At 59.7% G+C, this 57,127-nt stretch carries 48 protein-coding genes and 5 pseudogenes; 18 read left to right on the top strand and 35 right to left on the bottom strand.

The genetic code is table 11. The features are described 5' to 3' along the window. Positions 1 to 125 precede the first annotated feature (125 nt). The 8 genes from ABIE33_RS31825 to ABIE33_RS31790 are packed head-to-tail and all read right to left on the bottom strand — an operon-like array spanning position 126 to position 8,672. A complete protein-coding gene (locus ABIE33_RS31825) occupies positions 126 to 1,172 on the bottom strand; it encodes a DUF4365 domain-containing protein (protein ID WP_429132499.1) in 1,047 nt (348 codons plus the stop codon). A gap of 12 nt (positions 1,173 to 1,184) precedes the next feature. Then, on the bottom strand, positions 1,185 to 1,718 hold the full coding sequence (locus ABIE33_RS31820) for an NADH-quinone oxidoreductase subunit B family protein (RefSeq protein WP_429132498.1): 534 nt from the start codon (positions 1,716 to 1,718) through the stop codon (positions 1,185 to 1,187). Positions 1,719 to 1,730: 12 nt separating this feature from the next. Continuing rightward, positions 1,731 to 3,245, bottom strand: coding sequence for a hydrogenase expression protein HypE (locus ABIE33_RS31815; RefSeq protein WP_429132497.1), 1,515 nt, complete (start codon positions 3,243 to 3,245; stop codon positions 1,731 to 1,733). 16 nt (positions 3,246 to 3,261) lie between these two features. After that, a complete protein-coding gene (locus ABIE33_RS31810; RefSeq protein ID WP_429132494.1) occupies positions 3,262 to 4,725 on the bottom strand; it encodes a hydrogenase 4 subunit F in 1,464 nt (487 codons plus the stop codon). Further along, on the bottom strand, positions 4,722 to 5,387 hold the full coding sequence (locus tag ABIE33_RS31805) for a hypothetical protein (protein ID WP_057215043.1): 666 nt from the start codon (positions 5,385 to 5,387) through the stop codon (positions 4,722 to 4,724). The genes ABIE33_RS31810 and ABIE33_RS31805 overlap by 4 nt, the downstream gene beginning before the upstream one ends. Beyond that, positions 5,387 to 6,343, bottom strand: coding sequence for a respiratory chain complex I subunit 1 family protein (locus ABIE33_RS31800; RefSeq protein ID WP_429132491.1), 957 nt, complete (start codon positions 6,341 to 6,343; stop codon positions 5,387 to 5,389). The genes ABIE33_RS31805 and ABIE33_RS31800 overlap by 1 nt, the downstream gene beginning before the upstream one ends. After that, positions 6,334 to 8,355 (bottom strand): hydrogenase 4 subunit B, encoded by a 2,022-nt coding sequence (gene hyfB / locus ABIE33_RS31795; RefSeq protein WP_429132488.1) that lies wholly within the window; start codon positions 8,353 to 8,355, stop codon positions 6,334 to 6,336. Before hyfB ends, ABIE33_RS31800 begins: the two co-directional genes overlap by 10 nt. Beyond that, entirely contained in the window at positions 8,352 to 8,672 is a 321-nt protein-coding gene (locus tag ABIE33_RS31790; RefSeq protein ID WP_057215054.1) for a helix-turn-helix domain-containing protein, read from the bottom strand. Before ABIE33_RS31790 ends, hyfB begins: the two co-directional genes overlap by 4 nt. Before the next feature lie 435 nt (positions 8,673 to 9,107). Between ABIE33_RS31790 and ABIE33_RS31785 the strand changes: the two are divergent. Next, a pseudogene (locus ABIE33_RS31785) lies at positions 9,108 to 10,812 on the top strand (erythromycin esterase family protein); the annotation flags it as partial. An 803-nt stretch (positions 10,813 to 11,615) separates the two neighbouring features. Here the strand turns inward: ABIE33_RS31785 and ABIE33_RS31780 are convergent. Beyond that, positions 11,616 to 11,849, bottom strand: a complete 234-nt coding sequence (locus ABIE33_RS31780; RefSeq protein WP_429132486.1) for a hypothetical protein — start codon at positions 11,847 to 11,849, stop codon at positions 11,616 to 11,618. A gap of 402 nt (positions 11,850 to 12,251) precedes the next feature. After that, positions 12,252 to 12,869, bottom strand: a pseudogene (locus ABIE33_RS31775) (IS110 family transposase); the annotation flags it as partial. A gap of 336 nt (positions 12,870 to 13,205) precedes the next feature. Between ABIE33_RS31775 and mgtA the strand changes: the two are divergent. Beyond that, complete coding sequence (gene mgtA / locus ABIE33_RS31770; protein ID WP_429132483.1) at positions 13,206 to 15,758, top strand: magnesium-translocating P-type ATPase; 2,553 nt, start codon at positions 13,206 to 13,208, stop codon at positions 15,756 to 15,758. A gap of 554 nt (positions 15,759 to 16,312) precedes the next feature. On the opposite strand, the gene ABIE33_RS31765 is transcribed toward mgtA, so the two are convergent. Genes ABIE33_RS31765 through ABIE33_RS31750 form a run of 4 tightly spaced genes read right to left on the bottom strand, consistent with a single transcriptional unit; the run spans position 16,313 to position 19,536 of the window. Continuing rightward, positions 16,313 to 17,560 carry a DUF1254 domain-containing protein gene (locus ABIE33_RS31765; RefSeq protein ID WP_429132481.1) on the bottom strand — a complete coding sequence of 416 codons (1,248 nt, stop codon included), beginning with the start codon at positions 17,558 to 17,560 and terminating at the stop codon, positions 16,313 to 16,315. Further along, complete coding sequence (locus ABIE33_RS31760) at positions 17,554 to 17,679, bottom strand: hypothetical protein (RefSeq protein WP_429132479.1); 126 nt, start codon at positions 17,677 to 17,679, stop codon at positions 17,554 to 17,556. Before ABIE33_RS31760 ends, ABIE33_RS31765 begins: the two co-directional genes overlap by 7 nt. Then, complete coding sequence (locus ABIE33_RS31755) at positions 17,676 to 18,701, bottom strand: DUF1214 domain-containing protein (protein WP_429132521.1); 1,026 nt, start codon at positions 18,699 to 18,701, stop codon at positions 17,676 to 17,678. Before ABIE33_RS31755 ends, ABIE33_RS31760 begins: the two co-directional genes overlap by 4 nt. A gap of 49 nt (positions 18,702 to 18,750) precedes the next feature. Continuing rightward, positions 18,751 to 19,536, bottom strand: coding sequence for a hypothetical protein (locus ABIE33_RS31750; protein ID WP_429132476.1), 786 nt, complete (start codon positions 19,534 to 19,536; stop codon positions 18,751 to 18,753). 340 nt (positions 19,537 to 19,876) lie between these two features. On the opposite strand from ABIE33_RS31750, the gene ABIE33_RS31745 reads away from it, so the two are divergent. Continuing rightward, positions 19,877 to 20,566: a Crp/Fnr family transcriptional regulator gene (locus ABIE33_RS31745; protein WP_429132473.1), complete on the top strand. Its 690-nt coding sequence runs from the start codon at positions 19,877 to 19,879 to the stop codon at positions 20,564 to 20,566. A gap of 165 nt (positions 20,567 to 20,731) precedes the next feature. Here the strand turns inward: ABIE33_RS31745 and ABIE33_RS31740 are convergent, their stop codons facing one another. Continuing rightward, the gene (locus tag ABIE33_RS31740; RefSeq protein ID WP_429132470.1) at positions 20,732 to 21,979 is read right to left on the bottom strand and encodes an ATP-binding protein; all 1,248 of its coding nucleotides are present in this window, start codon (positions 21,977 to 21,979) and stop codon (positions 20,732 to 20,734) included. Next, positions 21,976 to 22,701 carry a response regulator gene (locus tag ABIE33_RS31735; RefSeq protein WP_429132468.1) on the bottom strand — a complete coding sequence of 242 codons (726 nt, stop codon included), beginning with the start codon at positions 22,699 to 22,701 and terminating at the stop codon, positions 21,976 to 21,978. Before ABIE33_RS31735 ends, ABIE33_RS31740 begins: the two co-directional genes overlap by 4 nt. Before the next feature lie 218 nt (positions 22,702 to 22,919). On the opposite strand from ABIE33_RS31735, the gene ABIE33_RS31730 reads away from it, so the two are divergent. The 5 genes from ABIE33_RS31730 to ABIE33_RS31710 all read left to right on the top strand — a co-directional run bounded on the left by ABIE33_RS31730 (position 22,920) and on the right by ABIE33_RS31710 (position 29,742). Further along, entirely contained in the window at positions 22,920 to 23,567 is a 648-nt protein-coding gene (locus ABIE33_RS31730) for a Spy/CpxP family protein refolding chaperone (RefSeq protein WP_429132466.1), read from the top strand. A 58-nt stretch (positions 23,568 to 23,625) separates the two neighbouring features. Beyond that, positions 23,626 to 24,774: an efflux RND transporter periplasmic adaptor subunit gene (locus tag ABIE33_RS31725; RefSeq protein ID WP_429132464.1), complete on the top strand. Its 1,149-nt coding sequence runs from the start codon at positions 23,626 to 23,628 to the stop codon at positions 24,772 to 24,774. Continuing rightward, on the top strand, positions 24,771 to 27,887 hold the full coding sequence (locus tag ABIE33_RS31720; RefSeq protein ID WP_429132461.1) for an efflux RND transporter permease subunit: 3,117 nt from the start codon (positions 24,771 to 24,773) through the stop codon (positions 27,885 to 27,887). Before ABIE33_RS31725 ends, ABIE33_RS31720 begins: the two co-directional genes overlap by 4 nt. Before the next feature lie 3 nt (positions 27,888 to 27,890). Beyond that, on the top strand, positions 27,891 to 29,294 hold the full coding sequence (locus tag ABIE33_RS31715; RefSeq protein WP_429132459.1) for an efflux transporter outer membrane subunit: 1,404 nt from the start codon (positions 27,891 to 27,893) through the stop codon (positions 29,292 to 29,294). Between the two features lie 265 nt (positions 29,295 to 29,559). Further along, positions 29,560 to 29,742, top strand: a complete 183-nt coding sequence (locus ABIE33_RS31710; protein ID WP_429132519.1) for a hypothetical protein — start codon at positions 29,560 to 29,562, stop codon at positions 29,740 to 29,742. 250 nt (positions 29,743 to 29,992) lie between these two features. On the opposite strand, the gene ABIE33_RS31705 is transcribed toward ABIE33_RS31710, so the two are convergent. After that, positions 29,993 to 30,250, bottom strand: a complete 258-nt coding sequence (locus ABIE33_RS31705; protein ID WP_429132523.1) for a hypothetical protein — start codon at positions 30,248 to 30,250, stop codon at positions 29,993 to 29,995. Here ABIE33_RS31705 and ABIE33_RS31700 point away from each other — a divergent pair. Next, complete coding sequence (locus ABIE33_RS31700; protein WP_429132517.1) at positions 30,140 to 30,436, top strand: HipA domain-containing protein; 297 nt, start codon at positions 30,140 to 30,142, stop codon at positions 30,434 to 30,436. The genes ABIE33_RS31705 and ABIE33_RS31700 overlap by 111 nt on opposite strands. Next, positions 30,411 to 30,794, top strand: coding sequence for a HipA domain-containing protein (locus tag ABIE33_RS31695; RefSeq protein ID WP_429132457.1), 384 nt, complete (start codon positions 30,411 to 30,413; stop codon positions 30,792 to 30,794). Before ABIE33_RS31700 ends, ABIE33_RS31695 begins: the two co-directional genes overlap by 26 nt. 117 nt (positions 30,795 to 30,911) lie before the next feature. Here ABIE33_RS31695 and ABIE33_RS31690 read toward each other — a convergent pair. Beyond that, positions 30,912 to 31,438: pseudogene (locus tag ABIE33_RS31690) on the bottom strand (NAD(P)/FAD-dependent oxidoreductase); the annotation flags it as partial. Between ABIE33_RS31690 and ABIE33_RS31685 the strand changes: the two are divergent. After that, positions 31,355 to 32,014: a hydantoinase B/oxoprolinase family protein gene (locus tag ABIE33_RS31685; protein ID WP_429132455.1), complete on the top strand. Its 660-nt coding sequence runs from the start codon at positions 31,355 to 31,357 to the stop codon at positions 32,012 to 32,014. The pseudogene ABIE33_RS31690 and the gene ABIE33_RS31685 overlap by 84 nt on opposite strands. A gap of 188 nt (positions 32,015 to 32,202) precedes the next feature. Here the strand turns inward: ABIE33_RS31685 and ABIE33_RS31680 are convergent. Next, positions 32,203 to 32,685 (bottom strand): annotated as a pseudogene (locus tag ABIE33_RS31680) (peptidase dimerization domain-containing protein); the annotation flags it as partial. Between the two features lie 328 nt (positions 32,686 to 33,013). On the opposite strand from ABIE33_RS31680, the gene ABIE33_RS31675 reads away from it, so the two are divergent. Continuing rightward, positions 33,014 to 33,796 carry a universal stress protein gene (locus ABIE33_RS31675; protein WP_429132453.1) on the top strand — a complete coding sequence of 261 codons (783 nt, stop codon included), beginning with the start codon at positions 33,014 to 33,016 and terminating at the stop codon, positions 33,794 to 33,796. A gap of 39 nt (positions 33,797 to 33,835) precedes the next feature. On the opposite strand, the pseudogene ABIE33_RS31670 reads toward ABIE33_RS31675, so the two are convergent. The 9 genes and pseudogenes from ABIE33_RS31670 to ABIE33_RS31630 form a co-directional block, all read right to left on the bottom strand. Then, a pseudogene (locus tag ABIE33_RS31670) lies at positions 33,836 to 34,770 on the bottom strand (IS630 family transposase). Between the two features lie 717 nt (positions 34,771 to 35,487). After that, on the bottom strand, positions 35,488 to 36,540 hold the full coding sequence (locus ABIE33_RS31665; protein ID WP_429132451.1) for a sn-glycerol-3-phosphate import ATP-binding protein UgpC: 1,053 nt from the start codon (positions 36,538 to 36,540) through the stop codon (positions 35,488 to 35,490). Next, positions 36,540 to 37,388 carry a sn-glycerol-3-phosphate ABC transporter permease UgpE gene (gene ugpE, locus ABIE33_RS31660; protein ID WP_429132449.1) on the bottom strand — a complete coding sequence of 283 codons (849 nt, stop codon included), beginning with the start codon at positions 37,386 to 37,388 and terminating at the stop codon, positions 36,540 to 36,542. Before ugpE ends, ABIE33_RS31665 begins: the two co-directional genes overlap by 1 nt. 9 nt (positions 37,389 to 37,397) lie before the next feature. Beyond that, positions 37,398 to 38,279: a sn-glycerol-3-phosphate ABC transporter permease UgpA gene (ugpA, locus tag ABIE33_RS31655; RefSeq protein ID WP_429132447.1), complete on the bottom strand. Its 882-nt coding sequence runs from the start codon at positions 38,277 to 38,279 to the stop codon at positions 37,398 to 37,400. A gap of 72 nt (positions 38,280 to 38,351) precedes the next feature. After that, positions 38,352 to 39,659 (bottom strand): sn-glycerol-3-phosphate ABC transporter substrate-binding protein UgpB, encoded by a 1,308-nt coding sequence (gene ugpB, locus ABIE33_RS31650; RefSeq protein WP_429132445.1) that lies wholly within the window; start codon positions 39,657 to 39,659, stop codon positions 38,352 to 38,354. Between the two features lie 402 nt (positions 39,660 to 40,061). Further along, a complete protein-coding gene (locus ABIE33_RS31645; RefSeq protein WP_429132443.1) occupies positions 40,062 to 40,499 on the bottom strand; it encodes a type II toxin-antitoxin system VapC family toxin in 438 nt (145 codons plus the stop codon). Continuing rightward, positions 40,496 to 40,744: a type II toxin-antitoxin system Phd/YefM family antitoxin gene (locus tag ABIE33_RS31640; RefSeq protein WP_429132441.1), complete on the bottom strand. Its 249-nt coding sequence runs from the start codon at positions 40,742 to 40,744 to the stop codon at positions 40,496 to 40,498. The genes ABIE33_RS31645 and ABIE33_RS31640 overlap by 4 nt, the downstream gene beginning before the upstream one ends. A gap of 1,471 nt (positions 40,745 to 42,215) precedes the next feature. After that, entirely contained in the window at positions 42,216 to 42,464 is a 249-nt protein-coding gene (locus tag ABIE33_RS31635) for a hypothetical protein (protein ID WP_429132439.1), read from the bottom strand. Positions 42,465 to 42,732: 268 nt separating this feature from the next. Continuing rightward, a complete protein-coding gene (locus tag ABIE33_RS31630; protein ID WP_429132437.1) occupies positions 42,733 to 42,966 on the bottom strand; it encodes a DUF982 domain-containing protein in 234 nt (77 codons plus the stop codon). A gap of 190 nt (positions 42,967 to 43,156) precedes the next feature. Here ABIE33_RS31630 and ABIE33_RS31625 point away from each other — a divergent pair, with 190 nt between their 5' ends. After that, a complete protein-coding gene (locus tag ABIE33_RS31625) occupies positions 43,157 to 43,477 on the top strand; it encodes a hypothetical protein (protein WP_429132435.1) in 321 nt (106 codons plus the stop codon). A 114-nt stretch (positions 43,478 to 43,591) separates the two neighbouring features. On the opposite strand, the gene ABIE33_RS31620 is transcribed toward ABIE33_RS31625, so the two are convergent. From ABIE33_RS31620 to ABIE33_RS31605, 4 genes are all read right to left on the bottom strand, one after another. Next, positions 43,592 to 44,659: an ABC transporter substrate-binding protein gene (locus ABIE33_RS31620; RefSeq protein WP_429132433.1), complete on the bottom strand. Its 1,068-nt coding sequence runs from the start codon at positions 44,657 to 44,659 to the stop codon at positions 43,592 to 43,594. 50 nt (positions 44,660 to 44,709) lie between these two features. Then, positions 44,710 to 45,477, bottom strand: coding sequence for an ABC transporter permease (locus ABIE33_RS31615; protein WP_429132431.1), 768 nt, complete (start codon positions 45,475 to 45,477; stop codon positions 44,710 to 44,712). Between the two features lie 85 nt (positions 45,478 to 45,562). Beyond that, complete coding sequence (locus ABIE33_RS31610; RefSeq protein WP_429132429.1) at positions 45,563 to 46,462, bottom strand: ABC transporter permease; 900 nt, start codon at positions 46,460 to 46,462, stop codon at positions 45,563 to 45,565. Beyond that, positions 46,459 to 47,574, bottom strand: a complete 1,116-nt coding sequence (locus ABIE33_RS31605; protein WP_429132427.1) for an ABC transporter ATP-binding protein — start codon at positions 47,572 to 47,574, stop codon at positions 46,459 to 46,461. The genes ABIE33_RS31610 and ABIE33_RS31605 overlap by 4 nt, the downstream gene beginning before the upstream one ends. Positions 47,575 to 47,854: 280 nt before the next feature. Between ABIE33_RS31605 and ABIE33_RS31600 the strand changes: the two genes are divergently transcribed. The 5 genes from ABIE33_RS31600 to ABIE33_RS31580 all read left to right on the top strand — a co-directional run bounded on the left by ABIE33_RS31600 (position 47,855) and on the right by ABIE33_RS31580 (position 53,228). Continuing rightward, positions 47,855 to 48,553, top strand: a complete 699-nt coding sequence (locus tag ABIE33_RS31600; RefSeq protein WP_429132425.1) for a GntR family transcriptional regulator — start codon at positions 47,855 to 47,857, stop codon at positions 48,551 to 48,553. 103 nt (positions 48,554 to 48,656) lie between these two features. Continuing rightward, positions 48,657 to 50,012, top strand: a complete 1,356-nt coding sequence (locus ABIE33_RS31595) for an aspartate aminotransferase family protein (protein ID WP_429132515.1) — start codon at positions 48,657 to 48,659, stop codon at positions 50,010 to 50,012. Next, positions 50,012 to 51,721, top strand: a complete 1,710-nt coding sequence (locus ABIE33_RS31590; protein ID WP_429132422.1) for an acetolactate synthase catalytic subunit — start codon at positions 50,012 to 50,014, stop codon at positions 51,719 to 51,721. The genes ABIE33_RS31595 and ABIE33_RS31590 overlap by 1 nt, the downstream gene beginning before the upstream one ends. Beyond that, a complete protein-coding gene (gene fabG / locus ABIE33_RS31585) occupies positions 51,718 to 52,494 on the top strand; it encodes a 3-oxoacyl-ACP reductase FabG (RefSeq protein ID WP_429132420.1) in 777 nt (258 codons plus the stop codon). The genes ABIE33_RS31590 and fabG overlap by 4 nt, the downstream gene beginning before the upstream one ends. Positions 52,495 to 52,532: 38 nt before the next feature. Beyond that, positions 52,533 to 53,228: a winged helix-turn-helix transcriptional regulator gene (locus ABIE33_RS31580; protein ID WP_429132418.1), complete on the top strand. Its 696-nt coding sequence runs from the start codon at positions 52,533 to 52,535 to the stop codon at positions 53,226 to 53,228. A gap of 6 nt (positions 53,229 to 53,234) precedes the next feature. On the opposite strand, the gene ABIE33_RS31575 is transcribed toward ABIE33_RS31580, so the two are convergent. The 3 genes from ABIE33_RS31575 to ABIE33_RS31565 form a co-directional block, all read right to left on the bottom strand. Continuing rightward, complete coding sequence (locus tag ABIE33_RS31575; protein ID WP_429132416.1) at positions 53,235 to 53,540, bottom strand: helix-turn-helix domain-containing protein; 306 nt, start codon at positions 53,538 to 53,540, stop codon at positions 53,235 to 53,237. Between the two features lie 5 nt (positions 53,541 to 53,545). Beyond that, on the bottom strand, positions 53,546 to 54,883 hold the full coding sequence (locus tag ABIE33_RS31570) for a type II toxin-antitoxin system HipA family toxin (protein WP_429132414.1): 1,338 nt from the start codon (positions 54,881 to 54,883) through the stop codon (positions 53,546 to 53,548). A 1,867-nt stretch (positions 54,884 to 56,750) separates the two neighbouring features. After that, positions 56,751 to 57,127, bottom strand: a 377-nt coding sequence (locus tag ABIE33_RS31565) for a transposase (RefSeq protein WP_429132412.1), incomplete at its 5' end; no start/stop codon positions are given.

The following is a 57,127-nucleotide window of genomic DNA, read 5'->3' as shown; positions in this document are numbered from 1 at the left end:
CCGTGACCACAAGATCCGCTTGAAATTCGCTCGTAACGCTTTCACGCCGAGATACATCAAGCAAGCTGACAACACGGCTGCATCTTATTCCGCGATATCTGTGTGAACCCGCTTCGTGAAACGAATTAACCTTCCCTATTGTGCGGATCGCGAGACCCTCGCCGGTTGCGCCAGAATTCTTGTTCCTCTTTCTCCGTTACGAAGTCCTCGGGTTCCGGAGGGAACGGTTCGTCATTCTCCGGATAGCCGGCCTCAAAGAAACTCTCGGCCTCTAGGTACGCGTGAGCTGCAGGCCTGAGCTCGACATCCAAAATATGCACGGCGACTACCCCGGAATATTCCGAAATTGGTTCAGCATATGAGTAGGTCGCCCAAGGGAAAAGCTTGGTCATGATCTCATGGAGACTAGGCGCGCGCAGATGGTAGTCAATTGTTGCAACCAACTCCTGCTCTTCGTCCTCGCCGATGTAAATGCGAAGATTGCGGAACGACAGGTTCTGGTTTAGCCATTCGTCCCACACAAAAAACGTCGTCTGATCCTGCATCTCCTCCATAAGGGCACGGTCGAGTGCAAAAGCAGAGCGTATCAATGGCTCTGGATCCGAGGATATGGCCTCATCGAAAGAAAGCCTGGCAGAGGCATCCAGCACGTTCGTCGCAGGAATGATAATCGCCCATCCCGTTCCGGTTGACTGACAAAGCTGTTCTTCAACCCGCCGCCACAGCACAAGACCAGTTTCGCGGGTGACGATGACCACGCAAACCGGCAATGAATGTTTGCTCCAGTATTCCAGGTGCTTGCTTTCTCCGTGAAAGATATAGTCGCCGTCTCTCGTCTTGAACCAAGACTGCCCGAACCTGATTTGCAGCGCTATAAACCTTCCTGTCGGGTTGCCGGCGTTTAGGATTTCCGCTTGCGCATCGACGCCGATATCCGGCTCGTATCGTTTGCGGAAAAACCACCTTGGATCACCACGGAAAACTTTTTCGACCGCGTCTATACCTTGGCACGCAGTCAAATCCTCCTCAAAGATATGAGGCCTGTTCTTGCGCGACCGACGTGATGTAGTTGGTGGATTGATCCGGTGTCGAACAGCCGCAAGGGCTGTCATTGCAACGGCGACGAACCGAGCGCCTATTGCGATAAGTCTAGCCTGGAAAAGTCCAACCATGGAAGATTGCCTTCACGAAGCGCGGGTTCCCAAAGTCACATGCTCGAGCAGTGCGAGCAACCCATTGAGGATGTCTGCCGGTGATGGCGGGCAGCCTGGAATATGGAGATCGACCGGTATGACGGCCGAAACCCCGCCCACGACAGCGTAGCTACCCGCAAAACAGCCGCCGTCGCACGCGCAGCCGCCGAGCGCGACAACCCATTTTGGACCGGGCGTGGCGTTATATGTCCGCTCTAAAGCCTCTCGCATGTTCTTCGTCACCGGCCCGGTAACCATGAGCACGTCGGCATGCCGCGGCGAGGCAACAAAGCGGATCCCGAAGCGCTCAATATCGTAGAAAGCATTGCTGAGCGCGTGCATCTCCAGTTCGCAGCCGTTGCAGGAACCGGCATCGACGGCGCGGATCGACAGGCTGCGGCCGAGATGCCGGCGGGCGGCGTTGTCGACAGCCGAGGCAAGTTCCTCCACCGCGGCGTCCGAGCGGGAAGGGGCGCGTTCGGTCAGGGGTACTCGGATCAGGCTTTCGAAGAGGAGCTTGCGCATGTTGGGCTGCCTTCAGAGATCGTGACCGGAATAGGAGCAGTTGAACGATTTGTTGCAGAGAGGAAAATCGGCGACGATGTTGCCTTCGATCGCGGCTTCCAGAAGCGGCCATTGGAACCAGGACGGATCGCGCAGATGGCATCGGTCGATCCTGCCGTTTTCGGCGAGGCGCAGCCATACCAGCACATCGCCACGAAAACCTTCAACAAGGGCCAGACCCTCGCGTGTCTCACCAGTGTCCGGAATATCGATGCATACCGGACCAGCTGGCAGTTGATCCAGGATCTGCGCGATCAACGACAGGCACTGTTCAACCTCGCGGATGCGGATCCAGACCCGGGCATTGACATCACCCTCGTTCAGGACCGGGATCTCAAAGAGGAGGCTGTTATAGGGCGGGTAGCCAATAGCGCGCCGGGCGTCGAAGCCGCGCCCGGAGGCCCGCCCGATATAGCCGCCAGCCCCGTACTGGTGGGCAAGTTCCGACCTGAGCATACCGGTGCCAACCGTTCGGTCCTGGAGCGAGGCGGTATTGTCGTAAAGTTCGACCAATGCCGGGAACGTCCGCCCGATCTCGGTGGCCACAGCCCGCAGAGCAGTCGCTCCCTCATGATCCAGATCGGCGATGACGCCGCCGGGCTTGATGCGGTCGCGCATCAGGCGATGGCCAAACGCGGTGTCGGCAGCGCGCAGCACGCGCTCGCGCAGCACGCCGCAATGCGTATGCATGAGTGAAAAGGCAGCGTCGTTGCAGATAGCGCCGATGTCGCCGACATGGTTGGCCAGCCGTTCGAGCTCGGCCATCAGCGCGCGCAGCCATATGGCGCGCGGTGGCACCTCGAGCTGTAGGGCGGCCTCGATCGCCCGCGAAAAGGCGTAAGCATAGGCGACCGTGCTGTCGCCGGACGTTCGTCCGGCAAGTTGCACCGCGCGGTCCAGGCTTGCTCCAGCCAAGAGCGCCTCGATCCCCTTGTGGACATATCCGAGCCGCTCTTCGAGACGGACGATTGTCTCGCCGTTGGCCGTGAAGCGGAAATGCCCGGGCTCGATGATGCCGGCATGTACCGGGCCGACAGGAATCTGGTGCAGGCTGTCACCTTCTGCACGCAGGAACGCGTAACGAGCGGTTTCGGGTGGAGGGGGCAGGCGGTCGCCCAGGGGAAACCGCAGGCCCCAGCGGCCGTGATCGAGCCATGGGCGCGGATCGGGCAAATCCTGCGGGACCAGCCCGACCAAATCGTGGATGGCGCGCTCTGGACGGAGGGCCGGCGGATGGTATTGCGCGACGGAGGGATAGCCGCCTTCCAGTCCTTCCAAGGTGATGACGCCGATCATGCCCGCTGGTTCTTCGAGCAGCGCCATGTGAACCGCATCGGCCTCGCCCCAAAGCCCAAGCAGGGTCCAGTGGCCCTCCGCAAGGGCCACAGTTGCCGATGTCCAGATCATTGGATCGACAATCGTCCGCGGCCAGGGGCGATGGTGTTGAACCGGACGGCCTTCCAGAATGAGATCGGCCAGGGCTTGCATCGAACGGCTCTCCCTATCATCGAAGAAGGGTGGCTATATGCTGGAACCAGGCGACCAGCGGCGGCGGCAGGTAAATGCCTGCGCCCAGTACGAGCGCCAGGTGGGAGTACATCGGTATGTAGGAAGCCTCGGCTGGTGCCGTGCTGCCGCGCGGCTGTCCGAAGGCAACTCCGGTGAGCCGCAGCAACAACGCGCCAAAGGCGATCAGAAGGCCGAAGACGAGCGGAATGGCAAGCAAGGGCTGCCGGGCGAAGGTGGAGCTCACGACCAGGAACTCGCTCATGAAAATCCCCAGCGGCGGCAGGCCGGCAATGGCAACGACGCCGATCACCAGGCCCCAACCGAGCCCCGGATGCGTTTCAGTGAGGCCGCGGATGCTGGAAAGCCTTTGCGTTCCCTTGATCTGCGCAATGTGGCCGACGGCAAAGAAGATCGCCGATTTGGTGAGCGAGTGCATGACCATGTGCAGCAGTCCGGCAAAATTGGCGATTGGTCCGCCCATGCCGAAGGCAAAGACGATGATGCCCATGTGCTCGATGGAGGAATAGGCGAACAGGCGTTTGATGTCACGGCGGCGGTAGAGCATGAACGCGGCGAAGACGAGCGATATGAGCCCCATCGTCATCATCAACGGCCCAGGGGCGATCGCCTCGGGATTGGCGGCAAGCAGGATCTTGAAGCGCAGGACGGCATAGAGTGCGACATTCAGCAAGAGGCCCGAGAGCACCGCCGAGATCGGTGTCGGCCCCTCGGCGTGCGCGTCGGGCAGCCAGGCATGCAAGGGCGCAAGCCCGACCTTGGTGCCATAGCCGAGAAGCAGAAACACGAAGGCGACATTTAGGAGAGCCGGGTCGAAGGCGGCAGCGTGCGTAATCAGGAGGGTCCAGACCATCGCATCATAGCCTTCGCCGACGACAGGCTGCGCGGCCATATAGACGAGGATGGTGCCGAACAGCGCAAACGCGATGCCGACGCTTCCCAGAATGAAATATTTCCACGCGGCTTCGAGCGCTTCATGCGTGCGGTAGATGCCGACCATCAGCACGGTCGTCAGCGTCGCAAGCTCGACTGCGACCCACATCAGGCCGATATTGTTCGACACGAATGCGAGATTCATGCCGAACATCATGATCTGATACATGGCGTGGTAGAAGCGAAGGTTTGCGGGCGTCAGCCGGCCGGTTTCCAGTTCATGTGCGATGTAGCTGGCGCTGAAGATGCTGGTGGTGAAACCGACGAAGGCGTTGAGGACGATGAAGACGATGTTGAGATCGTCGACGAGGAGATACAGTCCCGGTATCGGTCTTGCGGTCACGAGCAGCGAAAGTGCGGCAAGCAGGGTCAGCAGGCTCGCCAAGACGTTCAGCCGAGCCGTCAGCCGATAGCCGGGCAGGAGCGCCAGCAGGGCAGCGGCGGCGACCGGTATCAGGAGAACGGCGGTGACTGCATCGAAAGCCAACAGGGGGAAGAGAGCGTTCATTTTCGCCTTCTCCCCTTGAAATCATCGAGCGCACGAACATCGACGGTGTCAAACCTCTCGCGGATGCGAAACAGGAAAACGCCGATCACAATGAAGGCGATCAAGATCGAGAAGGCGACGCTGATCTCGACGACCAGCGGCATGCCCTTTGCGCCGGTCGCGGCGAGCACGAGCCCGTTCTCGAGCGACATGAACCCGACGACTTGGCTGACGGCGTTGCGGCGCGTGACCATCACCAGGAGCCCGAGAAGCAGAACCGACAGCGCGAAGGCAAGATCTTCGCGCGCCAAAGGATTGGCTTCAGGCGTGACGCGCAGCATGACCACCATCGCCAGTGCGACAAGTCCGATACCGGCCAGCATCGTCGGACCGATACCGACGACGGTCTCGATCTCACGGTGGATGCCGAGTTGCCGGATCATGCGGTGGAGCGCAACGGGGATGATGACGGCCTTGAAGACGAGCGCAATCGCTGCCGTCACATAGAGATGCGGAGCATCCTGGACGAAAGCCTGCCAGGCCACCGACAGCGTGAGCACCAGCGAATGCAGCGCAAAGACGTTGAGCAGCGCATAAAGGCGATCCTGATACAGCATCATCATGCTGACCAGGACCAGGCCACCGGCAAGCATGTGCGCAATATCGAAAACAAGGCCGCTCATCACAGGCTCCTCGAGACGAACAGCAGGAGGGTGGCGAGCAGGCCAAGCATCAGTGCCGCACCGAGGAACTCCGGCACCCGGAAGATCCTCATCTTGGCGGTGGCGGTTTCGAACAGAGCAAGCAGCGTGCCGCCGACCGCAAGCTTGGCGAGGTAGGCGAGCAGGCCGACCAGGTAGACGGCGGGACCGGCCTCCAGGACCGCAAGTTTCCAGGGGACGAATATGCAGGCGATCAGGGAGATGTAGAGCAGCAGCTTGAGAGAGACGGCCAGTTCGATCATCGCGAGATGGCGCCCGGAATATTCAAGTACCATGGCCTCATGCACCATGGTGAGTTCGAGGTGTGTCGCCGGGTTGTCGACCGGGATGCGGGCATTCTCGGCAATCGCCACCATGATCAGAGCGATCAGGGAGATCCCGAGCGAAACGCGCAACCCCACCTGCGGAGAGGTCATGAAGGCGGCGATGGTGGAAAGCTGGGTCGAGCCCGCGACAAGGGCAAGCGTAAAGATGATGAGCAGCATTGCAGGCTCGGCAAGTGTCGCGATCATCACCTCGCGGCTCGATCCGAGGCCGCCGAAGCTGGTGCCGACATCCATGCCGGCAAGTGCCAGAAAGAAGCGCCCGCTGCCAAGCAGGGCAATGATGGCGATCAGGTCTGCGGTCCAGCTGAACATAAGGCCCGTGGCGAAGGTGGGGACGGTCGCCGCCGCAACCCAGGTGACGGCGAAAATCACATAAGGGGTCACCCGGAACAGCCAGGACGCATTCTCTGCCAGTACCACTTCCTTGCGCAGAAGCCGCAAGATGTCGCGGTAGGGCTGGATAACGGACGGCCCCTGCCGGCGCAGCAATCGCGCCTTGACCTTGCGGATGAAACCGGTCAGCAGCGGTGCCAGCAACACGACCGTTAGCATCTGGACTGCCTGGACGAGGAGGGCGGAGATCACGACCATAGCGCCAGCACCAGGAGCAGGACGACGAGCGCCAGGAAGACCAGGCTTAGATAGCGCCTGATGGTGAGAAATTGCAGGTGATTGAGCGTGTCTGCGATAAATCCGACGGCGCCGGCGATCGGTACGTAAAGACCATCCCAGATCAGATCACGTGATACGACGGCCAGACGCGCCGACCGCAGATCGCCTGGCGCCGGCATGTCGACCCGTTCGCGGGCTTGGAACGCGAGCGTCCCGAAAACCCGCCTGATGGGCTGGGCGAAGCTGCCGGCGGTATATTGCGTTGCAGGGTCGGCCTCGGGAAAGCCGCAGTCCCAGGCGGGGGCCCGCCGCAGAGCCCGCGAGGCGAAGCGGTGGACGAGATAGGCCGTAAGCGACGCCGAGAATGCGGTGAACAGGAAAACGAGCAGGCCATTATAGGAACTGCGGGTCTCAGTGATTGGTACGATCGAAAGCCATGGGACCCCCATCTGCACCGGCATCCGGGCGCCGATCAGAGAGAGCGTCACCGGTGCGAGACGGTCCATGACGATCCCAGGCAGAATGCCGGCGAGAAGGCACAATGCAGCGAGCACCAACATGGCGGCAAGCGAGAGGCGGTCGACCTCCCGTGCTTGCCCGGCGACGAGCGTACGTGGGCGCCCAAGGAAGGTCACGCCGAATGCCTTGACGAAACAGGCAGCCGCGAGCGCTGCCGACAATGCCAGCAAGCCGCCGATAGCCGGTATGATGATCTTGAGCCCCCATTGCGGCAGCTCGGGGCTTTGAAGGATGGCCTGGAAGGCCAGCCATTCCGAAACAAAACCGTTGAGCGGCGGCAGAGCCGAGATTGCAATGCAGCCGACAAGAAACGCAAAACTGGTGAACGGCATGCGATGGATGAGACCGCCCAGTTTCTCCATGTCCCGTTCGCCGGTCGCCACCAGCACGGCGCCGGCGCCGAAGAAGAGCAGGCTCTTGAAGAACGAGTGGTTGAGAACGTGGAACAGGGCAGCGGTGAGCGCCAATGCCGCCGCCAATCCCATTCCATTCGCGGCAAAGGCGAGTGCAAGCCCGAGGCTGACGAAGATAACGCCGATATTCTCGATGGTGCTGTAGGCAAGTAGGCGCTTGAGATCTTTCTCCATCAGCGCGTGCAGGATGCCCAGGACCGCGGTCGCGCCGCCGAAGATTAGCACGACAGCGCTTGACCAGGCCGTCGGTGTGCCGAGCAGGTCGAAGACAACCCGGATGAAGCCGTAGACGGCGACCTTGGTCATGACACCGCTCATGAGTGCCGAAACGTGGCTAGGCGCGGCCGGATGTGCCAGCGGCAACCAGACATGCAATGGCACGAGCCCTGCCTTGGAGCCGGCGCCGAGCAACAGGAGAACGAGCACGATACCGGCTGTAGACGACGTGTGCTCGGTAGCGCGCATAACGGCGAAATCGTAACTGCCTTCGGGACCGGCAAGCAGGCCGAATGCGAGGAGCAGGGCCAGCGTGCCGAAGCTCGCCATGACGATATAGAGGTAACCTGCGTTCCGGTTGCCGGCGGCCCGATGGTGCGCCATCACCAATGCCCACGAAGCCAGCGACATGAATTCCCACGAAAGCAGGAAGGTAAAGGCATCGTCCGCCAGAACCACGAGGTTCATGCCAGCGAGAAAGGCTGGGAAAAACGGCAGCACCCGTTGCGGCGCATGTTCGTGACGGCCGTAGCCGAGGCCATAGAGACTGGCGAGGGCGCCCCCGAGATCGACGACCACAAGGAAGAAGGCGGCAAGCGCGTCGAGCCGGAAATGGGCTCCCAACCAAGGCAACCCGAGGGGGAGAGTGAGCGTCGATGCCGAGGTGGGAGAGACAGCCGCAGCAAGTTGGATGAGCGCGGTCGTAAAGGCGATACACGAAACAATAAGGCTTGCGCCGTAGATCACCTGTGTCGCCCGGTCGGACCGCGCAGCCAGGATCGCCAGGATCGCCGTTCCCAAAAAAGCCGTCGCACATAGCAGCATGACGACCGCCGGCGTCATGAGCGCGCCCTCGGTCCACGCACTGTTCCCGGTAGCTTGGAGGGTTTCCGCGGCAAGGGCTTGACGTTGGCGTTTGCTTTCAGCCGCACCCCGCGTCCGCTACCTTCGCTGACCGCTCCCTCGTTGATCACCTCTATGCCAGCGGCATCCAAGGCTGCAAGCAGCCGCATCAGCGTATCTACATTGCCGCGAACGACATGCGCGCTTGCTTCCATGCGCTGGATGGTCGGCACCGAAACCCCGGCCAAGTCGGCCAGATGGCGCTGGTCGATGCCGAGAAGGGCCCTGGCGGCCCGTAACTGAGCGGCAGTAATCACGATTCAACCATCGCTTATGTTACTCAGGCTCTGATGTTTGAAGCTTACGGCCTCCTTATTGATGTTTCAAATAAATATTGCGAGGTCACGAAGATCACGCGCGCCCGGCGCACCGCAAAAGCAATGAATGTAAGCTCAATTGTCCCGCCCATCGGACCGTCCCACGAGCGTCAGCCAGTGCTGCCGGCGTTGTCATTTATCGTAGTCTCCATCCTTTAGTGATGGCTAAGATGCCGAATGTCGCGCCAACTTTGTTTGCGCTGGATCAATTGGGGCAAATTTACCGCGACAATGAAGATTGGGCGCAGCCAGCCCGCTCCCAGGCGAAATAGCTCCAGTCGAGAAGAGAAAAACAGCACTGGCAAAACAAGGAGCGACAGCAAACGCCTTGATCCTGGTCAATGCAGCTCGGCGTCCAAAGAATATGGTGTTCCTATGATACGATCTTCTTTCCAGTTCTCGGATCGATCCGATGCAGGACGTCAATTGGCGGGCAGCCTGGCCGACCTCGACCTGATCCACCCCGTCATTTACGCGCTTCCTCGCGGCGGCGTGCCGGTCGCACTAGAAATCGCGCGTGCGCTGCACGCACCTCTAGATCTTATTCTCGTGCGCAAGATCGGTGTGCCCGGAGCACCCGAGGTGGCGCTTGGTGCTATTGTGGACGGTGCAAGCCCTGCAACCGTCATCAACGAGGACATTCGCAGGCTGATCGGAGCCGACGACATCTATCTGGAGCGCGCAAAACTGCGCGAACTTGCCGAACTCGAGCGCCGCCGCACGCTATACCTCGGTAATCGCGCGCCAGTGGATCCGACCGGACACACTGCCATCATTGTCGATGACGGTCTCGCCACCGGGGCCACGGCAAAGGCAGCGCTCATCGCGGCTAAAACTCGAGGAGCTGTCAAGGTCATCCTCGCCATTCCGGTCGCACCCGAAGAAACGCTCGCCGAGATGCGTCAGCACGCCGACGTTGTGGTGTGCCTTCTTCCTTCCAAGAACTTCCAGGGAGTGGGATCATTCTACCAGGACTTTCACCAGCTAACTGATGAAGAAACGATCGGACTGCTGCGTCAGGGATGGGCTGAGTTTGATCAAGCTGCCACGAGCCCCATGAAGCGCCAGGTCTCGGTACCACCGCTCGGCCTGCTTGGTGATCTAAGCGTGCCAGCGCACCCGCGAGGCATCATCCTGTTCGCCCACGGTAGCGGTTCAAGCAGCCATAGTCCGCGAAACACTGCGGTCGCCCACGGGCTGAACGCCGAGGGTTTTGCCACTCTTCTTCTCGACTTGCTGACTGCGGACGAGGCCGAAGATCGCCGGAACGTCTTCGATATACCTTTGCTCGCGGAGCGCCTGCTCGAAGCTGCGATCTGGATCGGAGCCGAGCCAGATATTGCAGACTTGCCACTGGGTCTGTTCGGCGCAAGCACTGGCGCCGGCGCGGCAATGCTGGCGGCCGCCGAACTGCGCGACCGCGTGGCAGCGGTGGTGTCACGCGGTGGCCGCCCCGATCTTGCAGGACCACGACTGGCCGAGGTTGAGGCGCCGACCCTGTTTATCGTTGGCGGCGACGACCGGCAGGTTCTTGAACTGAACCGCAAGGCACTGGCCGTCTTAAGATGTGACAAACTGCTGAGAATCGTTCCCAACGCCACACATGTTTGAGGAGACTGGCGCATTGGCGACCGTGACCGACATGGCCAGCGTCTGGTTCGCGCATTATCTGACGCTGCCGGCATCCGGGCGAATGCCTGCGCCAGCGCGGACGCCGCCAGCACAGCATATCCCGACGGTGGCCATCATACGGGCGGCCGCCGAGTCGCTACCCTCGCTGGATGACCCAGATTTCGCCACTGCCTTCGACCGATTTGCCAATGCCCGTGTCGTGTTGCTTGGTGAAGCGTCTCACGGCACGTCGGAATTCTACCGGGCGCGCGCCGCCATTACGCGCCGGTTGATCGAGCAGCATGGTTTCACCATTGTTGCGGTCGAGGCTGATTGGCCTGACGCCGCTACGATAGACCGCCATGTGCGGCGCAGACCGCATCAGCCGACGAATTCAACGCCATTTTCCCGGTTCCCGACCTGGATGTGGCGCAACAAGGATGTTGATGCCTTCGTCAGCTTCCTGCGCAACCCTTGCCGACGCAAGTGGCCGCCGGCGAGGATGAAACCTATCCTTTCGGCCTGTAATGTCATTCAAATTGACCAAAAGTATGAATTTAGTCTGGCCCCTAAACTTGATTACCGTGCGTTTGATGTTTTCGCCATTGCTCTTGCTCGGGATTAATTGAAAGCATTCTGACGCGTTCGATCGCCGTGAGTACCGCAATCTCGGCGCCCGCCTCGCGGGCGGAGTCCACCGCCTTTTTGAAGCAAACCGATTGATCAAGATCGAGCATGTAATTCCCATCGCACGGCCTCAATAAGCGCGCATAAAACCGCTATCGTGCAGAATGTTCAAACCCGTCATGTGATCCGGGAACTGCGAAAGCAATCCCTCGACGACAGCCGCAACCTCCGCCGTCTCGCCATACTTCCTGAGGGAACATTGTTCGTCTCGATGGCGAGCTGTGCCTCAAAAGAAATGCCGGTCTTCGAGGCACGATCCGCAAGCTTACCTCGGTACCACGGAGAAAAGGTTCCGCCGATTTGCAAAGAGGAAGGGCATACTCGTGAATGCTCCCGCGGTTGCGCCGTGGATGGTCAAAGTTGAAGTCGGGCGGCGGTCGAATCTTCCTGTAAACGAACCATCAAGGGTGAGAGGCTGCACTCGCGGCCTCTCTCCCAGATCCCTACGCGCCCCCCGCATCGCGGTAAGCGGGACGCGCAACCAGTGGCAACAGAACGCAGGCAATTCCACTCCTTAAATTAGGGAACAAGCGCAGTATGCGCCTGTGGCGCTTGTCTCTCGCACGATGCAGACGGCGTTACGACTTATCCCGTTCTCAGCGTGCGCATCGTCACCACTTCCGCCTGCAAATCTAGGCAGATCTGACGGTACTCATGTATCAAGTCCTCACGCCTCGTCATCTTTCGCTCGAGATTGTCGAGTGTCGTCGATGCCAATGCGTAGGCCTCGAAATGGATGCGATGGTCCATTGCACCCCGCTCGCGATGGCCTGGCAGCACCATGGCCAGCCGAGCACGCCCCAGTTCCAACAAGCTCATGCGCCCTCCAATACCGCGCGGCCCGCGCAGGATTAGTAATTCCGTCGCTACGGCGCGAGGGTCCGGCTACGGCACGTCAAGAATATTAGCAGCCGTGCTGTTGATCCCGCGCCGGAAAACCCCTGTGCATTATTGGGGCATCTGTGGACGCCCCGGGAAACGCAAGAAGAATCTTTGGTCGGCACTGCAGCGCGTAGTCGGGTGCTGACATCTGTCCGGCCTCTGATGCGACCTTTCGTTTGTCGCGGGCCCGTATGGGAGTTCGCGGATCGGAGCCAAAAACAGATGCGCGCTCGTGGCGCTATCCCAATGACTGGCTTTCCAACCCCGTCTCTCATCGACTGTTGCGCCATACCTTCTTTCGACCGTCCTACGTTCTCGACGACCTCCTGTCGTGCACGGCTACGCCGCCACGGCAGGAGCTTTGTAGTGACCACCCCTCGTCATGAGAGCCCAAACGATGCGGGCCATCTTGTTGGCGAGGGCAACGGCCACGAGCATGCGTGGCTTTCGGGCGAGCATGCGCCCGAGCCACGAACCGTCCGGAGCTCAGCGTCGCGCCGCATGGCGGACTACGGCGCTGGCTCCGATGATCAAAAGGCGGCGCAGAGTTCGCTCACCCATTTTCGATGTCGCGCCCAGCTTCTGCCCGCCTCCAGTCGATCGCTGCAACGGCGTGAGGCCGAGCCAGGCGGCAAAGTCTCGTCCCTTGGCAAAGGCGGCCGCGTTCGGGGCCAGTGCGGTTAGGGCCGTGGCCGTGATCGGCCCTACGTCAGGGATCGTCTGAAGCCGCCGCACGTCCTCGTCCTCTCGAGCCCGGCGGGTGATCTCCTCATCAAGCAGACCAATCCTGTCTTCGAGCAAACGCAATGTATCGACCGACACAGAGAGCGTCAGCCGGGCCGCATCCGGCAGGTCGCTTTCTCGATCCTCGATCTGATCGATCAGCTTTGCGACATGGGCTGGCCCCTGTGCCACGACATGCCCGTATTCGGCGAGATGGCCGTGTAAGGCATTGATTACGATAGGAGTTTCGCCGCTGCCAGATCGGCGCGGTTCGACCCCCTCTGCCTTTTCCGCCGCGCAGCCTGAACCGGTAGTTCTGACCCGTTGCTGACCCAACAACATCAATCGACGAAGAGCCGCTTCTCCGGGAAAGCGGACGCCGCGAGTTGCTTGGGACAATTTCGCGCTCGTCATGACATATGGACGGAAGCAGAATTGTCCCACGAAACCGAGATGCGGAGCCGTGTTCGCTGTTCGACTGTTGTCGGACTTCTGCCGGTGCGACATCGCTTTTATTGGCGTAAGATAAGAATTCTTTGCACCAAGAGCTCATGATGATCGGACCTTTGGATGGGCGAGGCAAGTGCCGACGCTCCCTACTGGAGCCAGGACCGGACCGCGTTAGCGGCGTCTCTCGGATCCGGCCCGGTCGGTCTCACCTCCGATGGCGCTGCCGCTCAGCTTGCCCTTGTCGGCCCCAACAGCGTCGAGGATGCGGTGCATCTGAATGCCCTACGACTCCTGCTGCGTCAGTTCGAAAGCCCTCTTGTTCTCATCCTGGCCTTCGCCGCAGCGATCTCTCTGGTGCTGCAGCAATGGGTCGATGCCGGCATCATTCTGGCCATCGTAATGGGAAGCTCGCTGCTGAGTTTCTTTCACGAGTACCGGGCGTCCACCGCAGTCGAGGAACTGAAGAAACGCCTCGCACTGACCTGCCGCGTCGTTCGCGATGGAGCGGAGCAACAAGTCTCGGTCAGCACGATCGTTCCCGGTGATCTCATTCTGTTGTCGGCTGGTAATCTCGTTCCAGCGGATGGCGTTGTGATCGATGCGGCGGACTTCCTCGTCACCGAGGCAAGCATGACCGGCGAGTCCTTCCCGGTCGAGAAGCGCCCGGGGACCGTCAGGCCGGACGCGCCCATCACGGAGCGGACAAATTCGGTATTCCTGGGCGCATCGGTGCGCAGCGGTACGGCAAAGGTGCTTGCGGTCAAGACAGGCCGTCGAACCGAGTTCGGCGCGATTGCCGCTAGGTTGCGGGCACGTCAGCCTGAAGCCGACTTCGCCCGCGGCGTGCGCCAGTTCGGTTACCTGCTCATTCGGGTGATGGTCGTGATCGTCCTGTTCGTGCTGACTGTGAACTTCCTGCTCGATCGTCCGGTAGTCGAGTCGCTGCTATTCGCCGTGGCTTTGGCTGTCGGACTGTCCCCGGAACTTTTGCCAGCCATCATCAGCGTCACCCTCTCGGCTGGCGCACGCGCAATGAGCAAGCGTGGCGTCATCGTGCGGCGGCTCGACGCTATCGAGAATCTTGGCAGCATGGACATCCTGTGTACCGACAAGACCGGCACGCTGACCGAGGGCACCATCGTTCTGAGCGATGTGCTGGACGCTGCCGGCCGTCCTTCGAAAGAGGTTCGACGGCTCGCCTTCCTGAATGCGGCTTTCGAGACCGGGATCAAGAACCCGCTGGATGCGGCGATTGTGGCGGCAGGCGAGGGCGCCGGCCTGACGACGAGCGGTCTGATCAAGATCGACGAGATCCCCTACGACTTCATGCGGCGTCGGCTGACCATCGTCGTGGCGGAGGGGGCAGCATCAACCCAGCATCTGTCCGTGACCAAGGGGGCGTTTTCGAGCGTGCTCGACATTTGCTCCTCGTTCGACCGCGATGGCGTCGAGGTTCCGCTGGATGCCAAAGCGCGGGCAGAACTCGAGACCTTGTTTAAAGCCAGCGGCGCCGAAGGATTTCGGGTTCTCGCGGTTGCCACCCGCAGGGTCGCAATAGAGGCGGACTACGACCGTGACGACGAACGCGAGATGACCTTTTGCGGCTTCCTTGTCTTCTATGACCCACCCAAGGCGGATGCGAAACGTACGATCCATGACCTCAACCGTCTTGGCATCCGCATCAAGGTGATCAGCGGCGACAATCGCTATGTAACTGCTCATCTCGCCGAGGCTGTCGGACTGGACGCCAAATCCATGCTCACCGGCGAAAAGCTGGCGACATTGAAAGACGAGGCGCTATGGCACCTCGCGCCGCGAACCGACCTCTTCGTCGAGATCGATCCCCAGCAGAAGGAACGGATCGTACGCGCACTCCAGCGGACCGGGCACTCGGTCGGCTATCTCGGCGACGGGATCAATGACGCGCCGGCTCTTCATGCGGCCGATGTCGGTATCTCCGTCGAAGAGGCGGTCGACGTTGCGCGCGAGAGCGCCGACATCATCCTCTTGAGCCGCGACCTGGACGTCCTCCGCACCGGCGTTGAAGATGGCCGGCAGACATTCGCCAACACGCTGAAATATATTTCGATCACGACCAGCGCGAATTTCGGCAACATGATCAGCATGGCGCTGGCGACACCTCTGTTGCCGTTCCTGCCGCTCGCAGCCAAGCAGATCCTTCTCAACAATTTCCTCTCCGACGTGCCCTCGATCGCGATCTCCAGTGATAACGTCGATCCGGAGCGGGTGCTGCGTCCGCAGCGTTGGAACATCAAGGACATTCGGAAATTCATGATCGTCTTCGGGCTGATCAGTTCAGTCTTCGATCTCTTGACCTTCGGCGTCCTGCTCCTCGTTTTTCATGCGAATGAGGCGACCTTTCAGACGTCGTGGTTCATGATCTCGCTACTGACGGAACTGGCGGTGGTGCTCGTCTTGCGCACCCACAAGCCCGCTTTCCGCAGCAAACCCAGCCAGTTGCTCTTGGGGTCGACCGTTGCGGTGGTCATCGCGACTTTCGCCATCCCGTTCCTTGGAGGCCTGCCGTCGGTGTTCGGGTTCGTACCGCTCTCAACGGCCCAGCTAGCCGCCATCGTCGTCATCGTGCTCGGATACATCCTGGCCACAGAGATGGTGAAAGCGCGGTACTTCCGGTTGGAGAATCCGACTTGAGCGGGATGCTGCGCAACCGATCGCCGAATGCGGCCGATCCCGTTGTGGGGTCGACGCCAATCCTCCAACTTTTCGCGAGCACCCGCGAGAACCAGATGTAATCTTTATCATGCTGCCACGTCGCACTTTTTTCACGGGCCGGGATGTGGTTCCAGCCGGCATCCCTACTGCGAGTGTTGGTTAGACCCTCTACGCCGAAGCAGGCAGCAATTTCGCTTGTGCCGCAAGCGCCGCAGCCAGCTTTTCGTTCTCAAGGTCTAGCAACTCCAGAAGAACGCGCCTTTCGGATTCGTCTGGCGCTAATAGATACAGCTCCTGATCTCCAGCAAAAGAAGGCGCTTGCTCTTGCCGTCGAGGGAAGACTTCACGGGCATCGTGCTGTGCTTGTTTCCGATTTGTGCGAACTAGGATCGAATAAGGTATCAACTGGACTGGGCCGATGCGTAAGCGTGGCGCGGTTGACCGCAGGGGAGCGGGTTCCTGGGAAGGAGTTCGTCAATCCTGTTTGCGGATTGATCGGCCACGCGATCGAAGGTCGCCTTGATCTACATTTGTCACGGAAGGGCTTCGATCGGGGGCGGTGTCCAACGCCCGTCCAACGCCTCCGCCCTAGGCAGATAGAGCCTCATGACCGCATAGAAGATTTCGCTCGGGGCGGGGAGCCAGTTCGATTCCAGCTCCGGTCCTGGGCTTTCGTGCTGCAGGTAGAGGACGATCTGGCCGTTGTCGCTCTTCTTGAGTCCGGCAAACGTCGGCGAGTTGATCAGGTAACGGTCGATGGGGTTGTCGACAAGGAATTGCTTGGGCCTGTCATACATGGTTAGCGACCAAAAGGCGTCAACCGGTGGCAGCGTCTCGGGCGTGAAGGTCAGAGTGTATCTTCCTGTCCGACCGTCAAGTGGCGCCTTCTGTGCGTCGAAGGCATAGATGACATAAAGCGCCTCCTGCACGGAGTTACCGTAGATGCCGCCTTGCGCCGCGGCGGCGCGGACCATGAACCGGCCCTTCATGAATTCGGGCGTACCGAATATTTTAGACGAATCCGTCAGCCGGGCAGCCTCGTCGCGAATCTCCTTTTCGGTCGCGACCGCCACGTCATTAATGAGCGTTACAGTTTCTGGTGGAAGATCCGCTCCGGGCCACACCACTCTTTCACGAATACCAAGTTTGGCAAGGTTTGCCCGCTGCGCCTCATCACCCGAATAAGGTGGAGCGAACTGCAACAGGAAGGCGGCAAGTGACCAGTAGTTTGTAACCATCAACTCGTCCGAGATGGGCACCCAATCACCGGATGGCGGCGGAGCCGAAGCCGGCGTTTCCGCATAGGCTGACAGCAGCGCGGCCTTGTAGCCCGCCTGGATCTCTTTCACCTTATCGAGATCGTCGGGCGAGGAGAGCTGCGTCCTGATGATACCTATGGCGAGCGTGGTCGGCATTTCGATCACGCGCTTGATACCCTTCGGTATATCGCCTTTCCAGCCGGGGCCGGTGATCAGAAAATCGCCGCCGTCATTGCCGTCGACCCGGGTACCCGGATAGTCAACATTGTTGGTGTAGAGGTCGATGAGTTGCAGCGAATAGTAGCGGTCCTTCTCGATCGGCGGCATCGTCACGACGACAGGTTCAGCTCTCAGATCGAAGACGATGAAGGAATAGGGCGTGTCGGAATTCGGCGTGATGATTGCAGTATCTTCAGGCGTGTAGACCCTGGCGATGCTGACCAGAGTGTTGAGTGGCCCCTTATATTGGCTGCCGCCCGGTTTCAGCGCGTATTGATACATGGTGAGGTAGTTCTTCACCATCGGATAGTGTAAATATACGCCTCACGGGCGATCGCCCTGATGTCATCCTGCGCGAAAGCCGGAAGTGACGGCAGCAGCATCAGTGCAGTGGTGCCTTGCAAAAAGGTGCGGCGCTTCATCTTTTCACTTCCTCCGCAACCGGGAACTTCCAGCTTCCGTCGAGGACTTGCATCTGGGGCCGATAAAGGCGGACCATGTAGTTCCATCCTTCAGGCGTCGGCAGGCAGTTGGCGACTTTGCCATCGCAGCCTCCGAACTGGATCGTGATTGAGCCATCCTGGCTCTTCTCCGCGGTCACGTTATTCAGGGAGTAGGCATTGAACTCGTTGGGAGTAAAGAAGCCCTCCTTGTTATAGACCGTGACGGACCAGAAGTCTTTTACGGGAACATCCTTCACCGTCAGCTGGTAGATGTTCTTGCCGTCGTTCTTTTCCGGCGTCACGTTGAGATAGAGCGCTTCCTTGTCCGGGTTTCCACCCCATCCAAGTGCCGCTCCAATCAGATGCCGGACCGGATCTACTTCGTCGCGCGGCCCAAACATATTCGCGGTAGTTGGGAGCAGCGCGCCGAGATCCAAGAGCGCGCGGCGGATCTTGTCACGGCTTTTGCCGTCCCACTCCGGGATCTCGAAACTACCCTCTGCTGACTGCTTGACCGTTATCGCATCTTGAAGCGCATGAACCTTCTTCATGTCTTCGGAGCTATTGGGATCAGCAAAAAAGCGAAAGGCAGCCACGACATAGCGAGTACCTATGTCGTTGCGCGTCAACGTGTACGAGCCAGCACCATAGTATACGCCATGGGCATAGTGGTCCTGGTCGATCACCAGAAGCGAAACGAACCGGCCGTCGGTATCCGGCACGTCAATCGTCACAGGTCCCGCATCGAGATCGAATACGGCGGAAGAATAAAGAGTGTCCCGGTTCAGACGGATGATTGTCTGCTTGTCGAGCGGTGCCATTTCGCGCGTGTGATCGAACTTCCCGAAGCCACCGTTCGCGGCGATGCCGGAGAAGTAGAGGTCGCTCTCAGCGCGCACGAAGTTGTCGCTGTTGACAAAGATTGGGTCGGCAGAAGCCGGAAGCGCAGCAAGCAGTGCTGCCGCCGCAATCGTCGAGAGGCTCAATTTTGCAAGAGACATGGGAACCCACCAAAGTTGAAATGGAAAGATGCGGATTGAACGCCGAACGTCAGAAGCGCACGACCAGTCCGAGGATCGGACCTTGCTGCACCGTGTCGAAGATAAAGCGGTCGTGATTGTAATCGACACCGAGTGCGCGATACCCAGCGATGGTTGAGATCCTGTCGCTGAACTCGTAACCGACGCCGGCTGCGAGATCCCAGTCAAGATCGGCCTGTCCGGCCCCAACCAGACCCCAGGCGCTGAGATAGAAGTGGTCCGTCAGGAAATACCGGCCGCGAAAGCCCGCCATGGCGTCCACCCATGTGGCGCTGTCACGACCCGAAACACCACCCAGAAGGCCGCCGGAAGAGGAGATTTCCGTGCTCGCGTGCCAGACGCGCGCACCGGCCACGACGTCGATGTTGCTGCGGCCATCCTGAAAGACGGCATAACCCGCACCGACGAGTCCGGCGAATGTCTCCGACCTGGTGTCGACCTGTCCCGCGGCTATGCCAAGCGGAGTGGCAGCCTGCGACGACACCTTGGTGTAGATGACGTCACCAAAGACGCTGAACCGATCGTAACGCGCTTCGCCGATCCCCATGAACCCGACGTCGAGATCCTTCAGCATGTCGCCGAAATCCGGCGCAAGATGAACTGCGGGTAGACCAAACTGCCCGATATCACCAGAGATGCCGGCGCCCCAAAAATAAGGGCTTGCCGCAAAGGTCCAGCCCTCACTTGACGCTTTGGCGTCGGGGACAATGAATGCATGCTGAAGGTCCGCAACGCTCGCGGACGAAGCCTGCAGGACAGTGATCAACATTGCCGCCGCTAATCGACAAGCTTTCATCGACCTGGCCCCGCCATTGAGCATAGCTCGCGCTCTGGTTTGCGCTTTCGGTAACAGGAGTGTCGACCTATTTGCGAACCATTCCGGTGGCTGGCCGGTGTAGGAGTGCTCTCCGCGTCGAAAGCTCATGGTGAAGACACCGGAGGCGGGCGGTATTTCCTTGCTGCGGTAGTGTGACGCAATTGAAGAGCTCAAGCTGTATGTAACCCCGTCGACCGTTGGCGAGGAGCCCACTCTGCATATGCGGCGACGAAAGATTGTCCGGATCCAGACAATTTACGAAATTTTGTTTTCGATCAGCGAAAGACGTTCTTTCCGGATCGTGGCATGTGGAGGGACCATGTTGGAGTTGACACGGGAAAAGGCAGAACAGGTCCTGAGCCAGGGCCCTTGGCTCGCGAGTATGACCGAGCAATTTCGGACGGAGCTACTGCGCCACGCGCATTTGCAGAAGTTCGCTCCCGATCAAATCATCTATCGATATGGCGATGCGCCTGGCGGAATGTATGGTCTTGTTGCCGGTTCTCTCACCATCAACTCAGCGCCCTCCGACGCGATCCCGCGTCTGATCCATCTCGGAATGGCGGGCGCATGGACAGGTGAAGGTCCTTTCCTGACCGGCCAACCGCGCAGGGTGGAGTTGAAAGCTCTTGGTGACGCTTGGATGATGCATGTGCCACTGGACGCCCTGGAGCAGATGGCGGCACGGGATCCTGGCGTATGGCGTGCGGTGGGTTTGAACACAGTCTTAACCGTGGATGTTCTTGTCCGTATTATTCATGATCTGCAAAAGCGCAATGTCGAACGCAGAATCGCGTCCGTGCTTCAGCGCGCAGGTTGGCTCGGCGACATGGCCATCCCGTTGTCCCAAAGCGACCTTGGCGTCATGGCAAATGCATCACGGCAGCAGGTCAACAGAGCAATGCGGAGTTTCGCAAGGGCAGGTTGGGTAAACTACACCTATCGTTCTGTGACTATCATAAATCCGCAAGCGCTAAGACGGTTCTCCGACGGAGATGGCTCGGAGTAGTAAAAGCAAGAATAGTGCCAGCCACGGTCTGGAATCCGATTCCACTCAAGGCGGCGGATTGAAGTCTCGTATCGTCGAAGGCACGATTGCCTGAAAGTCAGTAGTGGCCCCTCGTTTTCCTTGTAGCTCTCACATGGGTAGCTGCACGCCACAACTGGCACCTAACTAGCCGATATCAAACACAAGTCTCTGCTGCAGACCGCCCGTTGCCCGATTGGACAGCGTAATCGATCCGCCGTTCCGCTCGATAATTTCCTTGGCGATCGCGAGTCCCAAACCTGCTCCAGGTACCGATTGCCGGCGGGCGGGGTCGACACGGAAGAAGGGCTCGAAGGCCTTGTCGAGAAGATCAGACGGGATACCGGGTCCTCGATCGGCGATCGTGATGATCGCCTCGTTGTTTTCCACCGTGACGTCGACGTGGCAGCCTTGGCCGTGGGTGGCGGCATTGACAATCAGGTTTCTGAGCGCGCGGCGCAGGCCGAGCCCGCCGGCGCGCACTGAGACTTTGTCGATGCGGCCCGCCTCCACTTTCAAGCCGAGGGAGGCGAGTTCTTCGACAACGCCCAGCACCGCACCGTCCAAGGCCGTGGGTTCCAGGTTGTCTTCGTCGATTTCCTCGCGCACAAGGCTGATGGCACTGTCGGCGATGCGATCGAGTTCATCGAGGTCTCTCACCCAATTTTCGCGGTTCTCGTCTGGCAGGAACTCGGCGCGTAACCGCATGCGGGTCATCGGTGTTCTCAGATCGTGACCCGCCGCCGCAATGAGCCTCATCCGGCTCTCCATCGCCGACTTGAGCCGCGACGAAAGCCGATTGAGGGCACGTGCGGTGGCACGGACGTCGCTCGAGCCCTCTTCCGAGAGGGGGGCAAGAACGCCGTCTGGCCCAATGCGCGCTACAGCCTTTTCAAGCATCGCCACGGGTCGTGTGAGCACGGCAGCAAAGTAGAGTGAGACGGCGGTGGCGCCGAGCACAATCAGGATGATCCAGCCCGACAGCACCAACCAGCGATCGCGCGGCGGCGAATAGTCGGGAACATCCAGGATCAGCCACTGGCCGTTCGCAAGCGGAACGGACGCCACGATGCCGGGCCTTCCTACGGCGCGCGCCACGACGGCGGAAAGTGCGCTACCGCTTTTCTTGAAAGATTCGTTGAGGAACTGCGTCGCCCTTTCATCCGCTTCGCCTTCGGCCGGTCGGTCGCGCAGATCAATATCCGGCTGCGGTCTGCCTGCTGCTTCGGTTGGAAGCAGCTCGGTGAGAAGTCGGATCTGCCGGGCCAGCGGCTCGACGGTCGCTTCGGGCGCCGGGCCGCGAATAACACTTACAACTGCGAGCGTCGCCAGCCCGACGACGCCGACGATCGAAGCGATCAGCAGGATCGCAATGCGCATTCTGAGCGAGGTCATTCGGACATATCCACGGCTTCGACGCGCACGGTCAGTTGGTAGCCGCCGTTCCGTACGGTCTTGAACAGAGGCGATCCTTCGTTGTCGCCGAGTTTGCGCCGCAACCGGCTCATCAGAACGTCGATCGACCGGTCGAGCGGATCGCGCCCACGTCCCTGGGTGAGATCGAGGAGTTGATCGCGAGAGAGGAGACGGCCGGGCCGCTCGATAAACACTTGGAGGAGTTCGAATTCGGCGCCGGTAAGGTCGATGTTTTCTCCAGCCGCGTTTGTCACCTGCCTCGTTTCGGGCTCCATCGTGTATCCGGCAAAATGACAGCTGCGCTTGGTCGGAGCGTCGTGCCGGCCGATGACCGCTCGGCGGAGCACGGCACGAATGCGCGCGACGAGCTCACGCGGGTTGAAAGGCTTGCCGAGATAGTCGTCCGCGCCGAGCTCAAGCCCGATGATGCGGTCGACATCCTCCTTCAGGGCGGTCAACAGGATCACCGGGATATGCGGCTTGCGATTGCGCAAGGCGCGACAGATGTCCAGTCCCGAGCCATCGGGCAGCATGACGTCGAGGACGACCAGATCGAAATGGCCCGTGGCCAGCCTCATCTCGCATTCTGCGCGGTTGGCGGCCGAGGATACGCGGAATCCCTGCCCATCGAGATAGCGTCCAAGCAAGGTTCGGATTTCGCCGTCGTCGTCGACGACAAGAATATGCGGCTGAGTCTGCATCGTCCGTATCATTCCGTCCCTGTTACCAGCCGTGACTATAGGGCCGAGCCAAGGGTCTCGCATGGAAATTTGCAACCGAATGTTTCCGTCGATCGCCCAGCAAAGTTCAGCAACAAATCTCCTGAAACGAGAAACCTTGAGACACAGCTCGAAGCACGCCGGAAATGGATGCGTTCTACCTCTCCCTTCGTCACAGACACGTGGAAAGGAAACGCATCATGCGAAACGGATTTCGGGCGCTTGGCGCCGCGTCCATCGCCGTGGTTCAGGTTGCTGCCGCACAGACGGCATTGGCCGCCGAACAGACTGCAGTCGTCGAAGAGGCTGGCCAAACCTTAGAGCGGGCAGGGCATGGCGACTTCGTCCCACCAGGGCCGCGTCGGTTCGAGGGGCGAGCTGGGCGCCAGATGCCTGGATTGGATGTGCGACCTGAAGCGGCGCTCGCCGCCTGTTTGGCGATCCTCGAGACACGCATCGGAATTCGTGCCGAGCAACTGAACGCATGGCGCGACTTCACCAGCGCCCTGCAGGCGCTCCTGTCGCCGCCGAGGCCGCGCCACTTCGATCCGCGTGAGTCGCGCCCGGAAGCCATTCCTGGCGGCCCGCCCCAACTCGCTTCGGACGCTGCGAAGGGGCCTTTTGCACGTGAGGAAGCCCTCGCCGATGACTTCGTCAAGCGCGCGGAGGCAGCGCAGAAGCTCAAGTTGGCCATCTCGGCGCTCCGCACCACGTTGACCCCTGAACAGCAAGCAATTCTTGCTTCGGCGCTTCACCCCTGGGGGCCTGAGTTCGACCCGGGAGGCCGGGGGCGTGCGCCGGAGGATGCAGCCAGCCCGGCAGGCGGCCACAAAGTGTGCCATCCGTGAAGCCTTCCCCAGGCGGAAGGGCTCTTTGCTGATGCAGACCATGACAAGAGCAATACCCATGAGAACGTCACTTAAAAGATCCCTCCTCGTTGCGGCGGTCCTAGTCCCGGTCGCGGCTGTGGCGGTGCTGAAGGCCTACGGGCGAACGAGCGAGGCGCCGGGAAAAGAACCCGTCCCGGCCCAGGCTTCACTGACGGTCTCCGTCGAGAAGGTCCGCACGGACCCGTCCCCCATTTTCGTGACAACAACCGGATCGGTAGAGGCCTGGCAGGAGGCGACAATCGGCGCCGAAGCGAGCGGGCTGCGTTTGGCGGAAGTTCTTGTCGAGGAAGGCGACCACGTCGCCAGCGGCGAGATTGTCGCACGGCTGGACAGCGCGCTCTTGAAAGCGCAACTCGCCGAACAGCGGGCCGCGGTCGAGCAGGCACGCGCGACGCTGGAGTCCGCCCATTCGGCGTCTGCGCGCGCGCAGAAACTCCTGGTCAGCAAGGCAATCAGTGTCGAGAGCGCCGAAGAGAAGTCGACCACCTTCAAGACCAGTCGCGCCCAGCTCGCCCAGGCCGAAGCGGCTGCCGAGCGGAAAGAGGCGGAACTGGCACAGACCGAGATCCGGGCTCCGTTCGATGGTGTCGTTTCCGAGAGGCCTGCGGTCGTCGGTGCGACCGTCCAGAACGGAACCGAGCTGATGAAGATCATCCGCGACGGTAGAGTCGAAGTCGCCGTGCAGGTTCCCGAAAAGAACCTGCAATCCGTCGCGGTTGGGCAGGCAGCGACAGTCACCGATGCGTCCGGCAGGGCATCCCAAGGCAGCGTTTCGTCTGTTGCGGAGAAGGTCGACGCAACTACCCGCCTCGGCACGGTGCGCGTGTCGATCGCCGACGGTTCCGCGCTCAAGCCGGGCATGTTCGCACGCGTTTCGATCGAAACGGCGGTAAGCCGCATGCCGAGCGTTGCCGAAAGCGCGCTTATCTGGCGAGACGGCACGTCGTCCGTTTTCGTTGTCGGAGATGGTGGCAAAGTCACGGCACGAGCAATTGAAACCGCCACGCGCAGCAGTGGGCGCGTCACCGTCCTTTCAGGCCTGGAGGGCGGGGAAAGCGTCGTCACCGCCGGGGCAGGTTTCCTGACGGACGGCGACACGGTCCGCGTCAGCCCTATCGAGGCAAACAACACCTCAAACACCGCGAGTAGCGAGACACTCCGATGAACGCCATTTCCTCCTGGTCGATCCGCAACCCTGTTCCGACCATCGTCCTCTTTCTGTCCTTGACGATCGCCGGGCTCTACGGGTTCACGCAGCTTCGTATCAACAATCAGCCTGATATCGACCTGCCGACCGTAACGGTGACGGTGTCGCAGCCGGGTGCTGCGCCGAGCGAGATGGAGGTCCAAGTCGCTCATGTCATCGAAAACGCCGTGGCGAGCCTCGAAGGCGTTGACGACGTCTCGACGTCGGTCAGTGAAGGCTCGTCCACCACGACGGTCGAGTTCACACTCGACACCGATCCGGAAACCGCGACCAACGACGTGCGCAATGCCGTGTCTTCGGTTCAATCAGACTTGCCGGACGGTGTTACCGAGCCAGTCGTCACGCGCGTCAACGCGACCGGCAACTCCGTGCTGACATTCACGGTCGACGCGCCGTCCATGGCATCGGATGAACTGAGCTGGTACATCGATAACGACGTCGCCAAGACGATGCTTGGAGTGGACGGCGTATCGAAAATCGAGCGTTCCGGGGGCGTTGATCGCGTGATCCGGGTCGAGCTCGATCCGGATAGGCTCGCGGCGCTCGGTATCAGTGCTGCCGATATCAGCCAGCAACTTGCCAGGATCAACGTCAACCAGCCGGGCGGCCGCGCCAATGTCGGCGGCCGGGAACAGTCGGTCAGAACCGTCGGGAGCGCGAAGACGGTCGAGGCGCTTGCCGAAACGCGCGTGCCGCTCTCCAACGGCAACGATGTAAAGCTCTCCGATCTCGGACAAGTCGTCGACAGCTGGGAGAAGCCGCGCCAGACCGCGTTCCTGAACGGCCGGGAAGTGGTGGCATTCAGCGTCTATCGCTCAATCGGTTCGAGCGAGCTCGACGTCGTCGAAAAGGTCCGTGCGGCGATTGCCGCGGCCGACGCCGGAAACGCTGACGTCACCCTTACGGAGGTGACCTCGTCTGCCGGCTTCGTCGAGGAAAGCTATGATGCGGCCCTGGAAGCCCTGTGGCTTGGGGCATTGCTCGCAATCGGCGTCGTCTGGCTGTTCCTGCGCGATATCCGCGCCACGCTGATTTCGGCAGTCGCCATGCCGATGTCCTTGATACCGACCTTCGCAGTGATGTGGGCCTTCGACATATCGCTGAACAACATCACGCTGCTGGCGCTTTCGCTGGTGGTGGGGATCCTCGTCGACGATGCCATTGTCGAGATCGAGAACATTGTCCGCCATATGCGCCAGACTGGTGCCAGCGCTTACCGCGCGGCGATCGAGGCAGCCGACGAGATCGGCCCTGCGGTTGTCGCAACCACGGCGACCATCGTCGCCGTCTTCTTGCCCGTGGCCTTCATGCCGGGGATCCCCGGCAAGTTCTTCCTCTCCTTTGCCGTCGCCGTCTGCGTCTCCGTGCTCTTCTCGCTCGTGGTCGCGCGGGTGTTGACGCCCCTGATGGCTGCCTATCTGATGCGCGCTGGAGGCCTTGCCAGCGAGGATGCGCCCGCCTGGGTGCCGACCTACGTCTTGCTGCTGCGCATCGCGCTCAGGCACCGCTGGACCACGCTCTTTGCCGGTGTCGCATTTTTTACCGGCTCGATCATGCTGGCCACGCAGCTTCCGACCGAATTCATGGCGGCGACGGACCACGGCCGGTCGGTGATTTCGGTCGAACTGGCGCCGGGCTCGACCATCGAACAGACGTCGGCCATCGTGAAGGACATTACCCACCGGCTTGAGGGCGATCCGGTCGTCGCCAGCGTCTTTGCCTCTGTTGGCACGGCGGCAGAATCGGGCGGCGGCCCGAACCGATCGTCTTCCTCCTCGGAGGTCCGCACGGCGACAGTCACGGTGAACCTCATGGCGGCGGACGAGCGCAACATTTCGCAACAGGAATTCGAAGCACAAGCCGCGCCGAAGCTTGCCGATATACCGGGAGCCCGCATTCAGTTCGGTGCCGATGGCTCCTCGGGCGCCAAGGTGTCCGTCACGCTCGTCGGCGACGATCCCGATGCGCTTGGGGCCACAAGCGATACGCTGCTCCGACAAATGCAGTCGGTCCCGGGGCTGACGCATCCGACATCGACCGCCACCAACACGAAGCCGGAATTGATCATCCGGCCAGACAATGCGCGCGCATCCGAGCTTGGGATCACCCCGGCTGAGATCGCCGAGACGGTGAAGGTGGCGACCATTGGTGACAACGACGCGAGCCTACCGAAGTTCAACCTCGGAGACCGCCAGATATCCATCATCGTGACGCTGCCGGACGGAGCGATCGATGATCCCTCCAAGCTCGCGGTTCTGCCACTCACCGGCACCAAGGGTACCGTGCCGCTCGGCGCGATAGCCGACATCGACTTCGATGCCGGACCGAACACGATAAGCCGTGTCGACCGCAGTCGCAGTGTTACGATCGAGGCGGAATTGTCGGGCATCACCCTCGGCGAAGCGAGCGCGGCAATCCGCAACTTGCCGGCGATGCAGTCGCCGCCCGACGGCGTCCACGAGCTGGCGCGCGGCGATACGGCCCGCATGCAGGAGCTGTTCTCGGGTTTCGCGACCGCGATCAGCGCCGGAATCCTGCTCATGTATCTGACGCTCGTTCTGTTGTTCCGCGGCTTTGTCCAGCCGGTGACGATCCTTGTCGCCCTGCCGCTCTCCGTCGGCGGCGCGCTCGGCTTCCTGCTGCTGACAGGCAAGGCGATCGGGATATCGGCGCTGATCGGACTGCTGATGCTAATGGGCATAGCCGCCAAGAATTCAATTCTGCTTGTCGAATATGCGCTGAAAGCCGAACAGGAGGGTGGCATGGGCCGCATCGAGGCGCTGCTCGATGCGGCGAGCAAGCGCGCGCGGCCGATCGTCATGACGTCGATCGCCATGGGCGCCGGCATGCTGCCGATCGCGGTTGGGATCGGCGCCGACGCGGAAACGCGCGCACCGATGGCCATCGCCGTCATCGGTGGACTTCTGTCGTCCACGGTCCTCAGTCTGGTTTATGTGCCTGTCGTCTACACTTTCCTCGACGACATCCAGCGCAATCTTGGCTGGCTCCTGGGCAAGCTTCTGCCGGAAGGGACGGAGCCGCGCGTATCAGTGAAAGCTCAGGAGCGCTGATCCATGCGCCATCCTTCCATCGCATTGGGGGCGGTCTGCCTCCTCGGCGGCTGTGCCGCGGTTGGCCCCGATTACGCCACACTGAACCCCACGCTTGTCACCAGCTACGCGGAACCGGCGCAAAAGGGGCCTGCTGTCGAGCCCGAGACGCGCTGGTGGGAGGCGCTCTCTGATCCCTTGATAAACCGGCTCATCTCGGAAGGGCTGATCTCGAACCTGACCGTGGCCCAAGCCCTGGAACGGGTTCGCGAGGCACAGGCCGACGCCAAGGCGATCGGAGCCGAAGGATTGCCGGACGTCGACGGCTCGATTTCATCCGAAACGACGAAAACGAGCGGCAAGTCAGCGTCGACGAGCGCGACCGGAGAGTTGGCCAGCGGCTGGGAAATCGATCTCTTCGGCAAGTATCGGCGCAGCCGCGAGGGCGCGCGAGCCACGGTGGAAGCGGCGCAGGAGGATCTGAGCGCAGCGCGCCTCGCCCTGCTCGGCGATATCGCCACTTCCTATGTGGAGGCGCGCGGGTACCAAAATCGACTTAGCGTGGCGCGCAGGGCGCTCAACGGAAAACGAGAGGCGGTCACCGTTGTCCAGGCTCAGCTTCAAGCCGGTGGAGCCACCACCTTGGACGTCTCCCAGGCGGTCGGGAGCGCCGCCTCGACGGAAGCGAACATTCCCGCGCTTGAAGCCTCGCTGCATGCTTCCCTCAATCGGCTGGCGTCGCTGCTCGACCTTCCGGTTGCAACGATGCGCACTGAGCTCGCAAAGGGGAGGGCAGTGCCGTTGCCGCGGCAGAGCATTTCGGCCGGCCTGCCGGCGGATCTCCTGCGCAACCGGCCAGATATTCGCCGTGCAGAACGAAACTTGGCGGCCGTGGTCGCCGATATCGGCGTGCGCGAGGCGGACCTCTATCCAAGCCTGCAGCTTTCCGGTTCGATCACTATTTCCGCCGAACGCATCGCCGGCCTCTCGACCGATAGTGGCGGCTGGGCGCTCGGCCCGTCGCTGACTGTACCTGTTTTCGACGCCGGTCGGCGCAAGGCCCTCGTAGACGTCGAGCGTTCTCAGGCGCGCGAGCAATATCTAGCGTATCGCGAAACGGTGGCGAGCGCGGTGGAGGAGGTGGAAAACGCGCTCGTCAGCTTCAATCGCGAACGACAGCGGCAGATGGCTTTACGCCGGAGCGTTGTCGCCTACAAGCAGGCCGTCACGCAGTCGATCGAGCTATACAAGTCCGGCGCTGCGGACTTCCTCCATCTGCTGGACGCGCAAGACGATCTCTACTCGGCGGAAGACAAGCTGGTGCAGAACGAGGCGGCGATTGCAACGGCCTATATCACACTGTGCGAGGCGCTCGGTGGGGGATGGGCAATCACAAATCCTCTGGAGCAGTCGAGTACAGGAAACTGAGGGGTGCGACCGTTGGTCATTCGATCTCCCGCGGCGGTCGTGTTGAAAGGAGGTTCCCTCAGCCATGCTCTTGACGCAAACCTCAATGGGGGAGGATAGGGGATTGTCGGTTACAAATGGCGTAAGTGTCTAGCATGCCCCACTCGTCGCCGAGTACCCAACGAATAGCGGACAGCTTGCCGTTGAGCATTCCCACTCGAAATCGGTCTATGGGCCTAGTTCGTTGGGATACTGCTCTTCAGCGGACGAACAAGACTGAAGGGCCATCGTGCCCAGCAGGGTTCTCGAGCCGCAGGAGCAACTTGCCGGGGCGATTGGCGTTGGCGTACGTTTTTTGCGTGAGCTTGAGGCCGGAAAAGAGAGCTGTCAGATCGGCCGCGCGCTGCAGGTCGCTGCGGGTCTCGGCCTCGTTCTCTCGGTTGGTCGTCGACAGGGTACGCGGTTATGACTCGCTTGTTGGATGTCTATTTTCGCGAGACCAAAGCCGGTGTACTCGGCAGGCTTGATGACGGCATGCTCGCGGGTTGCTAGAAGTCATAGGTGGCGAATGCGCAGGTGCTTTATCACTCTACCGCGCAGGCACGGCACCCGAGGTCTCGAGCCAGTCCGACACCGAAATCCTCAGTTCACAACGGCTAGATGAAATTCTCACAAGGCTGCGTTCTCGCCCTTTGCTGGGCGGAGAGGAGGGCATTCGTCTATCGCTCGCCGACGCGCAGGACTAGCTGGCGGTCATTGTCGATGACGCTTCCATCGCCTTGGCAAGAGATGGTCGACCTATCCAAGCGTTGGACGGAACGGTGGAGAATGAATATTTCTGCATGGGCCTTGCTGCGCGCCTCAAGCTGCCGGTGCCCCGTGTGGAGATGCGCGTCGGCGGAGCCACTGCTTTTCTCCTGGTTGAACGGTATGATCGGACGAAAACCGTCGACGGCAAAATCGAACGGCTCCACCAAGAGGATTTCTGCCAGGCGCTCAGCGTACCGCCGGAGCTTAAGTATGAGGCTGAAGGCGGGCCGGGAACGAAACGATCCCTTGCACTGATCGATCAGGCCTGCGCGCGACCAGTCGCGGACCGGTTACGGTTCATCCGGATGCCTGATCTTCCATTATCTTGTGGGCAATGCCGATGCCCACGGTAAGAATTATGCATTGCTTTATGGCTCCGATACACCCGATCTGGCACCGATCTACGATGCTGTCTGCACAGCCATTTACCCGCGTCTGTCGAAGAGGCTCGCGATGAAAATTGGCGGTCGCGATGTGCCCGACACGATCCAGCTGAAACATTGGACGACAATCGTGCCGGATACAAAGGCCGCTCAGCGCATCCTTGTTCGCGATCTCGCCCAGATGGCCGAGGGGATTGTGCCTGAGGCCGATGCCCTTGTTGCAGAGTTGGCCGACGAGGGGATCAAGCATCCTATCCTGAGCGCAATTCGCAAGGTCATCTCAAGTCGTGCTGATTCGGTGCAGAGAGTCACGGAGCAGGTGTCTTAAGCCATTGAATGAAGGTCAGCATTCAGCGCCCGGACGACCGGTTCGATGGTTCGATGGTTCGACTCCCATCGAGGCGACGGATGGCACCATCCGCTCCAGAACAGCTTTCTCGAGGTCTCACTGCGCTTCGCAAGGGGCCTCTACAAAGCGCTCGATGCGAAAATCGTGTAGCGGCGTTTCAGTCCATCCCGTGGTGATAAGCTCGGCCATCACGTCGCCGACACCGGGGCCGAGCTGGAAGCCGTGGCCTGAGAAGCCGAAAGCGTGAAATAAACCGGGCGTGGTCGACGACGCTCCCATCACCGGGAGGCCATCAGCGACATAGCCCTCGCAGCCGGACCAGGTACGGATGACTGAGACCTTCGCCAGCGCGGGCAGGGGTGCAGCAGCATGCGAAGCTGGCGCGGCAGGCTCGCCGGATCAGCCTTGGCGTGGCCCGGATCGAGCGCAACGTGAGTGCGCTCGACGCCGCCGCCGAACACGATGTTGCCCCGCTCGGCCTGACGGACGTAGCCTTCGATGCCGTCGCCGCCCCAGGCGCCGACGACGGGCAGGATGCGGTGTGGCAAGGGTTCCGTGACACCCATTTGCGGACCGCGTGCCTCGAACGGCACAGGTTCGCCGAACCGGGCGGCGATCCGCGCTATGACGGCGAGATCATCGCCTGGACCGGCGGGCATATCCACAATACCGACATGGGCGGCGCAGTGCCCGCCTCGCTCTCGCGAGCGCTGACGGAGATCCATCAGGAGGGTATCCGCTTTCCGCCGATGAAGGTGGTGAGGGAAAGGGTCTTCGACGAGACCATCCTGAGGATCATGACGACCAACTTGCGCAAGCCCGATCTCAATGTCGGCGACATTAAGGCGCTGGTTGGCGCGCTCAACACAGGCGAGCGAAAGATCCTCGCCATGGTGCAGAAATTCGGAAAACAGGCATTTCTCGAAGGCGCCGAGGCACTTCTGGATCATGCCGAGGCGCAGGCGCGGGCAACTCTGCGGTCGATGCCGGACGGCACCTGGGAGTTCGTCGACTATGCGGACGAGGATTCGGTCGAAGCCAATCCATGCCGCTTGAAGCTGACCCTGACAATCACGGGTGACGAGGCGGTTCTCGATTTCACCGGTTCCGATCCGCAACTCGGCTCCTCGCTCAACGTGCCCTCTGGTGGTGATCCACGCCATACAATGCTGTCGGTCGGCGTTTATTACGTTCTCTAAACACTGAACCCGAATATCCTTCTCAATACCGGGCTCGCTCGCCCCTTCACCTGCATCGCGCCGGAGGGCAGCGTGCTCAACCCGGTGCAACCGGCTGCGGTCGGCATGCGCTCGCTCACCTGCGCGCGGCTGCGATCCGTAATCTTCGGCGTGTTCAGTCGGGCCGTACCGGAACGTCTTGCGCGCGCAAGCGAGAGGGCCGGATAGGCGCTCAGTTCTTCCCATTCGACGCTCACCCCCGACGTTCGCAGCACTTCGGCGGCGTCGCGCACCGGCGCCAGCAGCGTGGCGGGATCAATACCGGAAATAGCCCGTGCCTCGACGTCCAGGGTGCAATGATCGGGAATGATGTTGAGCGCCTGGCCGCCCTGGATCAGGCCTGCCTGCAACGAGGAATAGGGCGGCTCGAAGGTTAGGTCGAAGGGGCCGTTTGCGAGATCTTGTGCCGCCTATACGGCCGCCTGCAGCACTCCCGCCATGGCGTGAACCGCGTTCAGGCCGAGATCCGGCCGGGAGGAATGGCCGGAGCGGCCCCGGAGCCTGACGCGGGCGGCGGCTTTGCCCTTGTGGGCGAGGACCGCCCGCATGCCGATGGGCTCGCCAATCACCGCGCCCAGCGGTGCTGCGCAAAGCTCGGGCAATCGGGCGAGGAGATGGGGCACGCCGCGGCAAGCCTTGGGACCGCTGCCAGTACCGCGGCGAGCCGAAGCCGTGTCGCTGATCCATGCCAAACCTCCGTTTGCACAATGGATTCAGATTCATCGCATTTTGGGAAGCGAAATGAGTCGCAGCCTATGCCGGCTGGTGCGAGCCCAAAAGTTTGCGACAGACCCCCAAACCGCTGCCACCGAATCAAACGATATCGTTATTTCTTTGCGATCGTCCGGAACCTGCAGCGTCAATGGGTATTAAGTGCTCAACGGGTTCGCCTCTACTCCTACGACAGAGGAGCGAGCCCATGGAGCACTCGGCGCTGTACGTTCGCAAATGGAGGAAACTATGGGCTACCGAGATATCGTTGTCTATTTGGACGCTGGAGCAGATTGCGCGGCCCGTTTGCGCACTGCCATTGATGTCGCTGCCAAGCACCAAGCTAGACTGATCGGCGTCGACATCAGCACAAAGGAAGCACAGGAAGGGGAGAGCCACGATCTCGCGCTGGCTATCGAGGATACATTCACCTCGGCAGTTCAGGCGGCTGGCCTTGATTTCCAGTATCACGCGGCAAGGCCGGAAGCTCATACCGCAGAGCAACTTTTTTCCCACTCTGCGGATATTCTGGTAGCGACACAGCCCCATCCCGACCACCGCCATCTTTCCAATTCATCAGTTCCCAAAGAAGTTCTGTTGACAGCTGGGGTTCCAATGTTGGTGCTTCCGGCTGGCTGGACCGGAGAGGATGCGATCGGCGAGCAGGTGATCGTTGCCTGGAATTTCAGCCGCGAGTCAACTCGGGCCGTTCACGACGCGATGCCAATCCTCAAGGCAGCGCGCAAAGTTCTCCTGTTCGTGTTCGCGAGCAATTACAGCGACCAAAATGCAGATGTTCAAGAGATAAAGCGTCATCTCGAACACCATGGGGTAACGGTTGCCTTGGCGGGATGGCGCGATACGGGGCAAACAGATTTCACCAGTGCGTTGTTTGCTGTCCTCGACCGAGAGAGCGCAGACCTAATCGTCTGCGGCGCGTATGGCCACTCGCCGCTTTTCGAAGATGTGTTCGGCGGCGCGACGCCCAATCTGCTGAATAACATTTCCATGCCGGTCTTGATGTCGCACTAAATCGCAGCATTGCAGACTGGCCCTTAGAGCGGTTCCCTTTCATATTGGATCGTATCCGCAGGAGTTGAAGAAGTTTCGTGCTTCTTGAGGCTCGATTAGGTCGATCAGTTTTCCGATTCTGTCCCAAAGACCTGTCACCGTGCGTTCTGCCGCCCTGCGCAGAAGCGCTTTCAGCTTGGAGAAAGCCTTTTCTATGGGGTTGAAGTCCGGGCTGTAGGGCGGGAGGAACAGCATGCTTGCACCGGCAGCCTCGATCATCACTCGTGCAGCCGGTTGCTTGTGGCTGGAGAGATTATCGAGGATGACGACATCGCCAGGCTTCAATGTCGGCACGAGAACCTGAGCGGGAACCATTCTCCGTTGATCGGCCCGTCGATCACGAGCGGCGCAACCATTCCTGTGCTGCGCAGGCCCGCGACCAGCGTCGTGGTCTTGCGGTGGCCATGGGGAAAGCCCATTCGCAGGCGCTCTCCCTTCCTGCATCGCCCATGGGTGCGCGCCATGTTGGTGGCAGTCCACGTTTCGTCGATAAAGACGAGCTGCGCGGGATCAAGGTCCAGTTGGTCGTCAAACCAGCGCTGGCGCTGCTCCAAGACGTCGGGGCGGCTCTGCTCTACCGCGTGGCCAGTTTTTTTACGCGTCTGGCCGTGCCGGATGAGGAACCGATGCAAAGCCGATTTGCTGATCTTGATGCCCTGGGCGGAAAGTGCGTCGCGCAGTTCGAACAAGGTCCCGTCACGATGCTCGGCGAGCCAGGCCATGATCTGTTCCCCATGCGCCTCGGTTTTACGGGAGTTTCGATCTCCGCCGAGAGGGCCGGGCCGCACGTCCCATTGGCGCAGTTGCTGATTTCGCCAGCGGCTGACGCTTGCGGCACTCACACCGAACCGTTCGGCGGCTTCTCGATGCGTTGCGCCAGCACAAACTGCGGCAAGCACCCGAACGCGCAGATCGACAGAAAGGGCTTTCGACATATCCGCCGACCTCCACCGGCAGATAGTTTGAATCAGACCCAGCCTGATTTGCAAAGCCCCGCAGATTCAATCTGCAAGGGAACCGCTCTAAACTCCACCTCCTATCACCTCAAGAATGCCACCATCCTGGTGGCGGTCGTCGCTTCGGCCGCAAGCGTTCGAACTCCCTGGGTGCCATCCAGCACGTTGAAGCATCATGCTCGACTACCTGTTCGGATATGACGATCTCCATTCTACTGTTCCCATCATGCCGCCTGCGCCGCCTCTCATTGCGCAGGCGCAAAGACTGGCTCACTCGACGGTTCGAGATGGTCCTTGGAAGTTACTTCTTGTTTTCGGCCGCTGGCCGTCGGAGGCGACGATCGAGAGACCCAATCGCGCGTCGTGATGGCACTACAGTCCGGCGTCCCACAATCTGAAATTCCTGCGTGGTCTTGCCGCGCGACCAGCAGCGTTCGCTGCTTGGTTTAATATCCTCAATGAAGCCTATGTAAAGGCGATATATTCCTGGCAGCTATCAAATTGCCGAAGACGCTTGATGTGGCTAATGGCGATGCACTCATTGATCTCGTGGAAAGCGCCCGCTAATATCAGCTGATTATCCGTACCTATTGATCTAGAAAATCATCGTCTGTGATACAAGAGACGCGGAACGATCGCTGCCGAGGCAAGGCTCATTGATTTTGGCGAGGACGGGAAGCCGCAAAGCCCCTGTTTTTAGGACACGCGCTTGCCCCTATCATCAAACACATGCAGGTCCTTGGCCAGCGCGCCGACCGTGACATGATCGTCGATCTGCCTCACCGATCGCCCTGGAACTCGGAACACGAGATCCTGACCATTGGCGAACTTGCCATGCACATAGCTTTCGGCACCGACAAGCTCGATGCTATCGATGCGGACGTTTGCCGTGAAATCAAAGTCCTTCGCGGTGGGTTCACAGACAGCTAAGTCCTCCGGTCGAATGCCGATCGTGAATGCGCCGGCGGGTTTGGGCACAATTGGCGAGATCGACCAGCCCTCCAGTGTTTCTGCATGTTTGAGAAGGTTCATCGACGGTGAGCCGATGAACGTTGCCACAAAGGTCGTCGCTGGCTTTTCGTAAAGTTCGATCGGTGATCCGACCTGCTCGATCTGTCCGCCGTTGACGACCACCAGCTTGTCGGCAAGCGTCATGGCCTCCATTTGGTCGTGCGTCACGTAAACGCTGGTCGTGCCAAGAGACCGCTGCAACCGTTTGATTTCGATGCGCATCTGGCCCCTCAACTTGGCATCGAGGTTCGAGAGCGGCTCATCGAACAGGAATGCGGCCGGTTCGCGCACGATCGCCCGCCCCATGGCCACGCGCTGGCGCTGGCCGCCGGAAAGCTGGCGCGGCTTTCGGTTGAGGTACGGCTCGATCTCCAGGGTTTTGGCGGCCTTGGCGATACGGCGTTCGATCTCGTCCTTCGGCGTGTTGCGGTTTTTCAGCCCGTAGGCAAGGTTCTGATGCACGGTCATATGCGGATAGAGCGCGTAGTTCTGAAACACCATCGCGATGTCGCGCTCGGCCGGTTCCAGATCATTGACCGTTCGGTCGCCAATGGCGATCTCGCCGGAGCTGATGCTTTCGAGACCGGCAATCATGCGCAGAAGGGTGGACTTTCCGCATCCGGAAGGGCCGACGAGGACGACGAGTTCACCGTCGTCGATCTGGAGGGATACACCCTTGATCGCCTCGATGTTGCCGCCATAGGTCTTGCGGACCTTGTTCAGGGTAATTTGAGCCATTACTTCTCAGTCTCCACAAGACCTTTGACGAACCAGCGCTGCATTAGAACGACGACGAGGATTGGCGGGATGATTGCCAGGATCGCGGTCACCATCACGTAGTTCCAGGGCGTCGAGGCGTCAGTGAAATCGACCATGCGACGCAGGCCGATGATGATGGTGTTCATCTTGGCGTCGTTCGTCACCAGCAAAGGCCAGAGGTACTGGGTCCAGCCGTAGATGAAGAGGATGACGAACAGCGCGGCGATGTTGGTTTTCGAAAGCGGAAGCAGGATGTCGCGCATGAAGCGAAAAGGTCCTGCATTATCGATACGCGCTGCTTCCACCAGCTCACCCGGGATCGTCAGAAAGAACTGCCGGAAGAGAAAGGTCGCCGTCGCAGACGCCATCAACGGCAGCGTCAACCCAGCATAGGTATCGATTAGCCCTAGGTCGACGATCACCTTGTAGGTGGGAAGGATGCGCACCTCGACCGGCAGCATCAAGGTAATGAAGATCATCCAGAAGAAGACCATCTTCAGGGGAAAGCGAAAGAACACGATCGCGAAGGCCGACAGGAAGGAGATGACGATCTTGCCGACCGCGATCGCAATCGCAACCACGGTCGAATTGAACAGCAGCCGTTCAAGGCTGACGCCAACCACGCGCTCGACGCCGCCGGACATGGCCTCCGTATAGTTTTCCGTCAGATGATCGCCGACGGTCAAGGACATCGGCGGACGGATGATCTCGACCGAGGTGCGGCTGGAGGCGACGAAGGTGTAGTAGATCGGAAAGGCGACGATAATGACACCGATGATCAGCACGAGATGGCCGATGAAATTAGCGATGGGACGTTTTTCAATCATCGGCGCGCCTCATGAGTAGTGAACCCGCTTCTCGACGAAGCGGAACTGGAACGCCGTCAGTGCGACGACGATGACCATGAGGATGACCGACTGCGCCGCGGAACTGCCGAGGTCGAGATTAACGAAGCCATCATTGTAGACCTTGTAGACGAGCGTTTCGGTCGCCTTTGCCGGGCCGCCGCCGGTGACGGCATGGATGATGCCGAAGGTGTCGAAGAAGGCGTAGACCGTGTTGACCACGAGCAGGAAAAAGGTGGTCGGCGCCAAGAGCGGGAAGACGATCGTCCAGAAACGCCTCGCGCCTCGCGCGCCATCGATCGATGCAGCCTCGATCAGCGATTTCGGGATTGCCTGCAGTCCGGCGACGAAGAAGAGGAAATTATAACTGATCTGCTTCCAGGCGGCCGCAATGATGACCAGGACCATGGCTTGATTGCCGTTCAGGAGCGGATCCCAGGCAAAGCCGTTCCGCCGCAGGATATAGGCAAAGGTGCCCATCGCCGGATTGAACATGAAGAGCCACAGCATGCCGGCCACCGCGGGTGCGACCGCATAGGGCCAGATCAGAAGCGTGCGGTAGACGTTTCTGCCGCGAACCACCCGGTCTGCCGCCGTTGCCAACAGCAAGGCCACGGCCATCGACAGAAGCGCCGTCGCCAGGCTGAACACCACCGTCACCTCAAGGGAATGCAGATAGTCCGGGTTTGAGAGAACAGCGCGAAAATTGGCAAGACCGACGAAGCCGGACTTGAGCCCGAACGGGTCCTCACGAAGCACGGATTGATAAAGCGCCTGGCTCGCCGGCCAAAAGAAGAAGATGACCGTGAGCACGATCTGCGGCGCGAGCAGGAGATAAGGCAGGATTTTATTGGGAAAGACGACAGGCTGCAAAGCGACCCCCTTCTTTGCGCGAGGAGATGGCCTGCTCCGGTTCACACTCGGGGCAGGCCTGCTGTTGCATCGTTAGTTTCCGATGGCGGCCGCGATTGCGGCGTTCGCCTTCTTGGTGCCTTCGGTCAGGGCCGCTTGTGCATCCTTCTGCCCGGCAAGCATCGCCTCGAACTCTTCGTTGAGGATGTCTCTCACCTGCGGAAGATTGACGAGCCGCACGCCCTTGGAGTTTTCCGTCGGCGCCTTGCCCAACATCTGCAGGATCGGCGTCTCGCGGCCGGGGTTCTTTTCATAGAAGCCCGACTTCTTGGTTTCGTCGTATGCGGCAAGGGTGACGGGCAGATAGCCGGAGACCTGATGCAGGCGTGACTGGATTTCCGTCTTCGACAGGAAGTTAAAGAACTCCGCGATGCCCTTGTATTCATCGTCGGACTTGCCGCCGAACACCCAGAGGCTTGCGCCGCCCGGGATCGTGTTCTGCGGGCCGTTGCCGTCGTAATAGGGCAACTGGCCGATGCCGTATTTGATGCCCGACTTGACGATGTCGCCGAGACCGCCGGATGATTCCGTCAGGATGGCGCATTCACCTGAAGTGAAGAGCTGCTTGGCTTCCGAGGTGCGTCCGCCATAGCGGAACGTGCCGTCCTTTGCCAGATCTGCAATCGCCTGGAAATGCTGGACGAACAGCGGTGCGTCGACCTTTAGCTCGACGTCGAGGCCAGCAAGGCCGTTCTCGTTGGTGCCGTAAGGTACGTTGTTCCAGGCTGCGAAGTTCTCGGTCTGGATCCAGGTGAGCCAGGTGGAAGTGAAGCCGCAGGCCGATGCGCCGCTCGCCTTGATCTTCTTGGCTGCGTCAAACACTTCCGGCCAGGTCTTTGGCGGCTTCTCCGCATCGAGCCCGGCCTTCGTGAACGCATCCTTGTTGTAATAGAGGATCGGCGACGAAGAATTGTAGGGGAAGGACAGCATCGTACCGTCCGCCTTCGAATAATAGGCGACGATGCCGGGCAGGTACTGGTCCTTGTTGAACTCGTAGCCGCCCTTTTTAAGCACTTCGACAACGGGCAGAATTGCGCCTTCGGCGCCCAGCATCACGCCACTGCCGGCATCGAAGACCTGCAGGATAGCGGGCGCCTGCTTGGACCGGAACGCGGCAATGCCGGCATTCAGGGTTTCGGGGTAGGTGCCCTTAAAGACGGGTACCACCTTATAAGCGGTCTGGCTGTCGTTGAATTCCTTTGCCAGCGTGTCGACAACTTCGTTGTTGGCGCCGGTCATTGCATGCCACCAGGAAAGCTCGGTGGCGGCTAATGCGTTTGAAGCAACGCCGGCCGAAAATGCGGACGCGACCACAAGGGTCCAGTTCAATTGTCTGAACATGATTCCTCCCATTTCTCAAAAGCCAGGGCATTTGTCGCGCCCGGCGGATTCGATCCTCCTCGATCGAAGCTTGCACAACCTTCGTTGCGAAACCAAAAAATAGTAGAAACGAAATGAAATGAATATGCAACGAAAATGTGTCGCCGGAATGCCTGTTCCACTGATCCTCGGAGGCCTGCGGTGTTCAGCACCCTTCGATAGTTAGTGTTTTGCGGCCTCACGGCTTGAAGTGTCGGATCCGCTCCTGAAAAGCCTGCAGACATTGAACCAGTGACCATTGGTCGGATCGGTTGATCTACACGAGGGCCACTTAGCGCATTCGTCATTGGTGTCGAGACGTCACACAGAACGTTGATGAAAGCTTGAACGTCGACCGACCTGGTGTCAAAGCACTCGCTTCGCTCAAACAGGTGCTGCCATGAGGGCGATGCCAAACGGCTCAAAATGCCGCACGTCCAGTGTTACCACCGTCAAGTCGTGTGCCTTCGCCGTTCCGGCGATGAGCGCATCAGCCATGCCAGGACTGTGCCCCGAAGCGATTGCTTCGGCTTCGAGCTTGCCGGAAATCGCAGAAACCGCTGCGTCGATCGAAAGGATCCGATCCTCGTATGTCGAGAAGAGGCCGTCCATCCAGCGCCTGAGACCGTTTGCCTTGGCGTTAGCACCTTTCCGCTCGAGCAACATGATCCCGCGCTCGATCTCGTGGACTGTGACGACCGACAGGAAAAACTCAGCTGTGTCTTCAGCCTTATCCAGCCACGCGATCAGCCCCGTCGCGGTCTCAGTCCGCGAAGGTGACAATAGCGAGATCACATTCGTGTCGAGGAGATATGCTGTCAAAGATCGACATCCCGTGAAGGCGAGATATTGCGCTCAAACTCTCCACCGGGAAAGGTTTTCAGGTATGAAACGAAGCTGGAACGACGGGGTTTAAGGGCGCGCTGTGCAAACTCCGCCGCCTGTAAAGAGACAAGAGCAGCTACCGGCTTTCCATGCCGGGTGATCGTGACGAATTCGCCCTTGATGGCTTCATCGACATAGCTGGAGAGACCAGCTTTCACATCCTTTAAACTGACAGTGGACATCGGCGCCTCCGAAAAGTGGTCACATATGACTATATATGAGCTTGACCCCACCCAGGGGCAAGGGAAAGTTACGCGGCTTCGATCGCCAGAAGGCCGGATCGTCTCGTGCGATGACACAGATTCTTGACGGATGAAGGCGAGCGCTGCAAATCGATAGCGACAGGTTCCTTCCCCGGAACTCGACCGAATTCAGGGGGAGTACGGGCCGCGTAACCACCTGAAGCCTGCGCTCGACCGCAGACACTCAACGGTCAAGTGCTTGTTGCGCGGGTTCATTAAGTCATGATCACGAGCAGATAACATAGATCGTTCGCATCCTGTTCCTCTCACTGAGGCTGACACGAGAGGTTTGCCGCGAACCGTTTCAGGAGCCCGTCGTTGACGGCGGTGCCATGGGGGCCGGTCGTGACGGCCAACCAATACCGCGTTCGCATTGGGCAATGTCTCGACCGTATCGGTGTCTCAGCGTCCGCGGCTCGGAATGGCCCTGCCGCACCAGGACCCAAGCCTCGGCGCCCATCCAGCCAGTCTGGCGCCCTCCTTCCGAGCGACCCCGCGGTGGGACGGCACCATGGCTATCGAGGTCATCGGCTCCGCCGGGGTGTGGTCGCCCGATCGGAAGAGCGAAAATACGTCGAGAGTGAGGAACGGCTTGCCGGGGGTAGTCGGTCCCGGTTCCCGGCCTCCGGCCGGCGCTTGCGCTGAACCTCCTGCGGCGACCCTTTTAACCGGTCAATCCGCGCGCGAACGGGCTCTGGCCGCGAGCGCGGCCGCCGCCTGGTACGCTCATCCTTTTCTGGTTCGTGCGGCATGACAATAGTGGTACATCGCGCCCACGATACCAGTTTAACGGAGATGCCCAGCCAACAAGGCATTAGGCTCCAAGCGGTTATGGTAGGGTCGCCTCGATCACATGTGCGCTGTAGTCGACGCCGGCCTGGTGGCGCCGTGCATGCGGGCCTTACGGCACCGGTGACGGCCAGCCGAAACGGAACCGAGGCCATCACCACGAAGGGCCGCATGGTCATGTCGAGGCGACCGTCACTGCACCGCCGCCGTGGGAAGTCCACAACGTAGGGATTTCCAGCGGTTTAAGTCATCGATGGTGCCCATGACTACCGGGCAGATGGCTCCGGGCCGGTCTGGCGCATTTTCCAAATCCGTGCAGGTGTCCTGCGGCAACTCCGTGTTCGCGCCCAAGATGCGGGACATTCGTCATGCTCGACGCCGTCATCAGCATCTGCAAGGTGAGAGCGCAAGCTATGGCAGGTGCTTTGGCGGCTTCTCATTTTCACACGGCATCGGGTTGGGAATCTCGTCGGGAAGGATGTCAGGCTCGGTTCAGGACCTGAACGCGGGACCGGTTCCGTAGGTATCGCGCTCACGATGGGCTTGTCTTTGGGCCATTTTTGTTCCGCGACGATCAGGAGTCGACTGCACGCCGCGAGCGGGGAAAGGCGGCATGATCAGCTCAATCGCACATCTTCGCCGGAATTTCCTCGCCCGGTACTGGCGTAATGTCGGGGGCCTCTTCCGGGACATCATCGGGTCCCGGCTCCTCGATGGGGCGCTGGGGATCGGGAAGGGAATCAGGCGGGTCACCCGGTGGAACTTCCACGGGCTTTTTCGGGTCTTTGGGGCCTGTGGCCACGTCGGTCTCAGTCGGCGGCAGGCCTGTCGGGCGGGGCATCGGAATCGGTTCAGTAGGCATCGTGCTCATGCTGGACTCCTCTTTAGGAGGGCAACCGATACCGCGCCGTATTTGTTCCGCGAACAGGGAGGCGAGCCATGAGCGCGGTTAAGTTTTACGTCGGTCTTCACCAGCCCAGCGATGCGCAATACTTCGATTTTCCTATCAGCTTCAAGCGCGTCGGTATGGTGGGAGCTTTCGCCAATTTGGTCATTCAGCCTGCGTACGGCGGCGAACGCCAGACGATGTGTGTGGCGGCGTGCTTCAGTTTCTCGCGTCGGGCAGGGCGACATCAATTTTATTGCAAGATGCCGGCTTCCTTCGCGGCAGCTTCGAACGCGGCCCTGGCTTCCGCGCTAGGGATTATTCCCTTGGCCGCATCCAGGCAGACCTTTCGAGCTGTTGCGTAATTCGCCCCCTTCGTCTCGGGCCAGGATTTCATCAGGAATGCGACGGCCTCTCTGGCGCTCCTGATGACGTGAAAACGATCGTCAATCTTCACCTCAACGTTTGCATCCCAGATGGTGATCATCGCGTCCTCCGTTGGTCAGGCTTTCCCTAAACGTATATTAGCGTGATCTGTTCCAAGAGGGCGATCCCTGCCAAAAGTTTAGGGGCAACATGAGGCTGTTTCCGGACATGAGGCCTTCGGCGAGCTGGGTAATCGCTGATCATGAACAAGTACGGCAGCAGCCGAGAAGAGGCGATGCGGCGCGCCGTAGATGAAAGAAATCTGGGCACACACAGGTGGTAGCGACCGCCCATTGAGCGCCATCGGTGCAGATGGGATATGCATCCAAAAATTCAGGGCGGCCGAAGCCACGTTCCTGCTTAAGGCGCGTCGAATAATCAACTGCACGATGTGGGAAAAGAGTGTCATCGCCCTTCTGCCGTTAGCATCCTTCGCAGTTCTCATTCTTTTCGCTCCGCGCAATTGCCTCGCGGTCAGCAACGTCATGCGCGCCTCCCGCGAAGGAAAACGGCTCTACCGAAGCCCGTTTAAGGGGCCGGAAAAGCGGGGCCGGGCTTTGCTATGTGCCTGAAACTCATGAACGCATTCTCGTCGGCAGGCTCCCGGTAGATCGGTTCGCGAACAGGCAGCTCAGATCTGCTTGAGAGACCCGAACTGTCTGTCACATGTCTGCGGCTTTACCCCGCTAGCGAAGCCACTCGTTCCAGCGTTGCAGCAGTTGCGCCGCGTTGGCATTGATCCACTCTGAATCGGGGACAACCATATAGTCCCGGACCTCGTCCGCATGCGGCATCGTCTTGCGAACGTCTTCCGACATCAAGGCGATCGCCTCGGTGCTTGGTGGCGTGCACGAGAGCACTTCGCAAGCTTGCGCCTGAGCCTCCGGCGAATTCAGCCAAAAGGCCATCAACTTTAGCGCGTTCTCACGATTTTGCGCGCCTCTGACAAGCGCAATTCGGTCTCCAACCAAAAACGATGCCTTGTAGGACCAGGCAATCGGCAACCCCTCGTTCTGCATCGCCTTCGCGCGCGTCAGCCATATCTGTCCAACTGAATAGTCGCCATTGCGAAAGCCTTGCACACTTTGATCGCCGGTCTTCCACCACACCGAAACCGAGGGCCGGATCTCGTCGAGCTTCTTGAGCGCCCGGTCGACGTCAAGCGGAAACAGCTCCTCACGGCTGACACCATCGGCAAGCAATGCCGCTGCCATCACACGCCACGGATCATCAAAGTTCGGAAAAGCACGCTCACCCGGAAAGGTCTTGCTGTCCCACATATCGGCCCAAGTCTGCGGCGTCGGTTCTCCATCACCAGTCCGATAGGCGAGCAACGTCGCTGTCGATTGCAAAAGTGCGCCGCCGGCCGCACAGGCATTTGCACCGAGATCTTTTCTTCCGATGAACTGTTTGCAGAAATCCGTCAGGTCCTCGGTGACCGCCTTGTGTGCCTTGGATGCGGCCTGGATTTCACCATCGAGATAAAGATCCCAGGTGACATTTCCAGTCTTCACCATCGCCGCGACCTTGGCGCGCATTTCTGCATTGGTCGCAACAACAGTCACGACCTTGATCCCGGTCGCCTTCGTGAAGGGATCGAACCAGGCTGCCTTCAGCGCGCGGTCGTAGGCACCGCCTGTCGAAGCGATGACCACTTGCTCAGCCGCAAGCGATACGGAGGACCAGAGCAGGGGCAAAACCCCTGCAAGCACTATCCTGTGTAGTCTAGTCCAACGCAGCGGAATCGAAATCATGGCTGTTTCCTTTGTAGGGGGTGGCAGGGAAATGGAAAGCGTCGCTGTGATCAGTTTCGCTTTTGGGCATTGGCCAAATGAATGGCGCCCATCAACATGAGGGAAACGGCCACCAGCATTGTCGAGACAGCGGCGATGACCGGCGTGAGGTTGAAGTCGATATCTTCGAACATCTTGCGCCCGATCGACTTGCCGCCGATATCCGAAATGAAGAACGCGACCGTCGCTTCATCGAACGAAGCCAGAAAAGCAAACACCGCACCTGCCGCCACACCCGACGCAATATTAGGCAAGACCACAAGGACGAAGGCCTGCAGCCGGTTGGCGCCGCAGTTTAATGCCGCCAGTTCAAGCGCGGGGTCGAAGCGTTGCAGCGCCGCCGTCACCGTGATGATCACGTAAGGTGTGGCAAGCACGGTATGGGCGATGAGAAAGCCGAAAAAGTTGCCCGTAAGCCGCAGAGGCGAGAACACCAGATAAAGTGCGACCCCAAGCACAATGTGCGGCACGATCATCGGCCCAAGCGCAAGAGCCTGGAGCGTCGATCTGAAGGGGAGACGCCCTCTGACAATCGCCAGCGCGGCCATCGTGCCAGTAACCGTGGCTGTCACCGTCGTGGCAAGCGCGATCTTGAGGCTGAACCAGGTTGCCGATATCCAGTCCGGGTCACTAAAATAGGCCCGGTACCATTTTAGGCTCAACCCGCTCGGCGGAAACTCAATGTAGTCCGTTTCGCTGAGTGACATGGGGATGACGATGAGCGTTGGCAGCAGCAAGAAGAAGAGGACGCAACCGATCACGACCCCCAGAGTGATCATGCCGAAGGCCTTGGCAAAGACGTGGAAGGCTGCCGCTGCGTAATGGTCGCGAACCAGGGACAGACGATGTGGCGAACGTGCGAGATCAGTGGACACTGTGCAATCCCTTGCTGAGCGAGAGCGTCTTTCGAAACAGGAAAACGAAGATGAGCGTGACGGTTAAAAGCACCGTCGAAAGCGCTGCGGCGAACGGCCAGTCGAGCAAAACAGTCGTTTGCTGTCCGATCAGCGTCGCCATCAGCATTGATCCCGGGCCGCCAACCAACGCCGGCGTTATGTAAAAGCCCAGCGCAAGTACGAAGCACAGAACACTGCCCGCAAAGACACCCGGCAGGCTGAGCGGCAAGGTGACGCTGATGAACGCGCGAAACGCTCCAGCTCCTAGATTGCGCGCTGCCCGAACATAGTCTGGCGGCAAGGTCCGCAATGTCGAATAGATCGGCAGGATCATGAATGGCATCAACACATGCGTCATCGCCAGGATCACCGCGCCTTGCGTGTAGATCAGCTTCAGCGGTCCGTCAGTCATGCCGACATCCGCCAAAAGTGTATTCACGATGCCATTGCGTTGAAGGAGGACGACCCACGCGTAGGACCTGACCAGAACTGACGTCCACAAGGGTATGAAAACGCAGGCCGCAACCACCATGGCAACGCCATGTCTCAACCGCGCCATCAGATAAGCGACGGGAAAGCCGAGAAGCAGACTGGCAATCGTTACAATGAATGCAACCTTCACCGTGCTTGCCAGCACGCCGAGATAGAGCGGCTCGGCAATTAGACGTCGATAGTGTTCAAGGCTTCCCCCCGAAAAACTCAGTGCAACCAGCCGGGTGACGGGGTAGACGAATCCGATGACCAGTGCGGCGACAAGGGGCGTCGCCAAACAAACCGAAACGCCACGCGAATAAAACCGTGCAGACGCCACCGTCGACTGTGATTGGCGGGTGGACACGGCCTGCGAAACTTCTGAAAGGCCGCTCATGCCGCGTGCCTTTCCGTTTCCGCAAACAAGTGAACGGCTCCATCATCGAGCAGAAGCTCAACCTGTTCGCGCTCGTGAAACGGCAATCCTCCATCGGCCGGCAGCTGTATCTGAAATAGTACATCCGGGCGGCTTTCCAGCCGAACCATGACAATATGGACGGAACCTACAAAGACGCAGGTCTCCACGACGGCCGCAAGGCGGCCCGCGCCGCCTTCACCAGGCCTGGCAACCCGAACCCGCTCCGGGCGGATCGCAAGTTTTATTGCTTCGCCGGCCGAAGGGCCGGCATCCCGCAGACCTTGTGAACGAATGGAAAGAACAAGGTCGTCGGAAAGACGCACCACGGCCGTGCCATCTGAGTTCTCGATGCAGCGACCCTCGATGAAATTCATTCGCCCGATAAAATCGGCCACAAATGCCGAATTTGGGTGTCGATAGAGTTCAACGGGGTGCCCGAATTGCATCAACTGACCACCGGCCATAACTGCGACGCGGTCCGACATCGTCAGCGCCTCGTCCTGATCATGGGTCACATAGACAACCGTTGCGCCCAGCCGCTCTTGCAGGCGCTTGATCTCGAACTGCATCGCCTCGCGCAGCTTTTTGTCCAGCGCACCAAGTGGCTCATCCATCAACAGAACAGGCGGTTCAAATGCCAGCGCTCGCGCGAGAGCAACGCGCTGCTGTTGGCCCCCGGACAATTGTTGGGGGTAGCGCTCCCCATAGTTTGAGAGCTGAACGAGTTCGAGCATCTCCTCGACCCGCGTGGCAATCCGCGTCTTTTCCGATCGACCTTGCATGCGCAACGGAAAAGCAATGTTCTGCCGCACCGTCAGATGTGGAAATAGAGCGTATTTCTGGAACACCATGCCGATGCCGCGACGGTTGGGAGCAACATGCGTGACATCGCGCCCTCCAATGACGATCTTGCCGGCGCTCGGCCCCTCAAATCCCGCGATCATGTTCAAAGCGGTGGTCTTGCCGGAACCGGAAGGACCGACAAGTGAAACAAACTCACCGGCACCGATCTCAAGTGACAGGCTCGTGACAGCCCTAACACCGCCGAAATGCTTCTCGAGTGCAATAAGAGACAAATATTGACCAATCAATTCTGACTTTCCTTTCAACTGTCGGCGACGCTCTACCGCGTCTAGCCTCTGAAAAGGCCGTGAGACGGCCACATACGAACAATCCCATCGGGCGACCCGCAGGCGCCGTCGGGACAAACAATGCTGATGAAAAAATCCGCACCAAACTGGCAGGCGGCACCCGTGACGATAATCAAGAAAGCTGCTAGAGCTCGTTGATGCGACAAAACCTTTGCAGAACTTTCGTATTTCGTTTTTGTTGCATCAAAAATTTGCATTGTCAACTGAGTGAGGGGATTGAATGGGGGTCCATGTGAGCGAGTTGGGCAATATTGAGCGCGCAGCGGAGAGCCTTGGCGATGCGGCGTATCGCCAGATGAAGGAGCGGATCATCCGTGGCGTCTATCGCCCGGGGCATAAGTTGACGGTGAGGGCGGTTGCCCAGGATTTGGATGTGAGTACTACTCCCGCGCGTGACGCCATCAACCGGCTCGCAAGTGAAGCGGCGCTCGTCTATGCCGGCCCGAAGACGGTCGTCGTGCCCGTCCTTGACGCTAGGGACCTACAAGAGATCACGCTTATTCGCCTGGCGCTCGAGGGGTTGGCTGCGCAGCAGGCCGCCGATAATGTCGTGCCCGAGGATGTGGAAGCCCTTAGGGCTCTGCAAAAGCAAATCAATTCAGCGCTTGATGCCGGGCGATACGCAGATGCACTATGGCATAACAAAGAGTTCCATTTTGCGATCTTCCGGCTGGCAAAATTGCCACACCTCGTTTCGATGATCGAAACGCTTTGGTTGCGGATCGGCCCCTCCTTGCATGATCTCTATCCGGAATTTGCAAAGGAGCGGTTTGGCGTTCACAACCATGAGGTTGCGATGGAGGCGCTCGAAGAGCGCGATGGCGCAAGCGTCCGGGCTGCGATGGAGAATGATATTCGCGACGGCTATCGGCGTCTGAGGCGGGCCTGTCGCGAAAGGGCGATTGTCTCTGCACAATAGAAAATTTGTTGCGTGGACTTGACGTCTAATCTTTTTGTTGCAACAAAATTGTAAAGCTCGTACAAACGACGAGCCGAATTTGTTTGCTCAGAAAGCCCAAGCCATGCCAGTTCAAGGAATTCATGCCGCGCAGGCCTCGCCTGCACGGACCAAATCGACACGTCTATTTCGTCGCGCAATGCCGGTTTTTCCCGGTGGTGTGACCCGCGCCACGGTAGAGAAAGATCCCATCCCGTTTTACGTCGCCTACGGGGAGGGCGCCTATTTGGTTGACGTCGATGGCAATCGCCTGCTCGACCTCAACAATAATTTTACGACGCTCATCCACGGGCACGGCTTCGAGCCGGTCCGTCAGGCCGCAAGCGACCTGATGCGGACGGGAACGTGCTTTGCCAACCCGACGCAACACGAGATCGGGCTTGCCGAGTTGCTTGTCGAACGTATCCCGGCCATCGAACAAGTGCGCTTCGTCAACAGCGGCACCGAAGCGGTGATGTTCGCAATTAAAGCCGCCCGCGCATTCACGGGCCGGCCTGGAATTGTCAGGGTCGAAGGGGCCTATCATGGCGCTTACGATTGGGCCGAGGCCGGGCAGGCGGTGGCCTCAGACCCAGACGATCGGGCAGCCATCCCACGGGCAATGCCTGCCTATCATGGCACTCCTGTAAGTGTCGCCGATGATGTCCATCTCATTCGCTTTAACGACCTGGACGGACTTGAGCGGCGCCTACACGCCTTGCGTGACCGTGTCGCCTGCGTGTTGATCGATCCGATGCCCAGCCGCGCCGGTCTTATTCATCCGACTGCCACCTTCATCGAGGTACTGAGTTCCGCGGCACGCAAGCATGGCATCCTCATCATCGCCGATGAGGTTCTCAATCTCAGGCAGGGCTACGCAGGAGCCTCGCCGCGATACGGGCTCACCCCCGATCTCGTCACGGCCGGCAAAGTCATCGGCGGTGGGTTCCCGATCGGCGCGATAGGCGGACGTGAAGAGATCATGCGGGTTTTCGGTACGCAGGTGAACAAGCCGCTACTGCTACAGGGCGGCACGTTTTCCGCCAATCCCGTCTCCATGGTCGCCGGTCGCGTCGCCATGGAAGCAATGACACATAATGCCTTCAATCACCTGGAGGCGCTTGGAGAACGGCTACGTGACGGCCTTAGAAGCAGCATCAGTCGCATTGACGCGCCATTCTCTGTCACCGGCGCGGCTTCGCTGTTTCGCATACACCCCAAGCCCCATGCGCCAACCGAGTTTCGAGAAGCTTTGCTGAGCGATGCGGAAGGCCTCGTGATGAAGGGACTTGCACGGCATTTCCTTCAAAGCGGCATCCTTCTTCCCCATGGCGCCGCAGCCAGCCTTTCGACCCCAATGACCGACAGCGACATCGACCTCATCCTCGCTGCCTTCGATGACTTCCTGAATGTTCACGCCGCCAACGAGAGGGCGCAATAATGACCAACGCTGCAACTGAAACTGTCGCCGAGCGCATAGCCCGCATCCTTTGCCGCCACCAGGTGGAAGTTATTTTCGCCCAGAGCCTTCCCTCGTCGGTTATTCTCGCAGCGGAAGCGGCCGGCATCAAACAGATCGCCTATAGGCAAGAAAACATGGGCGGGGCGATGGCCGACGGATATGCCCGCATATCAGGCAAAGTGGGTGTCGTCGCCGCTCAGAACGGTCCTGCCGCGACCCTTCTTGTCCCGCCTCTCGCGGAAGCCTTAAAGGCAAGTGTTCCAATCGTTGCGCTTGTTCAGGACGTCGAACGTGACCAGACGGACAGAAATGCCTTCCAGGATTTCGACCAGATCGCGCTCTTCCAATCCTGCGCCAAATGGGTCCGGCGCGTTCATGTCCCAGACCGGATTGACGACTATATCGACGCCGCCTTCACCGCAGCTGCATCCGGCCGCCCGGGGCCCGCGGTCTTGCTCCTGCCTGCCGATCTGTTGCGTGCGCCAGCTACACCCGCTGCCCTTCCGAGATCGAAATGCCTCGGGCACTGGCCACTTGATCGCACGCGCCCTTCTGAAGAAGCGCTCGTTGAGGTAGCGCGCCTTATTGCATCGGCGCAGGCTCCTATCATCGTTGCAGGTGGCGGAGTGCATGGCGCAGGCGCCGCACAAGAGCTGACAGCCTTGCAGCACGAAGCAAGTCTACCGGTGATAACCACCAATATGGGCAAGGGGGTGGTGGACGAGTTTCATCCATTGTCCGCCGGTGTCCTTGGATCATTAACCGGGCCACGCTCGCTCGGACGTCACTCGCTGGCTTTGATTGAGGAAGCGGATCTGGTCATCCTGGTCGGTACGCGAACCAATCAGAACGGAACCGACAACTGGCGCCAAATTCCAACCTCTGCGACAGTCGTGCATATCGATGTCGACCCGGCAGAGATCGGCCGAAATTACGAGGCAATCCGCCTCGTAGGCGACGCTGCCGAAACGATTTCGGCGCTTTGTGGCGCGCTTGGTCGCGTCGATCTTACCCGTCGTCATCGTGATCGCACGCGATTAGAAGAGCGCATAGCAGGTATCTGGACCGCGTTCGACGGTGATCGCAAAGACGTTGCGACCGCGACTTCCGGGCCCATTCGACCAGAAAGGGTGATGGCTGAGCTTCAGCCCTTACTGACCACTGATATGACGGTCGTCGCTGATGCCTCCTATTCCTCGATGTGGGTTGTCGGGCAGTTGCGTGCTCCAGGCGTCATGCGCTTTATCACGCCTCGCGGTCTCGCCGGCCTTGGTTGGGGTGTGCCGCTCGCAATCGGCGCCAAGGTTGCCCGTCCACAAAGTCCGGTCGTTGCGCTCGTTGGCGATGGCGGTTTCGCCCACAGTTGGGCCGAGCTCGAAACCGTGGTGCGCATGCAGCTTCCGGTTATCATCATCGTTTTGAACAACGGCATCCTTGGTTTCCAACGGGATGCGGAGACCGTGAAATTCGGCAGCTACACGACGGCATGCCATTTCGCCGATGTCGACCATGTGCAAATCGCCAAGGCTTGCGGCTGCCCCGCGGTCCGCGTTGAAGATCCGCGTGATCTGGCCGATCTGCTTGAACGCAGCATCGATGCCAATGGACCAATGTTGATTGAGGTCATGACCGACCCGCAAGCGCATCCTCCTCTTTCTCTCTTTGCCAATCTGGATGCGGCGGCATGACAAATGGCCAAACGGCAAGGATCGCCGTGGTCACCGGCGGCACGACAGGTATCGGGCTGGCAACAGCCCGATATCTTCTCCAACGCGGGTACAGGGTTGCGATCTTCGGTCAAAACGAAGGCCATGTGGAAAACGCCAAAGATGAACTTGCCCGCGAATTTGGTGTTGAACGCCTGTTCGCACGCACGGTCGATCTCGCGCAGCCACATCAGATCACCACATTCTTTCGTGAGCTCGAGCAAGGCTGGGGAAGTGTTGCTGTTCTCGTTTGCAACGCCGGGGTCTCGCCAAAGGGTGTCGATGGCCCGACGCCTTTCGACGAGGTCTCTCTCGACGAGTGGAACTTTGTGCTCTCGATCAACCTAACCGGTGCGATGCTGTGCTGCCAGGCAGTGTTGCCAGGGATGGTCCGTCATGGCTTCGGACGCATCGTCTTCGTTGGTTCGATCGCCGGGCGAACACTTCCCCGCATCGCCGGTAGCGCTTACGTAGCCTCTAAAACAGCAATAGCCGGTCTCGCGCGTTCGCTTGTCTGGCCTTATGGCGCCCACGGCATCACAGCCAACGTCGTTGCTCCGGGCAGAATTGCAACCGCCATGGCCGGTGCTATCAGCAACCAAACCAATCAGGCGGCTATTGCGCGCATTCCCGCTGGTCGAATGGGCGTCCCCAGCGAAGTCGCCGCTGCCATAGGCTTTCTTGCATGCGATGAAGCCGCCTTCGTCAACGGGGCAATCTTGGATGTCAATGGCGGGGAGTACGCGCCAGCGTGAGTTTGTAGTCGGGCACTTTTCCGAAGGAGGGGGGACAGATGAACGGGCGAATAGTTATCCATACCGAAGACGCGGAGCTTTACCTGCTCCTCAAGCACATCCTCACGCTTGAAGGTTTTTCCACTGAAAACACCAACCATTTGAGCGAGCTTCTGAGCCATGTTCATCAAGCGCCACCGCTGGCGGTCATTGTCGACTGCTCTGATCCCGACATGAATGCATCCGCCCTCTGTGCCCGTATCAAGGCCGCCACAGAGCCTGGGGCAAAGGTTGTATCTCTCGTGAATACGGTGAACGGCGACCACGGTCGTCCGCTTGTCCCATCAGCCGCGGACTGCAATATACATCGTCCGTTCGATCCGGAGCGGCTGCTTGCATTTCTGCGCGGTTTGCGCGCCGATGTGGCGGCGCAATCCAGCACGAATTCAGCAACGATCCTGCGCTACGCCGACATCGAAATGAACCTCAGTCGGCTTCGTGTTGAGCGAGACGGTCACCCAGTCCTTCTGTCGGCACTCCAGTTTCGTCTGTTGCTGTGCCTGATGCGGGCTCCCGACGTTGTCCATACGCGCGATGACCTAATTGCCGCTGCTTGGCCGCCCGATGCTGAGGTCGAACCGCGCACCGTTGATATTCACATTGGACATATAAGACGAGCAATGAAGCGGACGGGGGCTGACGTGATTCGAACCGTTCGCTCTGTCGGGTACGCGCTTTACCTGCCATCGCATTGACTCTTCCTATTTGTGACCTTCGGCCGGCGAATCCAGGCGTGATTTCGGGACGAACCCCAATGTGAAACCAAAGAGCCGCCCGATCTTGGCAACTGTGTCGACAGTCGGATTTGCTTTCCCGGTTTCAATCTCAGCGACTTGTCTGCGTGTGATGCCAGTCAGTTCCGAAAATTGTTTTTGGTTCAAACCAAGTGCCCTTCGGATCTCAGAAACAGCCTGGGGAAGGCGCAGATCCCCAGCCGCCGCTCTTTCAGCCAGGCGCCGTCTCAATTCCGTGGTTTCTTCCTTGGTGGGTTTTTTCCATCGAGACATATTTCTCACACCCCCGGCGCTGAAGCGGCTGCGTCCAGCACCTTTCCAACAAGCTCGGCGCACCCTGACATGGCGAAATCCACGACTTCCGCGGGCACTCCCATCGCCAGCGATATTTTCGGTGCGTTGGCAAGCCGCTCTGCAAACGTCGCCATCTCCTCAAGAAGCGCGGCCGCTGCTCTCTCGTCCTCCATGAAAACTGCACGGCAGACCTGCCACCAATCAGGATCGCTATCGCGGTGTGTGTCGCGCATCACTCCCCATCTGGTCGATCTGGCGATGCCTTCGATCGCCAGACGCATCGGCGCGAAATCGAACAGCGGCGCGAGAGTGATGCCTCCATCAGGAGTCTTGCGCAGAGCGGTGTTCCGTCCATGGTTGTCAGGATTGCCCATCGCTCTGTTGGTGAGATCGCGTTTCGCGTATTCCACGATATCGAGGAATGGTTGGTCCGAATGGCGCTTCAAGACATTCACATAGTCTTCGTGGTCGGCGTTGTGTCCGAACTGCGCGACGCCGACGCTAGAAACCATGCTTTCCTGGCCGAAGCGGCATAGCAGCCCTCCTTGGATCTCCCGTTCAAAGCGCGGGATCATCAACACCCCTTGCTCATACGCCGAGACTTCGTGAACCCTCAGGCCGATCTCTTTGGCAACGCGCGAATAGCCGGATTCCGCCTCCAGGATCAGCCGGTCGCGTTCGTTGCTGCTCCTGAGTAGTTTTACGATTACGTGTCGGATGGCTTCATCGTCCTTCACAAACGCGTCTGGATAATAGAGACCATCGACCGCTTGGGTTAGAGCGACCTTCGGCCATTCGCCTTGCAGGCCGCTCGATCCTGAGGCGATCATGCCGAACCGGTCGACGACTTCGATGAATTTTTCGCTGCGCTTGAAGATGTCGTCTTCAGTGACCCCAATGCGTGTCACGTTCTTAAGTCGTTCCCGTTCAGCCTCCGCTGCTTGCTTGATGCGGACGTTGCCCACCGGACTGCCCGCTGCTCTCAGAAGGAGGGGGAGGTCGGATTCACGGTCATCCACACGCAGCCCAAGGTGCTCCGCCAGCTTACGTCGCGCGTGCCCCTGTGGCATGAGGTCTAGTAGGAAAGGAGGCCAAGTCGCCAGATATCGGCTCTCAAGGTCTACAGGGAACCTGACAGACATGGCTCTGGCGTCGGCTACGTCACCGTTGGCACTAAAATCGGCGGAGGCGAAATTGGCGAAGTAGTCGATGTCGTACTCAACGATCGACGGCCCCCGGTAGCCAAGCTTGGCGTCGAGGATCTCAATTGTGCCGCATTCGCGCCAGCCGCCCTTCCAGAATGACTCCGCGGTCAAACGCATTTAATATCCCCTTTAAGGGGTACATTAATAGAGCTTTCATTCTTTTCCAACCCATCAAAAGGGTCTGTGGAAGAGTTTTACTGCGGAAAGCGATTAAGCACAGAATTCGACTGGGAAGAGCGTCGCTACGCGACTATCCGGAATGCGCACCTTGCGTGACGTCCCAGTGCTCACGTTGCGATCTCAGCGTTGAAAATACGCCGAACGCGATGAAAAAGCTCTTATCCGCCCTCACAGCGATTGGTTTAGCTGCGTCTTTCGCCTGACCGCTAACCATTGGCGTCATCGTCAATGGCGCGCGGATCGTCGGTGGGAACGCCGTTGGGATAGGCGGCAGTCTTGGCGTTCCTGCGGTTACCACGGCAGGTGCTACCCGCGCCATTACCGGTACTACGAAGGCTACCGCGACCATTACCGCTACCAGCGTCGATCGGGCGCCACAATCTACTTTAATTTCTAGCGGGTAGCGCGCACAGCAACGCGGCACGTCAGTGCACCGACCCCGCGCGTCGTGGGCGGCACATATCGCTCGCCTTGCTCGAGAAAAAAGCCGACGAGGTGAGAATCCCAGGATCGGTCGACAGACGCCCGATCCTCTTCTCATCGTCACCGTCGAATCAACCCTTTAAGTCTGTTGTAATCGGCATAAATATCCTTGCAGGAGGGTGCCGTGATGTCCGAAGAATGGCCGATGTTCGTTCTGCAGTGCGTTGTCGTGATCGGCCTGGTAGGCGCTCTGTTCATCAGAGCAGACTAAAGCTCCACCAAATCCGCGTCTTACTCATGTGCTCAGGTTCGCCACTTCGGCGTGCGCTGTGCGTTGTGCAACAGCTCTCGGGCCGTAGCGAAGTGACCAAATAGATACCTCAGTCTCCTCTCCTCCTCGTAGCAGAGGCGGTGTCGTTTGCAGAAATCGGTCACTGACCAGACTTTCGTTGCTGCCTCAGCGGCGAGTTTCTCGGTTTCTATTCGCTCCATGTCTACCTCCCTACGATTTGCATTCGACCATCCTACTAAAGTCTAATGTAGTGGGGAATAAACTAAGACGTAGCCACTTTGGGCTATTCGAATTGTGATGGCGCGCCTCCCCTCACGAGATGGCAATTGTGCGGCCGCTCGCCTTTTTGCAGGTCGAGCGGCCGACTTTGTTATTGCGCCGGTGTTGTCGTCGACGGTTGGGTCGTGGATGGCTGCGTCGACGGCGTCGTTGTCGATGGCTCGGTAGTGGACGGAGTTGTTGAGGGTTCGGTGGTCGACGGTGCGGCCGTAGTCGGCTCCGTAGTGGACGGAGCAGTTGTCGACGGTTGCGTCGTCGTAGACGGCGCTGTTGACGGTTCCGTAGTAGTTGCCGGCGGCGTTGCCGTTTCTGTCGGGGTGTCGTTCGTCCCTGGCATTAAGAACATCACCGCCAAGATGATGATTACAACAGCGACGACTAGGCCAATTACGGTATTCCGGTTCATGCCGACTCCTCCAAAGTGTGGCTTTCACCTAGGAACATGGAGCGCAACTTGGGATTTTCAATGTGAGGAAGCCAATGCACGACAAGCTTGATCGCTCGACAGCACACGCATCTGTCATCTTCCTGGCCAAGTGCAGAACGTCAGGACAAAGATCTCTCCGCAGTACGGAGAGCGCTGGTTTTGCTCTCAAGCAGAGGCGAGGGCAGGTTGGCGCCGAGCGGGGAAGTGAGTGGCCATGGATTTAGTTTCCTGCCGAGGGACATCACGTTCCTCGGCCACGGCTGCCGCACTGAAGCCGGAGGCAGTTTAGGGCGGCATTCGTCGAAGGCAAAGTCTGTACCTCCTCCACCTTCCACCAAGGCAGCCACCCACCGCTCAAACTAAGAGTCGGATTCGAAAAGCGTTCACCGATATCCATACCTTGCTAGCCGTCGGGTGATGAGCCGAATGTGGGCGATCATGATCCATGCCTCTGCTGACGCGATGGATTTTTCGACGTCTTTTGCCAGTCTCCGGCATCTTCCCAACCAGGCGAAGGTCCGCTCGACCACCCATCGTCGCGGCAGAACCTCGAAGCCTTTCGCCTTGTCTGAGCGCTTTATGATCTCGACCGTCCAGCGCCCGATCTTCTTCAGTCGCCGCTTCAACTTGTCGCCCGCATAGCCACCATCCGCGAAGACATGCAGCAACCACGGCCACCTGTGGCGGATGGATTTCAGGAGATCGGGAGCACCGTCGCGATCCTGGATGTCAGCGCCGTGCACCATGAGACCGACCATCA

This window comes from Ensifer sp. 4252 (assembly GCF_050434565.1).
In the GTDB taxonomy this organism is placed as follows: Bacteria; Pseudomonadota; Alphaproteobacteria; order Rhizobiales; family Rhizobiaceae; genus Ensifer.
Note: the sequence above shows the minus strand (reverse complement) of the source record. Positions and strands in the feature narration are given on the sequence as shown.

What these genes read in the sequence shown, in the direction of transcription:
- ABIE33_RS31825 (WP_429132499.1), bottom strand. Translation starts at nt 1,172, where the DNA reads ATGGTTGGACTTTTCCAGGCTAGACTTATCGCAATAGGCGCTCGGTTC.
- ABIE33_RS31820 (WP_429132498.1), bottom strand. Translation starts at nt 1,718, where the DNA reads ATGCGCAAGCTCCTCTTCGAAAGCCTGATCCGAGTACCCCTGACCGAA.
- ABIE33_RS31815 (WP_429132497.1), bottom strand. Translation starts at nt 3,245, where the DNA reads ATGCAAGCCCTGGCCGATCTCATTCTGGAAGGCCGTCCGGTTCAACAC.
- ABIE33_RS31810 (WP_429132494.1), bottom strand. Translation starts at nt 4,725, where the DNA reads ATGAACGCTCTCTTCCCCCTGTTGGCTTTCGATGCAGTCACCGCCGTT.
- ABIE33_RS31805 (WP_057215043.1), bottom strand. Translation starts at nt 5,387, where the DNA reads ATGAGCGGCCTTGTTTTCGATATTGCGCACATGCTTGCCGGTGGCCTG.
- ABIE33_RS31800 (WP_429132491.1), bottom strand. Translation starts at nt 6,343, where the DNA reads ATGGTCGTGATCTCCGCCCTCCTCGTCCAGGCAGTCCAGATGCTAACG.
- hyfB (WP_429132488.1), bottom strand. Translation starts at nt 8,355, where the DNA reads ATGACGCCGGCGGTCGTCATGCTGCTATGTGCGACGGCTTTTTTGGGA.
- ABIE33_RS31780 (WP_429132486.1), bottom strand. Translation starts at nt 11,849, where the DNA reads ATGAGCTTGTTGGAACTGGGGCGTGCTCGGCTGGCCATGGTGCTGCCA.
- mgtA (WP_429132483.1), top strand. Translation starts at nt 13,206, where the DNA reads ATGGGCGAGGCAAGTGCCGACGCTCCCTACTGGAGCCAGGACCGGACC.
- ABIE33_RS31765 (WP_429132481.1), bottom strand. Translation starts at nt 17,560, where the DNA reads ATGGTGAAGAACTACCTCACCATGTATCAATACGCGCTGAAACCGGGC.
- ABIE33_RS31760 (WP_429132479.1), bottom strand. Translation starts at nt 17,679, where the DNA reads ATGAAGCGCCGCACCTTTTTGCAAGGCACCACTGCACTGATGCTGCTG.
- ABIE33_RS31755 (WP_429132521.1), bottom strand. Translation starts at nt 18,701, where the DNA reads ATGTCTCTTGCAAAATTGAGCCTCTCGACGATTGCGGCGGCAGCACTG.
- ABIE33_RS31750 (WP_429132476.1), bottom strand. Translation starts at nt 19,536, where the DNA reads ATGAAAGCTTGTCGATTAGCGGCGGCAATGTTGATCACTGTCCTGCAG.
- ABIE33_RS31745 (WP_429132473.1), top strand. Translation starts at nt 19,877, where the DNA reads ATGTTGGAGTTGACACGGGAAAAGGCAGAACAGGTCCTGAGCCAGGGC.
- ABIE33_RS31740 (WP_429132470.1), bottom strand. Translation starts at nt 21,979, where the DNA reads ATGACCTCGCTCAGAATGCGCATTGCGATCCTGCTGATCGCTTCGATC.
- ABIE33_RS31735 (WP_429132468.1), bottom strand. Translation starts at nt 22,701, where the DNA reads ATGCAGACTCAGCCGCATATTCTTGTCGTCGACGACGACGGCGAAATC.
- ABIE33_RS31730 (WP_429132466.1), top strand. Translation starts at nt 22,920, where the DNA reads ATGCGAAACGGATTTCGGGCGCTTGGCGCCGCGTCCATCGCCGTGGTT.
- ABIE33_RS31725 (WP_429132464.1), top strand. Translation starts at nt 23,626, where the DNA reads ATGAGAACGTCACTTAAAAGATCCCTCCTCGTTGCGGCGGTCCTAGTC.
- ABIE33_RS31720 (WP_429132461.1), top strand. Translation starts at nt 24,771, where the DNA reads ATGAACGCCATTTCCTCCTGGTCGATCCGCAACCCTGTTCCGACCATC.
- ABIE33_RS31715 (WP_429132459.1), top strand. Translation starts at nt 27,891, where the DNA reads ATGCGCCATCCTTCCATCGCATTGGGGGCGGTCTGCCTCCTCGGCGGC.
- ABIE33_RS31675 (WP_429132453.1), top strand. Translation starts at nt 33,014, where the DNA reads ATGGGCTACCGAGATATCGTTGTCTATTTGGACGCTGGAGCAGATTGC.
- ABIE33_RS31665 (WP_429132451.1), bottom strand. Translation starts at nt 36,540, where the DNA reads ATGGCTCAAATTACCCTGAACAAGGTCCGCAAGACCTATGGCGGCAAC.
- ugpE (WP_429132449.1), bottom strand. Translation starts at nt 37,388, where the DNA reads ATGATTGAAAAACGTCCCATCGCTAATTTCATCGGCCATCTCGTGCTG.
- ugpB (WP_429132445.1), bottom strand. Translation starts at nt 39,659, where the DNA reads ATGTTCAGACAATTGAACTGGACCCTTGTGGTCGCGTCCGCATTTTCG.
- ABIE33_RS31640 (WP_429132441.1), bottom strand. Translation starts at nt 40,744, where the DNA reads ATGTCCACTGTCAGTTTAAAGGATGTGAAAGCTGGTCTCTCCAGCTAT.
- ABIE33_RS31635 (WP_429132439.1), bottom strand. Translation starts at nt 42,464, where the DNA reads ATGAGCACGATGCCTACTGAACCGATTCCGATGCCCCGCCCGACAGGC.
- ABIE33_RS31630 (WP_429132437.1), bottom strand. Translation starts at nt 42,966, where the DNA reads ATGATCACCATCTGGGATGCAAACGTTGAGGTGAAGATTGACGATCGT.
- ABIE33_RS31625 (WP_429132435.1), top strand. Translation starts at nt 43,157, where the DNA reads ATGAAAGAAATCTGGGCACACACAGGTGGTAGCGACCGCCCATTGAGC.
- ABIE33_RS31620 (WP_429132433.1), bottom strand. Translation starts at nt 44,659, where the DNA reads ATGATTTCGATTCCGCTGCGTTGGACTAGACTACACAGGATAGTGCTT.
- ABIE33_RS31615 (WP_429132431.1), bottom strand. Translation starts at nt 45,477, where the DNA reads ATGATCACTCTGGGGGTCGTGATCGGTTGCGTCCTCTTCTTCTTGCTG.
- ABIE33_RS31610 (WP_429132429.1), bottom strand. Translation starts at nt 46,462, where the DNA reads ATGAGCGGCCTTTCAGAAGTTTCGCAGGCCGTGTCCACCCGCCAATCA.
- ABIE33_RS31600 (WP_429132425.1), top strand. Translation starts at nt 47,855, where the DNA reads ATGGGGGTCCATGTGAGCGAGTTGGGCAATATTGAGCGCGCAGCGGAG.
- ABIE33_RS31595 (WP_429132515.1), top strand. Translation starts at nt 48,657, where the DNA reads ATGCCAGTTCAAGGAATTCATGCCGCGCAGGCCTCGCCTGCACGGACC.
- ABIE33_RS31590 (WP_429132422.1), top strand. Translation starts at nt 50,012, where the DNA reads ATGACCAACGCTGCAACTGAAACTGTCGCCGAGCGCATAGCCCGCATC.
- fabG (WP_429132420.1), top strand. Translation starts at nt 51,718, where the DNA reads ATGACAAATGGCCAAACGGCAAGGATCGCCGTGGTCACCGGCGGCACG.
- ABIE33_RS31580 (WP_429132418.1), top strand. Translation starts at nt 52,533, where the DNA reads ATGAACGGGCGAATAGTTATCCATACCGAAGACGCGGAGCTTTACCTG.
- ABIE33_RS31575 (WP_429132416.1), bottom strand. Translation starts at nt 53,540, where the DNA reads ATGTCTCGATGGAAAAAACCCACCAAGGAAGAAACCACGGAATTGAGA.
- ABIE33_RS31570 (WP_429132414.1), bottom strand. Translation starts at nt 54,883, where the DNA reads ATGCGTTTGACCGCGGAGTCATTCTGGAAGGGCGGCTGGCGCGAATGC.